The 54,517-nt window shown below is 60.3% G+C and carries 61 protein-coding genes and 1 pseudogene (2 of these 62 only partly in view); 26 read left to right on the top strand and 36 right to left on the bottom strand.

The features are described 5' to 3' along the window. The 3 genes in view from LC094_RS12895 to LC094_RS12885 are tightly spaced (at most 3 nt apart) and all read right to left on the bottom strand, a layout consistent with a single transcriptional unit that may run on beyond the window. On the bottom strand, window positions 1-534 hold the 5' portion of the coding sequence (locus LC094_RS12895; protein WP_226553201.1) for a LamB/YcsF family protein. 222 nt of this gene lie to the left of the window's left edge; 534 of the gene's 756 nt are visible here — the first part of the coding sequence; the start codon lies at window positions 532-534; the stop codon falls past the left edge of the window. Between the two features lie 3 nt (window positions 535-537). Further along, on the bottom strand, window positions 538-1,551 hold the full coding sequence (locus LC094_RS12890; protein WP_226553200.1) for a 5-oxoprolinase subunit C family protein: 1,014 nt from the start codon (window positions 1,549-1,551) through the stop codon (window positions 538-540). Next, window positions 1,548-2,318 carry a 5-oxoprolinase subunit B family protein gene (locus LC094_RS12885; RefSeq protein ID WP_226553199.1) on the bottom strand — a complete coding sequence of 257 codons (771 nt, stop codon included), beginning with the start codon at window positions 2,316-2,318 and terminating at the stop codon, window positions 1,548-1,550. The genes LC094_RS12890 and LC094_RS12885 overlap by 4 nt, the downstream gene beginning before the upstream one ends. Before the next feature lie 147 nt (window positions 2,319-2,465). On the opposite strand from LC094_RS12885, the gene LC094_RS12880 reads away from it, so the two are divergent. Genes LC094_RS12880 through LC094_RS12870 form a run of 3 tightly spaced genes read left to right on the top strand, consistent with a single transcriptional unit; the run spans window position 2,466 to window position 4,038 of the window. Further along, window positions 2,466-2,702 (top strand): hypothetical protein, encoded by a 237-nt coding sequence (locus tag LC094_RS12880; RefSeq protein ID WP_226553198.1) that lies wholly within the window; start codon window positions 2,466-2,468, stop codon window positions 2,700-2,702. An 11-nt stretch (window positions 2,703-2,713) separates the two neighbouring features. Then, the gene (locus LC094_RS12875; protein ID WP_226553197.1) at window positions 2,714-2,992 is read left to right on the top strand and encodes a hypothetical protein; all 279 of its coding nucleotides are present in this window, start codon (window positions 2,714-2,716) and stop codon (window positions 2,990-2,992) included. Window positions 2,993-3,018: 26 nt separating this feature from the next. After that, window positions 3,019-4,038 carry a phosphoadenosine phosphosulfate reductase gene (locus tag LC094_RS12870; RefSeq protein ID WP_226553196.1) on the top strand — a complete coding sequence of 340 codons (1,020 nt, stop codon included), beginning with the start codon at window positions 3,019-3,021 and terminating at the stop codon, window positions 4,036-4,038. Window positions 4,039-4,064: 26 nt separating this feature from the next. Here the strand turns inward: LC094_RS12870 and ureG are convergent, their stop codons facing one another. The 3 genes from ureG to LC094_RS12855 form a co-directional block, all read right to left on the bottom strand. Then, window positions 4,065-4,679: an urease accessory protein UreG gene (gene ureG, locus LC094_RS12865; RefSeq protein WP_226553195.1), complete on the bottom strand. Its 615-nt coding sequence runs from the start codon at window positions 4,677-4,679 to the stop codon at window positions 4,065-4,067. 129 nt (window positions 4,680-4,808) lie between these two features. Then, window positions 4,809-5,486, bottom strand: a complete 678-nt coding sequence (locus tag LC094_RS12860; protein ID WP_404815007.1) for an urease accessory protein UreF — start codon at window positions 5,484-5,486, stop codon at window positions 4,809-4,811. Next, entirely contained in the window at window positions 5,440-6,015 is a 576-nt protein-coding gene (locus LC094_RS12855) for an urease accessory protein UreE (protein ID WP_226553194.1), read from the bottom strand. Before LC094_RS12855 ends, LC094_RS12860 begins: the two co-directional genes overlap by 47 nt. A gap of 74 nt (window positions 6,016-6,089) precedes the next feature. Between LC094_RS12855 and LC094_RS12850 the strand changes: the two genes are divergently transcribed. Further along, entirely contained in the window at window positions 6,090-7,172 is a 1,083-nt protein-coding gene (locus tag LC094_RS12850; RefSeq protein WP_226553193.1) for a hypothetical protein, read from the top strand. Between the two features lie 56 nt (window positions 7,173-7,228). Continuing rightward, window positions 7,229-7,555, top strand: coding sequence for a hypothetical protein (locus LC094_RS12845; protein ID WP_226553192.1), 327 nt, complete (start codon window positions 7,229-7,231; stop codon window positions 7,553-7,555). A gap of 59 nt (window positions 7,556-7,614) precedes the next feature. On the opposite strand, the gene LC094_RS12840 is transcribed toward LC094_RS12845, so the two are convergent. From LC094_RS12840 to LC094_RS12815, 6 genes are all read right to left on the bottom strand, one after another. Beyond that, window positions 7,615-7,839: a hypothetical protein gene (locus LC094_RS12840; RefSeq protein ID WP_226553191.1), complete on the bottom strand. Its 225-nt coding sequence runs from the start codon at window positions 7,837-7,839 to the stop codon at window positions 7,615-7,617. A 153-nt stretch (window positions 7,840-7,992) separates the two neighbouring features. Further along, entirely contained in the window at window positions 7,993-9,735 is a 1,743-nt protein-coding gene (gene ureC, locus LC094_RS12835) for an urease subunit alpha (RefSeq protein ID WP_226553190.1), read from the bottom strand. A gap of 12 nt (window positions 9,736-9,747) precedes the next feature. Next, a complete protein-coding gene (locus LC094_RS12830) occupies window positions 9,748-10,119 on the bottom strand; it encodes a lysozyme inhibitor LprI family protein (RefSeq protein WP_226553189.1) in 372 nt (123 codons plus the stop codon). After that, on the bottom strand, window positions 10,119-10,424 hold the full coding sequence (locus LC094_RS12825; protein WP_226553188.1) for an urease subunit beta: 306 nt from the start codon (window positions 10,422-10,424) through the stop codon (window positions 10,119-10,121). The genes LC094_RS12830 and LC094_RS12825 overlap by 1 nt, the downstream gene beginning before the upstream one ends. Before the next feature lie 10 nt (window positions 10,425-10,434). Continuing rightward, entirely contained in the window at window positions 10,435-10,737 is a 303-nt protein-coding gene (locus LC094_RS12820) for an urease subunit gamma (protein ID WP_226553187.1), read from the bottom strand. A 13-nt stretch (window positions 10,738-10,750) separates the two neighbouring features. Further along, the gene (locus LC094_RS12815; protein ID WP_226553186.1) at window positions 10,751-11,617 is read right to left on the bottom strand and encodes an urease accessory protein UreD; all 867 of its coding nucleotides are present in this window, start codon (window positions 11,615-11,617) and stop codon (window positions 10,751-10,753) included. Window positions 11,618-11,791: 174 nt separating this feature from the next. Here LC094_RS12815 and pyrC point away from each other — a divergent pair, with 174 nt between their 5' ends. From pyrC to LC094_RS12755, 12 genes are all read left to right on the top strand, one after another. Beyond that, window positions 11,792-12,832, top strand: coding sequence for a dihydroorotase (gene pyrC / locus LC094_RS12810; protein WP_226553185.1), 1,041 nt, complete (start codon window positions 11,792-11,794; stop codon window positions 12,830-12,832). Window positions 12,833-12,845: 13 nt separating this feature from the next. Next, window positions 12,846-13,526 (top strand): orotate phosphoribosyltransferase, encoded by a 681-nt coding sequence (locus LC094_RS12805; RefSeq protein ID WP_226553184.1) that lies wholly within the window; start codon window positions 12,846-12,848, stop codon window positions 13,524-13,526. Between the two features lie 202 nt (window positions 13,527-13,728). Next, window positions 13,729-15,285: a replicative DNA helicase gene (locus LC094_RS12800; protein ID WP_226553183.1), complete on the top strand. Its 1,557-nt coding sequence runs from the start codon at window positions 13,729-13,731 to the stop codon at window positions 15,283-15,285. Window positions 15,286-15,359: 74 nt separating this feature from the next. After that, window positions 15,360-16,400, top strand: coding sequence for an alanine racemase (alr, locus tag LC094_RS12795; protein ID WP_226553182.1), 1,041 nt, complete (start codon window positions 15,360-15,362; stop codon window positions 16,398-16,400). Then, window positions 16,397-17,185: an MlaE family ABC transporter permease gene (locus LC094_RS12790; protein ID WP_226553181.1), complete on the top strand. Its 789-nt coding sequence runs from the start codon at window positions 16,397-16,399 to the stop codon at window positions 17,183-17,185. The genes alr and LC094_RS12790 overlap by 4 nt, the downstream gene beginning before the upstream one ends. Then, the gene (locus tag LC094_RS12785; RefSeq protein ID WP_226553180.1) at window positions 17,182-17,931 is read left to right on the top strand and encodes an ABC transporter ATP-binding protein; all 750 of its coding nucleotides are present in this window, start codon (window positions 17,182-17,184) and stop codon (window positions 17,929-17,931) included. Before LC094_RS12790 ends, LC094_RS12785 begins: the two co-directional genes overlap by 4 nt. After that, window positions 17,928-18,362, top strand: coding sequence for a paraquat-inducible protein A (locus LC094_RS12780; protein WP_226553179.1), 435 nt, complete (start codon window positions 17,928-17,930; stop codon window positions 18,360-18,362). The genes LC094_RS12785 and LC094_RS12780 overlap by 4 nt, the downstream gene beginning before the upstream one ends. Window positions 18,363-18,424: 62 nt before the next feature. Then, window positions 18,425-19,795, top strand: a complete 1,371-nt coding sequence (gene radA, locus LC094_RS12775) for a DNA repair protein RadA (protein WP_219785162.1) — start codon at window positions 18,425-18,427, stop codon at window positions 19,793-19,795. Between the two features lie 195 nt (window positions 19,796-19,990). Beyond that, a complete protein-coding gene (locus LC094_RS12770; RefSeq protein WP_226553178.1) occupies window positions 19,991-20,545 on the top strand; it encodes a CvpA family protein in 555 nt (184 codons plus the stop codon). 354 nt (window positions 20,546-20,899) lie between these two features. Next, on the top strand, window positions 20,900-22,405 hold the full coding sequence (gene purF, locus LC094_RS12765; RefSeq protein WP_226553177.1) for an amidophosphoribosyltransferase: 1,506 nt from the start codon (window positions 20,900-20,902) through the stop codon (window positions 22,403-22,405). A 4-nt stretch (window positions 22,406-22,409) separates the two neighbouring features. After that, entirely contained in the window at window positions 22,410-22,928 is a 519-nt protein-coding gene (locus tag LC094_RS12760; RefSeq protein ID WP_226553176.1) for a DUF2199 domain-containing protein, read from the top strand. 31 nt (window positions 22,929-22,959) lie between these two features. Next, entirely contained in the window at window positions 22,960-23,628 is a 669-nt protein-coding gene (locus LC094_RS12755) for an SDR family NAD(P)-dependent oxidoreductase (protein WP_226553175.1), read from the top strand. Window positions 23,629-23,940: 312 nt separating this feature from the next. Here LC094_RS12755 and LC094_RS12750 read toward each other — a convergent pair whose 3' ends face one another. Further along, complete coding sequence (locus tag LC094_RS12750; protein ID WP_226553174.1) at window positions 23,941-24,330, bottom strand: VOC family protein; 390 nt, start codon at window positions 24,328-24,330, stop codon at window positions 23,941-23,943. Between the two features lie 87 nt (window positions 24,331-24,417). On the opposite strand from LC094_RS12750, the gene surE reads away from it, so the two are divergent. From surE to LC094_RS12735, 3 genes and pseudogenes are all read left to right on the top strand, one after another. Beyond that, window positions 24,418-25,200: a 5'/3'-nucleotidase SurE gene (gene surE / locus LC094_RS12745; RefSeq protein ID WP_226553173.1), complete on the top strand. Its 783-nt coding sequence runs from the start codon at window positions 24,418-24,420 to the stop codon at window positions 25,198-25,200. Then, a pseudogene (locus LC094_RS12740) lies at window positions 25,181-25,841 on the top strand (protein-L-isoaspartate(D-aspartate) O-methyltransferase). The gene surE and the pseudogene LC094_RS12740 overlap by 20 nt, the downstream one beginning before the upstream one ends. 77 nt (window positions 25,842-25,918) lie before the next feature. After that, complete coding sequence (locus tag LC094_RS12735) at window positions 25,919-27,109, top strand: LysM peptidoglycan-binding domain-containing protein (RefSeq protein WP_226553171.1); 1,191 nt, start codon at window positions 25,919-25,921, stop codon at window positions 27,107-27,109. A 78-nt stretch (window positions 27,110-27,187) separates the two neighbouring features. On the opposite strand, the gene LC094_RS12730 is transcribed toward LC094_RS12735, so the two are convergent. The 4 genes from LC094_RS12730 to LC094_RS12715 all read right to left on the bottom strand — a co-directional run bounded on the left by LC094_RS12730 (window position 27,188) and on the right by LC094_RS12715 (window position 29,647). Then, entirely contained in the window at window positions 27,188-28,030 is an 843-nt protein-coding gene (locus tag LC094_RS12730; RefSeq protein WP_226553170.1) for an ATP-binding protein, read from the bottom strand. Continuing rightward, window positions 28,020-28,910 (bottom strand): twin-arginine translocase subunit TatC, encoded by an 891-nt coding sequence (gene tatC / locus LC094_RS12725; protein WP_226553169.1) that lies wholly within the window; start codon window positions 28,908-28,910, stop codon window positions 28,020-28,022. The genes LC094_RS12730 and tatC overlap by 11 nt, the downstream gene beginning before the upstream one ends. After that, the gene (tatB, locus tag LC094_RS12720; RefSeq protein ID WP_226553168.1) at window positions 28,907-29,362 is read right to left on the bottom strand and encodes a Sec-independent protein translocase protein TatB; all 456 of its coding nucleotides are present in this window, start codon (window positions 29,360-29,362) and stop codon (window positions 28,907-28,909) included. Before tatB ends, tatC begins: the two co-directional genes overlap by 4 nt. 69 nt (window positions 29,363-29,431) lie before the next feature. Beyond that, on the bottom strand, window positions 29,432-29,647 hold the full coding sequence (locus tag LC094_RS12715; RefSeq protein ID WP_066704041.1) for a twin-arginine translocase TatA/TatE family subunit: 216 nt from the start codon (window positions 29,645-29,647) through the stop codon (window positions 29,432-29,434). A gap of 216 nt (window positions 29,648-29,863) precedes the next feature. Here LC094_RS12715 and LC094_RS12710 point away from each other — a divergent pair, with 216 nt between their 5' ends. Beyond that, the gene (locus LC094_RS12710; RefSeq protein WP_226553167.1) at window positions 29,864-30,190 is read left to right on the top strand and encodes a hypothetical protein; all 327 of its coding nucleotides are present in this window, start codon (window positions 29,864-29,866) and stop codon (window positions 30,188-30,190) included. A 3-nt stretch (window positions 30,191-30,193) separates the two neighbouring features. Continuing rightward, entirely contained in the window at window positions 30,194-30,928 is a 735-nt protein-coding gene (locus tag LC094_RS12705) for a helix-turn-helix transcriptional regulator (RefSeq protein ID WP_226553166.1), read from the top strand. Here LC094_RS12705 and LC094_RS12700 read toward each other — a convergent pair. Genes LC094_RS12700 through LC094_RS12690 form a run of 3 tightly spaced genes read right to left on the bottom strand, consistent with a single transcriptional unit; the run spans window position 30,925 to window position 33,920 of the window. After that, complete coding sequence (locus tag LC094_RS12700) at window positions 30,925-32,007, bottom strand: ABC transporter ATP-binding protein (protein ID WP_226553165.1); 1,083 nt, start codon at window positions 32,005-32,007, stop codon at window positions 30,925-30,927. The two genes, LC094_RS12705 and LC094_RS12700, sit on opposite strands and share 4 nt — an antisense overlap. A gap of 56 nt (window positions 32,008-32,063) precedes the next feature. Next, window positions 32,064-33,119, bottom strand: coding sequence for a methyltransferase domain-containing protein (locus LC094_RS12695; RefSeq protein WP_226553164.1), 1,056 nt, complete (start codon window positions 33,117-33,119; stop codon window positions 32,064-32,066). A gap of 21 nt (window positions 33,120-33,140) precedes the next feature. Then, window positions 33,141-33,920, bottom strand: coding sequence for an SDR family oxidoreductase (locus LC094_RS12690; protein ID WP_226553163.1), 780 nt, complete (start codon window positions 33,918-33,920; stop codon window positions 33,141-33,143). 353 nt (window positions 33,921-34,273) lie between these two features. Between LC094_RS12690 and LC094_RS12685 the strand changes: the two genes are divergently transcribed. The 3 genes from LC094_RS12685 to LC094_RS12675 all read left to right on the top strand — a co-directional run bounded on the left by LC094_RS12685 (window position 34,274) and on the right by LC094_RS12675 (window position 37,579). Then, the gene (locus tag LC094_RS12685; protein WP_319003293.1) at window positions 34,274-35,317 is read left to right on the top strand and encodes a Hint domain-containing protein; all 1,044 of its coding nucleotides are present in this window, start codon (window positions 34,274-34,276) and stop codon (window positions 35,315-35,317) included. A 105-nt stretch (window positions 35,318-35,422) separates the two neighbouring features. Beyond that, complete coding sequence (locus LC094_RS12680) at window positions 35,423-37,030, top strand: peptide chain release factor 3 (RefSeq protein WP_226553162.1); 1,608 nt, start codon at window positions 35,423-35,425, stop codon at window positions 37,028-37,030. 99 nt (window positions 37,031-37,129) lie between these two features. Further along, the gene (locus LC094_RS12675) at window positions 37,130-37,579 is read left to right on the top strand and encodes a hypothetical protein (RefSeq protein WP_226553161.1); all 450 of its coding nucleotides are present in this window, start codon (window positions 37,130-37,132) and stop codon (window positions 37,577-37,579) included. A gap of 70 nt (window positions 37,580-37,649) precedes the next feature. Here the strand turns inward: LC094_RS12675 and LC094_RS12670 are convergent, their stop codons facing one another. Next, on the bottom strand, window positions 37,650-38,069 hold the full coding sequence (locus LC094_RS12670) for an OsmC family peroxiredoxin (RefSeq protein ID WP_226553160.1): 420 nt from the start codon (window positions 38,067-38,069) through the stop codon (window positions 37,650-37,652). A gap of 223 nt (window positions 38,070-38,292) precedes the next feature. Between LC094_RS12670 and LC094_RS12665 the strand changes: the two genes are divergently transcribed. Next, on the top strand, window positions 38,293-39,756 hold the full coding sequence (locus tag LC094_RS12665; RefSeq protein WP_226553159.1) for a DEAD/DEAH box helicase: 1,464 nt from the start codon (window positions 38,293-38,295) through the stop codon (window positions 39,754-39,756). A 206-nt stretch (window positions 39,757-39,962) separates the two neighbouring features. On the opposite strand, the gene LC094_RS12660 is transcribed toward LC094_RS12665, so the two are convergent. The 15 genes from LC094_RS12660 to LC094_RS12590 form a co-directional block, all read right to left on the bottom strand. Next, window positions 39,963-41,624, bottom strand: a complete 1,662-nt coding sequence (locus LC094_RS12660; RefSeq protein WP_226553158.1) for a ribonuclease J — start codon at window positions 41,622-41,624, stop codon at window positions 39,963-39,965. Next, window positions 41,621-42,400 carry a type III pantothenate kinase gene (locus tag LC094_RS12655; protein ID WP_226553157.1) on the bottom strand — a complete coding sequence of 260 codons (780 nt, stop codon included), beginning with the start codon at window positions 42,398-42,400 and terminating at the stop codon, window positions 41,621-41,623. Before LC094_RS12655 ends, LC094_RS12660 begins: the two co-directional genes overlap by 4 nt. Then, window positions 42,400-43,149, bottom strand: coding sequence for a biotin--[acetyl-CoA-carboxylase] ligase (locus LC094_RS12650; RefSeq protein WP_404815003.1), 750 nt, complete (start codon window positions 43,147-43,149; stop codon window positions 42,400-42,402). Before LC094_RS12650 ends, LC094_RS12655 begins: the two co-directional genes overlap by 1 nt. Further along, entirely contained in the window at window positions 43,146-44,582 is a 1,437-nt protein-coding gene (gene nuoN, locus LC094_RS12645; protein WP_226553156.1) for an NADH-quinone oxidoreductase subunit NuoN, read from the bottom strand. Before nuoN ends, LC094_RS12650 begins: the two co-directional genes overlap by 4 nt. 13 nt (window positions 44,583-44,595) lie before the next feature. After that, complete coding sequence (locus LC094_RS12640; RefSeq protein WP_226553155.1) at window positions 44,596-46,128, bottom strand: NADH-quinone oxidoreductase subunit M; 1,533 nt, start codon at window positions 46,126-46,128, stop codon at window positions 44,596-44,598. Beyond that, window positions 46,128-48,239, bottom strand: a complete 2,112-nt coding sequence (nuoL, locus tag LC094_RS12635) for an NADH-quinone oxidoreductase subunit L (protein WP_226553154.1) — start codon at window positions 48,237-48,239, stop codon at window positions 46,128-46,130. Before nuoL ends, LC094_RS12640 begins: the two co-directional genes overlap by 1 nt. Window positions 48,240-48,245: 6 nt before the next feature. Next, window positions 48,246-48,551, bottom strand: coding sequence for an NADH-quinone oxidoreductase subunit NuoK (nuoK, locus tag LC094_RS12630; protein ID WP_090056114.1), 306 nt, complete (start codon window positions 48,549-48,551; stop codon window positions 48,246-48,248). 88 nt (window positions 48,552-48,639) lie between these two features. After that, window positions 48,640-49,254, bottom strand: coding sequence for an NADH-quinone oxidoreductase subunit J (locus LC094_RS12625; protein WP_226553153.1), 615 nt, complete (start codon window positions 49,252-49,254; stop codon window positions 48,640-48,642). Further along, window positions 49,251-49,628, bottom strand: coding sequence for a carboxymuconolactone decarboxylase family protein (locus LC094_RS12620; protein ID WP_404815010.1), 378 nt, complete (start codon window positions 49,626-49,628; stop codon window positions 49,251-49,253). The genes LC094_RS12625 and LC094_RS12620 overlap by 4 nt, the downstream gene beginning before the upstream one ends. A 56-nt stretch (window positions 49,629-49,684) precedes the next feature. Next, on the bottom strand, window positions 49,685-50,176 hold the full coding sequence (gene nuoI / locus LC094_RS12615; RefSeq protein ID WP_226553151.1) for an NADH-quinone oxidoreductase subunit NuoI: 492 nt from the start codon (window positions 50,174-50,176) through the stop codon (window positions 49,685-49,687). A 7-nt stretch (window positions 50,177-50,183) separates the two neighbouring features. After that, on the bottom strand, window positions 50,184-50,681 hold the full coding sequence (locus tag LC094_RS12610; RefSeq protein WP_226553150.1) for a hypothetical protein: 498 nt from the start codon (window positions 50,679-50,681) through the stop codon (window positions 50,184-50,186). A 1-nt stretch (window position 50,682) separates the two neighbouring features. After that, window positions 50,683-51,720 (bottom strand): NADH-quinone oxidoreductase subunit NuoH, encoded by a 1,038-nt coding sequence (gene nuoH, locus LC094_RS12605; protein WP_226553149.1) that lies wholly within the window; start codon window positions 51,718-51,720, stop codon window positions 50,683-50,685. Between the two features lie 11 nt (window positions 51,721-51,731). Continuing rightward, the gene (locus LC094_RS12600) at window positions 51,732-52,151 is read right to left on the bottom strand and encodes a hypothetical protein (protein ID WP_226553148.1); all 420 of its coding nucleotides are present in this window, start codon (window positions 52,149-52,151) and stop codon (window positions 51,732-51,734) included. Next, the gene (gene nuoG / locus LC094_RS12595) at window positions 52,151-54,169 is read right to left on the bottom strand and encodes an NADH-quinone oxidoreductase subunit NuoG (protein ID WP_226553147.1); all 2,019 of its coding nucleotides are present in this window, start codon (window positions 54,167-54,169) and stop codon (window positions 52,151-52,153) included. The genes LC094_RS12600 and nuoG overlap by 1 nt, the downstream gene beginning before the upstream one ends. Before the next feature lie 6 nt (window positions 54,170-54,175). After that, a protein-coding gene (locus tag LC094_RS12590) for a DUF5333 family protein (protein WP_226553146.1) crosses the window boundary here: on the bottom strand, window positions 54,176-54,517 show its 3' portion. 54 nt of this gene lie beyond the right edge of the window; only the last 342 of its 396 coding nucleotides appear in the window; its start codon lies off the right edge, out of view; its stop codon occupies window positions 54,176-54,178.

Below are 54,517 nucleotides of genomic sequence, written 5' to 3'. Positions count from 1 at the left end.
CACCAGCGTGGCGTCGTCATTATAGGCGCGATCCGCGAAAATCTCCCCTGCCCAAGCACAGTTCAAATCCCGCGCGGCCTTTTCCATCGCGGTGGCGGCGAGCACCATGATCACGATGTCGGGCTGGACCTTGAGCGCCGCCTCGAAACAGACCCGCGCGAGATCAGCATCCTCGGAGGCCATATTCGCCAGCGCCCCGTGCAGTTTCAGATGCCGGACCTGACCGCCCGCCGCCCGCGCCATCGCCTGCGCCGCGCCCAGTTGGTAAGTCACGAGATTGGCGATTTCCTCATGGCTCAGGGGCAAGCGACGCCGCCCGAAGCCTTTGAGATCGGCAAAGCCCGGATGCGCGCCGATGCCAACGCCATTCTGCACCGCCAATTTCATCGTACGCGCCATGACGTCCGGGTCGCCCGCATGAAAGCCACAGGCGACATTGGCCGAGGTGATCACCTGCATCAGCGCGGCATCGTCGCCCTTGGTCCAATCGCCAAAGCCCTCGCCAATGTCGGAATTCAGATCGGCTTTCAGCATGTTTTATCCTTCCAATTCATCACCGGCTGTCACGCCGCTGATCAGTTGATAGCTCAATAGATCGTGGATCAAGGACGGGTCGCGAATGAGCGGCTGAACCGCCGTGCGCAACGCCTTGAGCCGCGCGTCATGGGCGCGCGCAATCCGATCCGCCTCATCCAAAGAAATCTGCCGAAACCGAAGCTCCGCCCCCTGCCCCGCCTGCGCCACCACGGGCAGGTCCGCCGCAATCACCGTCCCGATCCGGGGATAGCCGCCGATGGTCTGGCATTCGCACAAAAGCACATAGGGCAAGCCGTCGCCGGTCATCTGAAGGTCGCCCTCAAGGATGAAATCAGAGGCCAGCCCGGAAGGCGCCTGCGACGGAAACCGCGCCTCGGCCTCGAGCCGCACACCTTGGCGGTTGGCGGTGGCGGAGCGGGTGAACCGCGTGGCCTCGAATTCGGCCAGAACCTCGGGTGCGAAGAGCGCCGTCTGCGGCCCGGCTATGTAGCGAATGTCACCGCCAGAAAAGCGTGTGTCGAGCGGCAGGCCGACCGAGGCCGCGCCCGGATCAGGGTCCGCCCCCAAGGATAGGCGCGTGCCCTCTTTGAGCGCCGCGCCGAGGCCCGCCGTCACATGGGTTGCGCGACTCGACAGCACCTCCGGCGTCTCGATCCCACCCGCGAAACTCAGATAGCCATAGTTTCCGCGCTCCGCCGCGCCGATGGTCAGGTGCTCACCGGGGGACAAGAGATGTGTGGCGTTCCAACGCAACGCCTGCGTACCGACACTGGCCCGCATCGGCGCGCCGGTGAGTGCGATGCGCGTGGGCGCCGTGACTTCAAACGTGCCGCCCATCCCGGCCATCTCCATGGCGGCTTGCGGGGTGCTCTGCGACAGTAACGCCGCCGCTTCATAAAGTGCCACGGGATCAGCCGCGCCGCCACGCGACAGACCCAGATGGGCCCTGCCGGGGCGGCCGAGGTCTTGCACGGTCAGACCCGGCCCTGCCTTCAGGACGATCACTTCACTCATGACCGCAGCTCCAGCTTGGCACCACCGCTCGGGTCGCCCGAGGCCAATAGCCCGTCCATCTCCGCCCCAGACACCGGCACCAGCCGCATTTCATCGCTCGCGCTCAGCGGCAAGGGCGTGTCGCTGTCAGGTCGAAACACCCGAAACGCCGTGCGCGCGACCTGACGCCAGCCGGTCGGCGACGCATTGGCAAAGAGCACGATCTGGCGCACCGCCAAAGCGATCGCGCCCTGCGGCACCTGCGGGTTGAGCGATGTCATCCGCGGCAGATCGAAGGCTTCGGGCAAGAGGCCGAGATAGGGCTGACCGGGAGCAAAGCCGATGGCCAGAACCCTGAGGGGCGTTTGGGTGATCTCACGGATCACCTGCTCGGGGCTCAGCCCCGTCATCCCCGCCACCTCCGCCAGATCAGGGCCATGATCCCCGCCAAAACTCACCGGCACCTGCCAGACCCGCGTGGCAGGTTCAGGCGTGGCGTGGTGCCAGTCTTCGCCCTCCAGAAGCCGCGCGATCTGTGCCCGCAGGACCGAACGGTCGGTGCCATCGGGATCATAGGAAAACAGCACGGACGTCAGGCTCGGCGCCACACGCGTCACGCCCGGAAGCACAGAAGCCCTGCCCAAAGCATGCAGCCTTTGCACCGCCGCCATCGCCCAAGGCTCAGGCGTCAAGGCAAAGCGCACCAGCCAACCGTCACGTCCCAAAGGCAAAATCTCTGGTCCGCCGTCCTGCGAAGTCGAAAGCTGGTTCATCTGATCGACGGTCATTTTGGGCCTGTTGGGATCATGCGTCCGTTACTCATTCCAAACTCATCCCAAACCCTGGCCCTTTTTTCAATGACTTGGCCTCCAGGAAAGCCATTCATACGCGCAAATGCTTGCTTGCGCGGGCCAGTTCTGTATCAAGCAGGCGAAATGAAAAACGAGGGACTGACGATGGACGCATTGATCTGGGGCGGTGTGGCGCTGACTTTGGCGGGGGTGGCTTTGTTGGGCTATTGCATCATGGCCGCGTTGAAGGCCAAGAAAGCCGGCGGCACGGATGAAGACATCCGCGCGCGTCTGCAAAAGGTCGTGGCGCTCAATCTCGTTGCGCTTCTGATCTCCGCCATGGGCTTGGGCGCCGTCACGATCGGAATCATTCTCGGCTGATTGCCCCACCCGTGGACATCCCGACTCGCGGCGCGCGCGTCCCACCACTCAAACGGGCCCTTTCGGCCCGTTTCATTTTGCGCATTCTCACGGCAATTTCACATCAAACCGGCAAAGATACGCGCATCGTTTCCCCTCCAGAGACAGTGACAAAAGAAAAGCTGGAAATCCTTTTGCCCGCCGCGCAAAAGCCCTATCTGGATCACAGGCGATTAACCATTTTACGCCTACTTGGTCTCAGCGCGGTGACAACAAGCGCGCAAGACGAGAAGGCCGGTGTCGGAGCGTGACGCACAATGACTTGGGGAGATGTCAGATGAGTGAGCAGGAGACTGAACTGCAAAAGGCCATGAAGGGGATCGAGGATATTTCCGATTTCCCGCGTGATGAATGGTGCGAAGCGATCGAAGGCTTAAGCGAAGAGCTTGGCTATTTCGAACCGCTGGGCGAGCATCACAGCGTGGCCTTTCTCGACGAAAAACCCCGGCTGCTCGTCACTTTCGAAAGCTATGAGCGCACCACGGAGCGCACCGAAAAAGGCTATCCCATCGGCATGTCTTTGGCGGGTGAGCACGGCTGGTCGTCTCTGACGCTGATCTCCCACGGCCCCGACGAGACCGGCGATTGGTTCCGCTCGAAACATATCTACCGCTATTTCGACCGCCTCGTGGACGAAGGCTTTTTCGAAGATTTCGACCAGGTGGTGTTCTACGGCGCGGGCGCCTGTGGCTATGCGGCGGCGGCCTATTCCGTCGTGGCCCCCGGCGCCACGGTGATCGCCGTCGCGCCTCAGGCCACGCTGAACGGACGTCTGGCGTCTTGGGACGCGCGTTTTCCGAAAACCCGGCGCATGGATTTCACCACGCGCTACGGGTTCGCGCCCGACATGTTGGAGGGCGCGGAAAAGGCCTATGTGCTCTACGACCCCAAGGTCGAGGCCGACGCCATGCATGCCGCGCTGTTCAACGCGCCGCATATCACCCGCGTGCCCTGCCGCCTGTTCGGCATCGATCCGGAATATGAGATCATGGAGATCAACGCGCTGGCGCCGATCCTCGAGGCCGCGATGCAGAGCCGCCTCACCCAGCGCGTGATCACTCAGGCCCTGCGCAAGCGCCGGTCGCACATGGGCTATCAGCGCCGTCTGTTGGCGGAACTGGCCCCCAGTTCTCGCCCCTATCAGACAGCGCTGTTCTGTCGCTACGTGCTGCGCCAGCGCCGCAATGCCCCGCGTTTCCGCCGGGCTTACGATTTGGCGATGGAAGTGCTCGAAGGTGAGGGCAAGGCCCTGCCGCCCGCACAACCGGCGGCAAAGGCCAAAAACGAGACGGCTTGAAAGACCGCGTGAGATAAAAGGGGGGCTCAGGCGAGCCCGCCCTCTTCCTCGACAAAGCGCACGACCTCTTCGACGCCCTTGCCGTGGCGCAGCGCCGCCATGACATAGGCATTGGTGCCGCGCGCGCGTTTCGTGTCCTCTTCCAAGAGCACCGGATCGACCCCCACATAAGGCGCCAGATCGACCTTATTGACCACCAACATATCCGAACGCGTCACGCCGGGGCCACGTTTGCGCGGGATGTCCTGACCGGCCGCTGTGTCGATCACATAGATTGTCAGGTCGGCCAATTCCGGCGAAAACGTCGCGGCCAGATTGTCGCCACCGCTCTCGATCAGGATCACATCGAGATCGGGAAATTTTTCGGACAGATCGGCCACAGCCGCGAGGTTGATCGAGGCATCTTCGCGGATCGCCGTATGCGGACAGCCCCCGGTTTCGACGCCGCGAATGCGCTCCATCGGCAGGATTTGCTGGCGCATCAGGGCCTCGGCATCCTCGCGCGTGTAGATGTCATTGGTGATGACCGCGATGGAGTATTTTTCCGACAGCGCCTTGGCCAGCACCCCCGTTAGCGTGGTTTTCCCGGCGCCCACCGGGCCACCGATCCCCACACGCAAAGGTCCGTTTGGTGATGCCATTTTTGTCTCCTGTCTAAAGCGCTTTTCGTTTCATCTGAATCAGACTGAGCGAAAAACGTTGCCACACTGAATTGATATTGCAGCATTTCTCAAAATTGAGTGCCTCAAGTTTTTTGAGAAACGCTTTGCTCAGGTCTTGAAAATTCTGACGTCCATATCCTCATGGCGCGCCGCGTTCAAATCGGCGGCAAAGGCGCCGGTTGTGAGGCTCTCGGGCGTGGCGGTCAGGGCCACCTCGGCCACCTGTTCGATCTCTGTGTGAAGCTGCGACAACACCGTCTGCCCCGCCGCTTGGCCCAGCGGGATGAACCGCACGCCAGCCGACACAAGATTCGAGGTAAAGCTATGAAGATAAAGCGCAATCACAGTTTTCGCAGGCAGGTCCAGATCCCGCGCTGCCTCCCCCACCGCGACCGGCAAGGCGCGCGCGGGTCGTGCGGGGCCGCCCATCTGCGCCACAGTCGCGACAAAGGCCTGCCCCTGCTCAAAGGTCTCCGCCCAGCGCTCTTTCGAGCCCGCCAGAGCCTCCGCCAGATCGCCCATCTCTTGCGCATCGGCACCTTGAAGGACCATCGCCAAAAGGCAGGCGTCCACTTGCCCGCCACCCCGCGTCAGGATCACACGGAGCCAGCTTTCAAGCCCCGCCGCATCGCGGACATGGCCGTCGGAAATCGCCAGTTCCAGCCCATGCGAATAGGCAAAGGCGCCCAAGGGAAAGGAGGGCGAGAGCCATTGAGTCAGGGTCAAAAGCGCGTGCGGATCAGTCATGGTGATGGTGGTGGTGAGAGTGCCCCTGGTCGTGATCATGGGAATGATCATGTTCCTGGCTGTGCCCGTGATCATGGCTGTGGTCATGGCTATGTCCATGATCGTGCCCCCCGTGATCATGTCCCCCATGATCATGCCCCATCGTGCGGCCATGGCCATATGCCCCACCTTCGGGGCTGAACGGCGCCATGATCGCGGTTACCTCTGCGCCAAGCTGTTCCAGCATCGCCTTGAGCACCGGATCGCGTTGGATCACAAGCCGGTCGGCCGCGATTTCACAGGGCGTGTGCCGGTTGCCGATATGCCAGGCATAGCGCGTCACCGTCTCGCCCGTGATGGCAAAAAGCTCTTCCTCGGCGGCGCGCACCCCGATCACCGTGCCGTCATCGCAGGCAAACCCGTCGCCCTCGGCAATAGAAACCGTCTGCGGCAAATCGACAAAGATCGACACGCCCGCCTCACTCGTCAGTTTCTTGCGCCGCAGCAGCCGCTGATCATAGGTCAGCGCCACAAAATCCTTGGCTTTCGCGCCACAGCCCTTGCAAATTTCATAGGCTTTTTTGCTCATTTTACTCCTCCTGTCAGGAATTGGGACTTTCTTAACCGACTCGCCCCCAAATGGAAGGCAAGGAGACCCTGCCCATGACGTCCATGCATGATCACACCCCACTCGATGCTGTCGATGCGCTCTTTGAGCTGCGCGCGCAAATGGCGCGGCTGCGCGATCTCGAGGCCGAACTTTGCGATGAAATCCGCAGCTTTGCGACAGAAAACGGTGAGGAAAAGATTTTTGGAGCAACCCGTGTCGCCGTGATCGAAACCCGGACACCGACGCGGGTCGATCCCGCCAAGCTGCCGCATGCAATTCTGAGTGATCCGCATTTTTTTGCCACCGAAGAGGAAACCGTCGTGCTGCTCTGGCCACGGCCCGCGGTGGCGCAGGCAGCGATCTCCGCGCCTGTGGTGCCGTCTGTGCCGATAAAGGAGGAGTCTGCAATCCAATCTCCCCAAGAGATTGAGGCGACCGCCCCAGACATCATGGCGGATGAAACCGAAGCATTCGAGGGTCCAGACCACGAGGAAGCCTTTCCGAGTAAAGATATTTCTCTGGGCGTCGCCGAACCTGACCCGGTCGAAATACCCCTTAAGGATGTCACAGACACCACCGCTGTGGAGATGCGCACCATCGGCGTTCCGCTTGAGGAGAAGGATGATCCGGTCACAGAGATGTACGACGTCGAAGAGACGGTCTTGGCCGCATCGGACGACAGCCCCCCTGTCGATCCCGCAATGCCCGAGGTCAACGTTGCCCCAGACGCCTTCGTCAATGCCGATGATCCTTTCGGTTTGAAAGCGGCCTCTTCACAGGAGGCCGTCATGGCAGCGGACATGCCACTGATCGATGCCCATGGTGCCGTAGAAGGCGAAACGCCAAAGGATTTGCGCCCGACCGAACATGCCCATTTGCAACCGCTTGCCGGTTTGCCGGACGAAGATGTGGCGCAAATGACCCCTGAAACCGAAGACATGCTCGCGCCCGCGACCCTGCCGGACGCCTTGGACATCGCACAGGCTCTGGAAGCCCAGGCGGACCAGCTTGCCGATCTGCCCTCAGATGTCGCACAGCCCCCGCGCGCCTCCGTCACCACCGATTTCGAGGGCAACGACCTCATGCCAGCCACCGCCTTTTCATCCCGTCGCATCGCCGTGGGTGGAGAAACCTGACCCTCGGGTCCCAAAGACATCAATTGCGCCCAATTCGATCCAGAAGGAGAGACACAATGTACATGACCCGCTCGCCCGTTGACGAACTTGCCCGGCTCCGCGCAAAAATCGCCGAGCTGCGCGCCCGCGAGGCTGCCCTTGAAGCCCGCTTTATCGAAGGCAACGACACGGGCCGTTTTCCCGGCTACAGTTGTGATGTTGTCGTGTCTCGCACCGCCTATCAGGTCTTCGACATTTCCAAACTGCCGCAGCACATCCTGAACGACGACCGCTATTACGCAACCAAACATGTCACCTCGATCCGCATCGAAGACCGCGATGAAAGCGACGCCGTGATCATGCTCGGCGGGCCGGACGAGTTTCAAGTGCTCGAACACCTTTGAACGCGGAGCAACCTGCGCCGCCCGACGCGCCGAACCGATGCGCCGCGTATCAGCGCCCGCTAGACGGAAAACAGGTCGCGAAACACGTAATGCGGGATGCGGTCGCGGGTGATCCCGAGCTTCAACAACTCGGCATCGCTCATCGCGTCGAGGCGCGCAAGTTCGCCCAAACGTTTGCGCCGGACGGCATAGGCGTTCACCCCTTGCCCCAATGTGGCAAAGAACAGATCGAGCCGCGCTCTGAGGCTTGGCGTGAGAATGGCGATATTGGCGACATGCTGCATGTCTGGAAACCTCTCTGATGGACGGTTTCCTCCCTATAATTTCAGGGTAGACCAAAGGGGTGAACACACAATGCAACACCCGCTTCACTCACGCCAAAGCCCGCACGACGCCGCGAAAAGCCGCATCGTACAGGTCGTCTGCTCGCAGAACCATCAGAACAAGAAGTAGCGCTGCGCCATCGGAAGCTCTGTGGCGGGTTCACAGGTCAGCAATTCGCCATTCGCCCGCACCTCGTAAGTCTCGGGGTTCACTTCGATCTCCGGCGTCGCATTGTTCATCACCATCGAGGATTTGCCGATCCTGCGGGTGTTCTCCACCGCAACCGTCGTTTTGGCGAGACCAAGCGCCTTGCCCACGCCCTCGGCCTGCGCGGCTTGGCTGACAAAGAGCACGGCGGAATTCTCGACCGCACGGCCCATGGAGGCAAACATCGGACGGCTATAGACCGGCTGCGGCGTCGGAATGGACGCGTTCGGATCGCCCATCTGCGCCACGGCAATCGAGCCGCCCAGCAAAACCATCTCCGGTTTCACCCCGAAAAACGCAGGTGACCAGACGACCAGATCGGCGCGTTTTCCGACCTCGACGGAGCCAATATGCTGGCTCATCCCATGCGCAATCGCCGGGTTGATCGTGTATTTCGCCACATAACGTTTGACCCGCACATTGTCATTGTCGCCGGTCTCATCCGACAGACGTCCGCGCTGTTTCTTCATCTTATCGGCGGTCTGCCAGGTGCGAATGATCACCTCACCCACACGGCCCATCGCCTGACTGTCCGACGAGATGACAGAAAACGCGCCCATGTCATGCAGGATGTCTTCGGCGGCAATGGTTTCCTTACGAATGCGGCTTTCGGCGAAGGCCACGTCCTCGGGGATCGATTTGTCGAGGTGGTGACAGACCATCAACATGTCGAGGTGTTCTTCGAGCGTGTTTTGCGTGAAAGGCCGCGTCGGGTTGGTGGAGGACGGCAGGATGTTCTCATGGCCGACCACCTTGATGATGTCCGGCGCGTGACCGCCGCCTGCGCCTTCGGTGTGATAGGCATGGATCGTGCGGCCTTTGATGGCGGCCAGCGTGTTTTCCACAAAGCCGCTCTCATTGAGCGTATCCGTGTGGATCATCACCTGCACATCCATGTCATCGGCCACCGACAGACAGCAATCAATCGCCCCCGGCGTCGTGCCCCAATCCTCGTGCAGCTTCATCGCGGCGGCGCCCGCCTTGATCATCTCGACCAGAGCCTGCGGCTGGCTGGCGTTGCCTTTGCCCGCGAGTGCGATGTTCATCGGCACGCCGTCCAGCGCCTGCAACATCCGTCCGATGTGCCAAGGCCCCGGCGTACAGGTGGTCGCAAGCGTGCCATGCGCCGGCCCCGTGCCGCCGCCCAGCATCGTGGTCAGGCCAGAATGTAGAGCATCTTCAATCTGTTGCGGGCAAATAAAGTGGATGTGGCTGTCAAAACCGCCCGCCGTGATGATCCGGCCCTCACCCGCAATCGCCTCGGTCCCCGGCCCGACAATGATGTCCACGCCCGGCTGCGTGTCGGGATTGCCCGCCTTGCCAATGCCCGCGATGCGCCCGTCCTTGAGACCGATGTCGGCCTTGTAGATGCCCGTCACATCGAGGATCAGCGCATTGGTGATCACCGTATCAACGGCGCCCTCGGCGCGGCTTTTCTGCGACTGGCCCATGCCGTCGCGGATCACCTTGCCGCCGCCGAATTTGACCTCTTCGCCGTAAAGCGGTGCGTTGCGGCCCGCTCCGGCCAGCTCGGAGGTCAGGTCGCGCTCGACCTCGATGATCAAATCGGTGTCCGCCAGACGCACCCTGTCGCCGGTGGTCGGCCCGAACATATCGGCATAGGTCGCGCGGGAAATCTTTGCAGGCATGTGTTAACCCTCTCAATTCATCTCGTAGACGGCGCGCATCTCTTCGGTGCGCTGGCGCGTCAAATGTTCCAAACAGGTGTAGACGATCAGCGGCTGGATCGAGCCGCCCTCGAACAGGATGCCCTCAGCCTCGCAGGCGGCATCGCGATACGGAATCCACGCGCGCTGCGCCGTCCGCAGCGCCTCGGCGGTCTCTTCGCTCATGCTTTTCGCCCGATCCATGGCCCAAGCGTAGGTGTCATTCAGATCCTCATCCGCCTTCACCCAAGCCTCTTGGGCACATGCATTCATGGCGGATTGCGTCATCGCATCGTCGCAATCGAGCGCCTGCGCAGATGCCCCGAATGGCACAATAAAGGCCAAAGATAAGAGGGCCTTGCGCATCACAGCTGACCCATCACTTTCTGGTTGAAGCCGTAAACCTCACGCGCGCCCGACAAAGGCACGAGGTCGACCTCCCGCGTCTGACCCGGCTCGAACCGCACCGCAGTCCCCGCGGCGATATCGAGACGTTTGCCCTTTGCCGCCTCACGGTCGAATGCGAGCCCCACGTTCGTTTCGTAGAAATGATAATGCGAGCCGACCTGCACCGGACGATCGCCGGTATTGGACACGGTCAGCGTCGTCACTTCGGCGCCTGCATTCAGCTCGATCTCACCATCTTGGATGAAATATTCTCCGGGTATCATGACCTGCTCCTTAGCGAATGGGATGGTGAACGGTGACAAGCTTGGTGCCATCGGGGAACGTCGCCTCGACCTGCACCTCGTGGATCATCTCCGCGATCCCCTCCATGCACATGTCTTTCGTCACCACATGCGCCGCCGTTTGCATCAATTCGGACACCATTTTGCCGTCACGCGCGCCCTCGACCACGAAATCGGTGATCAGCGCGATCGCCTCCGGGTGGTTCAGTTTCACACCCCGCTCCAACCGGCCCCGCGCCACCATGGCGGCGAGCGAGACCAAAAGCTTGTCTTTTTCCCTGGGCGTCAGGTTCATCGTCGTCCCTCATTCACATTTGCCAGACTCGCGGCACATCCGCCTGTCTGATCGTCTTCAAAACCTGCGCCACATAGCGGCGCAATGGATAGCCATCCCCGGCCATCGCCCGGATCACCAGCTTGCCGTTCCAGCCGGAGACCCCTGCCGTGACGCCGTCTTGGGTGATCTGTTTGATCAGCTCGGCCTGCGCCTCCGCACCTTGGGCAAAGAGCCCGATGGTGGCAATGGCGCGCGCGCCGCCAAGCGTGGCGGCATGGTCGCGGGTCGCCAAAAGCCCCGCGTCGATTTCCAAGGGCTCAAGAAATTCCAGCCGCCCGGCGCGACGAATGTCGCGACGATCCGTCAGATGCAGCGTCTCAATCACCTCGCCCATGGCAGCGCGGCCCAACACGAGGCTCTCGACAAAAAGAAACCGCGCGTCGCCCGCGATCTCGGCAGATGTCCGGCGCGACAGGCGGGATTTTTCGAACAGAATGGTTTCCTGCGGCAACCACTCCAAAGACGCCCCTGCCCCCGCAATCAAGGACACGGACACCTCCGCATCGGCGCCGCCCTCAACCGAAGCATAAGCCCGTTCGGCGGTTTGCGTGGTGCCGATGAGGCGCCCGCCACATTGAACCTCAAGCCGGTAGTCCAACCGGTCTCCAGCGGTCAACCCCCCGGATGTATTGAGAAAAACCACTTCGGGCACAGCGGAATGCACCTTTGGCATCATCGCTTTCGCGGAGCCGGATTGGTGCAGATCGCGCAGACCTTTCGGCCCCATCACCACATGGGCACGGCCCCGAACCCGCTGCATCACAGGGTGCTCGACCTGCGTCGCGACGGGCGTCGCCGCCGCCTGCAAAGTCTCATCTGTGCGCCGCGTGTCCAGCATTCGGGTCCTCCAAGTCGTGCCGAGACTAGCGGCACCCGGCGACCAGCTTCAATCCCACAACCGGCGCTTCACAAATGAAAGCTCCCAAAAACCAACCAAACGCTCAAAAAATAAGCGCATGCCAGACCATCGCTCTCTCTGGCGCTTTTCTTCGGAAAGAGGTAATCCAAGCGCATGACCGAGACTCTCACCATCCGCCGCCCCGACGACTGGCACCTGCATCTGCGCGATGGCGCGATGCTGGAGGCCGTCCTGCCCGAAACCACGCGCCATTTCGCCCGCGCCATCGTGATGCCGAACCTCGTGCCGCCGGTGGTCACCATGGATGATGCAAGCGCCTACCGCGAACGCATCCTCAAGGCGAACCCGCGCAAGGGCCAGTTCGACCCGCTGATGACGCTCTATCTCACCGAACAAACCGACCCCGACGACGTGGCTTTGGCGCATGCCTCGGGTCTGGTGAAAGCGGTGAAGCTTTATCCGGCAGGCGCCACGACCAACTCCGCCTCTGGCGTCACGCATTTCGATAAGGTGCGGCCTGTGTTGGAAAAAATGGCGGAGATCGGCCTGCCGCTTTGCGTTCACGGCGAGGTGGTGCATGGCGACGTGGATATTTTCGACCGCGAGAAAGTCTTCATCGACACGGTGCTGGACCCGATCCGCACCTCGACCCCCGGCCTCAAGGTGGTGATGGAGCATATCACCACGAAAGAGGGCGCGGACTATGCCCGCGAAGGCGGCGCAAACCTTGGCGCGACGATCACGACGCACCATCTGGTGATCAACCGCAACCACATCCTCGTGGGCGGGATCAAGCCGCATTACTACTGCCTGCCGGTGGCGAAACGCGAGACCCATCGTCTGGCGCTGGTCGAGGCCGCGACCTCGGGTGATCCGAGCTATTTCCTGGGCACCGACAGCGCGCCGCATCTCGATGGCGACAAAGAGAGCGCCTGCGGCTGTGCCGGTTGTTTCACCGCGACCAACACCATGTCGATCCTCGCCGAAGTGTTTGAGGCCGAGGGCGCGCTGGACAAGCTTGAGGCCTTCACCTCGATGAACGGGCCGAATTTCTACGGGCTGCCGCTCAATGAGGCGACGATCACCCTGCGCAAAGGCACGCCGGTGCAATATCCCACGAAAATCGACACCCCCAACGGGCCGGTGACGGTGTTCGACCCGCAAATGCCGCTCCACTGGAGCGTAGAGGCCTAAAGAGAGACTGACCATGATCCCTTCGTCCTTCCCCGATGAGACCGAAATCGCCCGGCTGACGGCGCGCATGCTGTTGGAAATCGGCGCGGTGAATTTCCGCCCCGAGGACCCCTATATCCTCGCCTCCGGCCTGCCCTCGCCCACCTATATCGACTGCCGCAAACTGATCTCCTACCCGCGCATCCGCTCGACGCTGATGGATTTCATGGCGGTGCAGATCATGCGTCAGGCCGGTTTCGAGGCCTTTGACAACATCGCCGGGGGCGAAACCGCTGGCATTCCGTTCGCCGCCATGGTGGCCGAACGTCTTGGCCTGCCGATGTCTTACGTGCGCAAAAAACCGAAAGGCTACGGCCGCAACGCCCGGATCGAAGGCGCAATGTCTGAGGGCGAGCGCGTGCTTTTGGTCGAGGATCTGACCACCGACGGCGGCTCGAAACTGTCCTTCGTCGATGCGATCCGTGAAACCGGCGCGAGCTGTGGCTGGACCGCTGTGATTTTCTACTACGGCATCTTCCCGGAGACGGAAAAGACACTGGGCGATCATGGGGTGAACCTCATCAGCCTGTGCACCTGGTGGGACGTTCTGGCCGAGGCGAAGAAACAGAAAATCTTCGACGCCGGCACGCTGGCCGAGGTCGAACATTTCCTCGGCGCACCGCGCGCCTGGCAGGAAAAGCACAAGAAAGACTGAGCTCGAAGAGCCCTAGACCTCATGCCCAAAATTTGAACGCCGCTCGAGAGGGCGGCGTTTTTCTTTGCATCCCGCAGGCTTAGCCCGACCCGCGGAGTTATCCACAAAATATACACTTTGCGATGCCCCGCCCGAGTGGTCTAAGACACTCAAATCCGAGAGCAACACGCGACTCGCGGGTCATAAAAGAGGGCAGAACAAAATGAGTGAAATCGCCAAACTCGACAGCCATCGCGGTGAGAAATCCGCCGATGCCGAGGCCGCATCGGGCACGGAGACTGGCGGCAATGGCGCCTCTTTGATCACCTCTTACGCGGGTGCCGCACCACATAATATCGAGGCGGAACAACAGCTTCTGGGTGCGCTTCTGACCAACAACGATGTTTTCGACAAGATCGTGTCGATCATCGCGCCGGATCATTTCTACGACCCGGTCCACAAAGATATTTTCGATAAAGCCTCCGAGCGCATTTCGAAAAACATGCTCGCCTCGCCGGTGACGCTCAAGGCCTATATGGAGGACCACGTCGGCCTTCAGGAGCTGGGCGGCACAGCCTATCTCGCACGTCTCGCCGCTTCGGCTATCTCGACCTATGCGGTGCGCGACTATGCCCAGCTGATCTACGATCTGTTCCTGCGCCGTCAGCTCATTGAGCTCGGCAATGAAATCGCGGGCGCGGCCTCTTCAGGTTCTGACACACGCGACCCGAGTGAACAGATCGTCGCCGCCGAACAAAAGCTCTACGGCCTCGCCGAACAGGGCAAGGGCGAGACCGGATTTACCTCCTTCCTCTCCGCTGTCACCCAGGCCGTTTTGAACGCCAACGCCGCCTATGAGCGCGGCGGCGGCATGGCCGGGGTCGCGACGAAACTCGTTGATCTCGATAAGAAAATGGGGGGCCTTCACCCTTCCGACTTGATCATTCTTGCGGGGCGTCCCTCGATGGGGAAAACCTCGCTGGCGACCAACATCGCCTTCAACATCGCCAAGTCCTACAAAAAGGGGCAACTGCCCGACGGTCGCCAAGGCGCCGTCGAGGGCGGCGTTGTGGGCTTCTACTCGCTCGAGATGAGCGCCGAACAGTTGGCGGCGCGTATTCTCGCCGAGGCCTCCGAGATTTCCTCGCACAAGATCCGCCAAGGTGACATGACCGAGGAGGAATTCCGCCGCTTCGTCGATGCCGCCAAGACGCTGGAAAGCTGCCCGCTTTATATTGATGACACGCCTTCGATCCCGATCTCGCAGCTCGCGGCCCGCGCCCGCCGTTTGCAGCGAACCCATGGGCTTGATCTGTTGATCGTCGACTATCTGCAACTTGTGCGCGGCACCTCGCGGACCGAGGGCAACCGGGTGCAGGAGATCGGCGAGATTTCCATGGGCCTCAAGGCCATCGCGAAAGAGTTGAACATCCCGGTGATCGCGCTGTCACAGCTCTCGCGGACGGTGGAATCCCGCGACGACAAACGCCCGCAGCTGTCGGATTTGCGCGAATCCGGCTCCATCGAGCAGGACGCCGACGTGGTGATGTTCGTCTACCGTGGCGAATATTATAAAGAGCGCGAAAAGCCCGATGACGACAACCTCGAGGCGATGGAAAAGTGGATGGCCGATATGGAGCGCCTGCACGCCAAGGCCGAGGTCATCCTCGGCAAGCAGCGTCACGGTCCGATCGGCACGGTCGAATTGAGTTTCGAGGCGGAGTTCACCCGCTTTGGCAACCTCGCCGCCGACCGCTACAACAACTACGATTACGAATAAATTCAACGTGTAAAAGGTTAGGCTCGCGTCCTTTCGCCTTGCGACTCTCGGCGCACGCCGTCAAATACATCGACATGGGTACTTCAGTTCTACAAATCGATCTCGGGGCTCTGGCCGACAATTGGCGCGCCCTCGACAAGCTCTCCTCCGACGCGGTGGAAACCGCCGCCGTCGTGAAGGCCGACGCCTATGGATTGGGTGTCGCGAAGGCCGCGCGGGCCTTGATGAAAGCCGGCGTGAAAAAGTTTTTCGTGGCCGCCGCTGAAGAAGGCGTGACTCTGCGTCAGGCCGTAGGACCAACGCCGTGGATCGGCGTTTTCTCCGGCCATATGGCGGGCGACACCGACATGATCGGCGACATGAGTCTGGTGCCGATGCTCAACTCGCTCGACCAGATCACCCGCCATTTCGAGGCCCTGCCCGGCGCGCCTTTCGGCATTCAGCTCGACACAGGCATGAACCGGCTTGGTCTTGAATCCGCCGAATGGGATGCGGTCAAAGCATTGGTCCTCAAGGCAAATCCCGATCTGATCATGAGCCATCTGGCCTGCTCCGACGAACCAGATCATCCGATGAATGCCCAGCAATTGGCGGCATTTCGCGAGATGACCGACGGGGTCAAGGTGCCCCGTGCGCTCTCCGCGACCGGCGGGTTGTTGTTGGGGCCTGACTATCATTTCGACCTCGTGCGCCCCGGCATCGGGCTTTATGGCGGCTTTCCCTATGAGGACGGCAAACCGGTCGTGAAACTTGAATGCCCGGTGATCCAGACCCGTGACGTCATGCCCGGTGAAACGGTCGGCTATTCGAACAGCTGGACCGCAGACGTGCCCTCGCGCATCGCCACCGTCTCGGCGGGCTATGCCGACGGCATCACCCGGTTGATTTCCAACAAGGCGGTTCTGTTTGACGGATCGATCCCCTGCCCGCTCGTGGGCCGTGTGTCGATGGACCTGATCACCGTGGACATCACCCATCTCGATCATGTACCGCGCGCGCTCGATCTGTTGTGCGCGCATCAGACGCCGGACGATCTGGCCACCATCGGACAGACCATCGGCTATGAAATCCTGACCTCTCTGGGCGCGCGGTATCAGCGCCGCTACATCGGATGACCGCGCTTGTGACCCGCCCTCTGGCCGCGCTCGGGGCTATGGTGCTGGCCGCATTGGCCAGCGTCGGGCGGGTGGCCATGTTTGCGCTTTCGGCCTTTCGCCACATCATCACGCCGCCGTTCTACGGCCGCGAATTCCTGCATGCTTTGATGACTGTGGGCTATCTGTCGCTGCCCGTCGTGGGGCTGACCGCGATTTTCACCGGCGGGGCTCTGGCGTTGCAAATCTATGCAGGTGGTTCGCGCTTCTCCGCCGAACAGGTCGTGCCGCAGATCGTCGCCTTGGGTGTTGTCCGCGAGCTTGGTCCCGTCATGGTCGGCCTGATGATGGCTGCGCGCGTGACCTCGTCGATTGCCGCCGAGATCGCCACGATGAAGGTCACCGAACAGATCGACGCATTGGTCACGCTCTCGACCGATCCGATGAAATATCTCACCGCGCCGCGCGTCTTTGCCGGTCTGGTCACCGTGCCTTTGCTCGTGGCCGTGGGCGACACCATCGGCGTCTTCGGCGGCTGGTTCGTCTCGACGCAATCGCTGGGGTTCAATCCGGCGACCTACCTCAAGAACACCATAGATTTTCTTGAGGCCTCCGACATCATCTCCTCGCTCGTCAAGGGCGCAGCCTTTGGCGTGATCGCGACCCTGATGGGGTGCTATTTCGGCATGAACTCGGGCCGAGGCGCACAAGGCGTGGGGCGGGCGACGAAATCCTCCGTGGTGGCCGCAGCCGTCCTGATCCTCGCGGCCAACTTCCTTTTGACGCAGGCGTTTTTCAGCACATGATCAGCTTAGAGAATGTCCATAAAGCCTTTGGCTCCAAAGAGATTTTGCGCGGTGTTGACCTGAATGTCGCGCGTGGCGAAAGCTGTGTCATCATCGGCGGCTCGGGCACCGGAAAATCGGTGACGCTGAAATGTATCCTCGGGCTGATCTCGCCGGATCAAGGCACGATCAAAGTGGGCGGCGAAGACATCACCGCCACCGGCGACCGCGATGCTTTTTTGGCCCGGTTCGGCATGTTGTTCCAAGGGGCTGCGTTGTTCGACAGTCTTCCGGTCTGGCAGAACGTCGCCTTTCGCCTCTTACGCGGCTCGCTCAAGCGTCCGAAATCTGAGGCCCGCGAGATCGCCATCGAAAAGCTACGCCGCGTGGGGCTTGGCCCAGATGTGGCCGATCTTTTCCCCGCCGAACTGTCGGGCGGGATGCAGAAACGTGTGGGGCTGGCGCGTGCCATCGCCGCCGATCCTGAGATCATCTTCTTTGACGAACCGACAACGGGCCTCGACCCGATCATGGCGGGTGTGATCAACGAATTGATCCGCGAGATCGTCGTCGAAATGGGCGCAACCGCCGTGACGATCACCCATGACATGACCTCCGTGCGCGCGATTGCCGACAAGGTCGCGATGCTGCACCGGGGCAAAATCCGCTGGTTCGGGCCCGTCGCCGAGATGGACAGCGCGGACGATCCCTATCTCAAACAGTTCATCACCGGCTCCGCAGAGGGGCCGATTGAAACGCTGCGATGAGCAAGCTGCGCCTTCTCAACCTGTCGCTCGTGATCCTCTTCCCCATCGCCTGGGCTGCACCGTTGATGAAAGCGGGGCTTTTGCCGCTGTTTTCCCTGTCGGAAATCTCGGTTCTCTCCGGCATCGGGGCATTGTGGGAAAAGGACAAGTTTTTGGCCCTTATCGTGGTATTTTTCGCGATTTTGGCACCAATTGGGAAAGTTTTGGCGATGGAGGGCCTGCTGTCTGGCCGCCTGCCAGAACGCGTGAAACCTTGGCTCTATCACCTTGGGCGGTTGGCGATGACCGATGTGTTCCTGATCGCGATCTATATCACGGTCGCGAAGGGCATCGGGGTTGGACGGCTTGAGGTGGGCTGGGGGCTTTATCTGTTTACGTTTTGCGTGCTTGTGAGCTTGGGCTTGAGTATTTTGGCCAAGAAGAAGATCTGAGTGCTTGCGGAGACCCCGCGCGGCAGACTAGAACGAAGCAAGAACAACTTAGAGGCAGCAGAATGGCCAAGGCGCAGAAGAATTTCGTGTGCTCCAATTGCGGGGCGGTGACGACCAAATGGTCGGGGCGCTGTGATGGCTGTGGAGAGTGGAACACGATTGTCGAGGAACAGCCGCTTTCTGCTGCGGGGCCTGCAAAAAAGACGCTGGGCGGGATGCGGGGCAAGGAAATTCCGCTCTCGAAGCTTTCGACCAAGGAAAGCCCGCCGCCGCGCACCTCTTCGGGTCTTGAGGAATTCGACCGGGTGCTGGGCGGCGGCCTTGTGCCTGCCTCGGCCATTTTGGTCGGCGGCGATCCGGGGATCGGCAAATCGACGCTTTTGTTGCAGGCGGCGGCACGGTTTGCGGGCGCAGGTCTTAAGGTCATCTATATTTCCGGCGAGGAAGCCAGCGCGCAGGTGCGGATGCGGGCGCAGCGGCTGGGGCTGGCCGAGGCCAATGTGCAACTGGGTGCCGAAACCAATCTGCGCGATATTTTGACGACCTTGGAGAAGGAAGAGCCGGATCTGGTGATCATCGACTCGATCCAGACCATGTGGGCCGACAACGTCGAAAGCGCGCCGGGATCGGTGTCGCAGGTGCGCGCGGCGGCGCATGAATTGACCACATTCGCGAAGACACGGGGCGTCTCCGTCGTGCTTGTGGGCCATGTCACCAAAGAGGGCCAGCTCGCCGGGCCGCGCGTGGTCGAGCACATGGTCGACACGGTTTTGTATTTCGAAGGCGAGCGCGGGCATCAGTTCCGGCTTTTGCGCGCGGTGAAGAACCGTTTCGGTCCGGCGCATGAGATCGGTGTGTTCGAGATGACCGGCGACGGGTTGTCCGAGGTGACGAATCCTTCGGCGCTGTTTCTGTCCGAACGCGATCAACCGGCGCCCGGCTCGGTGGTCTTTGCGGGCATCGAGGGCACAAGGCCGGTTTTGGTGGAATTTCAGGCGCTTGTCGCCCCCTCACCCCACGCGCAGGCGCGGCGCACGGTGGTGGGCTGGGACGGATCGCGCCTGGCGATGATCCTCGCCGTGTTGGAAGCGCGCTGTGGCATCCCCTTCGCGGGGCTGGATGTCTATCTCAACGTGGCGGGCGGCATGAAGGTGTCGGAGCCCGCCGCCGATCTTGCCGTGGCCGCAGCCCTTTTGTCCGCGCGTGAGGATGCGGCTTTGCCAAAGGATTGCGTCGTTTTCGGCGAGTTGTCGCTGTCCGGGAGCCTCCGCCCGGTGGGCCAGACCGAGAACCGGTTGAAAGAGGCCAAGAAGCTTGGCTTTGCCTCCGCCATCGCACCTGCGCAATCGAAAGCGGGCGAGAAAAGCGGCATGGAAATGCGGTTGATGAGCGATCTCGTGGGCTTTGTCGGCGAGGTCTTTGGTGCCGGGTGAGGCGCCGGATAAAACGCCGGGTAAAACCACACTCTGAAGCGGATCAAACGGGCGCCACCTCCCCACATGCCAGCTTTTTTACCGCAACCCGGCGAAAAAGGTGGGAAAAAGGTTGAACAAATTCTCAAAACTTGGTTCTTCACCGGCGAGCCTTTCCTGACGGGAGGGCGAGTGAGTTTTGACGAAGGACGTGCCATGGAAGGCTTTACTATCATCGACGGCATCGTGGCGCTGGTCATCATCGTGTCGGCCATTCTCGCCTATAGCCGCGGTTTTGTCCGCGAAGGCATGGCGATTGCCGGTTGGATCGTGGCGGCGATTCTGGGCTATATGTTTGCGCCCAAAGCCGTGCCGCTGGTGAAAGAAGTGCCGTACTTAGGCGATTACATCACCGGCTCTTGCGAATTGTCGGTGATCACCGGCTTCTTCGCGGTTTTCGCGCTGGCGCTGATCGTTGTATCGGTCTTCACGCCGCTGTTTTCTTCCGCCGTGCAACGCTCTGCCCTTGGTGGCATCGATCAGGGGCTTGGGTTCCTGTTCGGAGTGCTCAGAGGCATCGTTCTGGTCGCCATCGCTCTGGTCGTGGTGGACCGTGTGTCGACCGGTGATCCGATCGAGGTCTTGGAAAACTCCCGCACGGCCAAGGTCTTTGCCCGTTCCCAAGACAAGATCGACGAGAGCCTGCCGGACGATGCGCCGGATTGGATCACGCAGCGTTACGAGGCACTGGTTTCCACCTGCACGCAGTAAACGCGGCGACACAAAATCTGCAAAGGCGGCCTTTCGGGTCGCCTTTTTCTTTGTGCCTCCACGATCAACACGCCCCTGCAATTTTTAAGAAACGCTTTATGTGATCCTTTCGTGACACTGGCTTTGATAGGCCTTAAAGGAGGGGCAAGACACCCGTGACAGGATTCGGAGCCCGGCTGGATGCGCCTTTCGCCCCAGACCTATACCTTTGAGCTTGGCGTATTGGATTGCGTCGGAACAGGTGCACCCTCTCAACTGAGACCTTCTCAACTCACCATGACCGGGGCCCTGCCCCATTGGCCTCTCTGACCATGACGGCAGAGATCGCAGCGACGACGAATTGGAGCGACTGATATGTGCGGGATTTTTGGGATCGCGAGCCGGACGAACGATGTCTTTGCGGAGCTCTACGACGGGCTTTTGATGCTTCAGCATCGGGGCCAGGACGCCTCGGGCATCGTGACCTATGACGGCGAGTTCTTTCGCGAACGCAAAGGCTCCGGCCTCGTGAAAGACGTGTTCGGCCCGCAGGATGCGCCGAACCTTCTGGGCCGCCTCGGGCTTGGCCATGTGCGCTATCCCACCGCGGGCTCGCTTTCCGCTGCCGAGGCCCAACCGTTCTTCGTCAACGCGCCTTACGGCATCTACCTCGTGCACAACGGCAATATCACCAACACCGAAGAGCAGCGCGCCAAGGTGGTCGGCAAATATTCCCGCCATCTGCGCACCACGTCGGACAGTGAAATCCTGTTGAACGTGCTGGCCGACAAGGTTTCCGACGCCATCAAGGTGAACGGCACCGACGATCCGGTGCGCAACATTCTGGCCGGTGTCAAAATGACCATGGAGCGGGTGCAGGGCGCCTATTCCGTGATCTGCCTGATCGCAGGCGTCGGCCTTTTGGCCTTCCGCGACCCGCATGGCATCCGTCCGCTTTCCGTTGCGAAACGTGAAACCGATGCGGGTGACGAATATTCCTTTGCGTCTGAGGACGTGGCTTTTGGCATCAACGGCTTTGAGAAAATTCGCGACATGGCCCCGGGCGAAGCGATCCTGATCGACCTCGACGGCAACATGCACACGCGTCAATGTGTCGAGGGCAAGCTGACGCCCTGTATCTTTGAATATGTCTATCTCGCCCGTCCCGACAGCATGCTCGACGGCATCTCCGTCTATAAAACCCAGCTCCGCATGGGCCAGACGCTGGCGCAACAGATCATGGAGAGCGGGTTCGAGATCGACGCGATCATCCCGGTGCCGGACAGCGCGCGCCCTGCCGCGCTTGAGGTCTCCAACATCACCGGCATCCGCTACCGTGAGGGTCTGGTGAAAAACCGCTATGTGGGCCGGACCTTCATCATGCCGGGACAAAGCGAACGTCAGAAATCCGTGCGCCGCAAGTTGAACGCCATGGAATTGGAGATGAAGGGGCGCAACATCCTCTTGGTCGACGACAGCATCGTGCGCGGCAATACGATCAAGAAAATCGTCCAGATGTGTCGCGAAGCCGGCGCCAAGAAAGTCTACATCGCCTCCGCCTCCCCGCCGGTGAAATACGCCAATGTCTACGGCATCGACATGCCGACGAAACACGAGCTGATCGCCAACAACCGCAGCGTTGAGCAGATTTGCGAGTATCTCGACGCGGACGGGCTGATCTATCAAAAGCTCGAAGACCTGATCTGGGCCGCCAAAGAGGGCAACCCCGACATTGAGGCCTTTGATTGCTCTTGTTTCAACGGCGAATACGTGACGGGCGTCTCAAAGGAATACCTCGCCTCTCTGGAGTCCTCTTCGCGCGTGAGCGAAAAGATGAAGGACAAGGGCGTCGAGAAAGCCACCACCTCGCTGGCGAGCTGAACCTTTGGCCTCCCTTCTCGATCTCGACCCGCGTTGGCGCGCGCTCATGGACCCTGATGGACCGTTTGGCGGGCTGATCGACATCGGTTTCGATCACCCCTCCGACTGGCCGCATGAGGCGCGCGCAGAGGCCCCCTTTGTCAAAGCGGGCGACGATCAACTGGCCTCTGAGCTGTGCCGGCTCGGGGATCGGCGGTTCCTGCGGGCGACGCTCTCCCTGCCCGTGCGCGGCTCCGAGGAGGCATTGATGGTGGCGCTTTGGGCCGAGGTGCCGCATGCGGTGTTCTATGCCTATCTCGAGCTTCTGGACGGCGGCGCTGTGCCCGAGACGACGCCCGCGACACTGGCCAACGACCTGTCGCCGCTGGCAGCTCAGGGCAGTCAGGTGACGCTCGATTTCGGCGATGGCACGGCACGGCCCGCGGCAATCAGCGCCGATGCGAAAGACATTTCCCTCGATCAGCTCATTGATCTCTACGAGGCCACCGGGACACTCGCGCGCACTGCGCTCAAATCCTCTTGACGCGGCTTCTGGCAAGCGCCACACAAATCCCATGACAGAGATCCCAAAAATCGCCCTCATCACCGGCGCCTCGCGCGGCCTTGGCTTTTTCCTCGCCGAGGCTCTGGCCCCCGACTATCACATCGTCGCCGTCGCCAAGACGACCGGCGCGCTCGAAGAGCTCGATGACCTGATCAAGGCCAAGGGCGGTCAGGCCACTTTGGCGCCGATGGATGTCACCAACCCGGACGCCATGGCGCATCTCTGTCGCGGCATTTACGACCGTTGGGGTCACTTGGACCTCTGGGCGCATACCGCTGTTTATGCACAACTTTTGTCCCCTGCCGATCACATGGATCCGAAAGATTTCGACCGCACGATGAACACCAATGTCATCGCGACCGGCAAGCTGATCCCGATGATCTCGCCTCTGTTGACGATGGGCGATACGCCGGGTGACGCGCTGTTTTTCGAGGACAACCACGCGGGCGAAAAATTCTTTGGCGCCTACGGTGCCTCGAAAGCCGCGCAGATCGCCATGGCGAAAAGCTGGCAGGCCGAGACGGCGGCCATGGACAAGGCCCCCCGCGTCCACATCCTGTCGCCCAACCCCATGCCCACCGCCACCCGCGCACGGTTCTTTCCGGGCGAGGACAGAGCGACACTCACCCACCCGCGCGACGAGGCCCCACGGCTGTTGAAAGAGGCGGGGCTACTCTAAAGCCCTCAGATAGTGGCGGACGATTGTATCCGACCTCGAAGTGGATATCATTTCGAACTTAGGTGTTGAGAGGTAATCAAATATTGGAAAATACTTGTTGGTTTTGCGGCGAGACTATTCAATTAAGCGATGTCCATGCAGTTAAAATTACACTGGAAAATCTGATGTGTAATTCCGACGCATCCCAAACCATCGCATCTCATGCTGAATGCGCCAAAATGCGGTTCTCAGGTGCAACCATGGAGTTCGACCCAGAAATTTTCGCCTGTTGAAGCATGCGCGGGCTGTCCCCTCTGGACCCCAAGCCTTCCCTCACAGAGGCGCAAACAAATCCACGCGGTAGCCATCCGGGTCGGCCACAGTCGCATATCGTTGCCCCCAAAACGCATCCCAAGGCTGGGTCAGCACCGCAAACCCCGCCTCTTTGATCTGGGCCGCCAGAGCATCCACCTCCGCCGGATTGTCGCACAATAGCGCAAAGCAGGAATGGTTCGGCGCGCGCGGCGCTTCGCCCGTCAGTTTTTCCATCAGACTGGCATGATCGATCATCAAACGCGGCTCTCCCGGCGCCCGCACCGGCTCGACGTGATCCTCTGTGACAAAGCCGCCCTCGAAATCGAACCCCAAGAGCGTATAGAACGCCATCGCCCGCTCCATATCGGTCGCGGTGACCGCAACAGCGTCCAAAACAGGTTTTCCCATAGGTTTTTCCTCTCAGATCGGGCGGGCGACTTGCCGCGATTCCCAGCCTGCTTTAAGGACATAGGCAACACAAGAGAAAGCGAGCCCATGCGCATCCTGATCACCAATGACGACGGCATCAACGCGCCGGGTCTGAAAACCTTAGAGGCCATCGCGGCAGAGATCTCCGGCCCCGAGGGCGAGGTCTGGGTGGTCGCGCCGGCGTTTGAGCAATCCGGCGTCGGTCATTGCATTTCCTACGCCAGCCCCACGATGATTTCCGAACTGGGCCCGCGCCGCTGGGCCGCCGAGGGCTCGCCTGCGGATTGCGTTCTGGCGGGGCTGCACGACATCCTGCCCGCGCGTCCCGATCTGGTGCTCTCCGGCGTCAATCGTGGCAACAACGCGGGCGAAAACGTCATGTATTCCGGCACAATCGGCGGCGCCATGGAGGCTGCGTTGCAAGGTGTGAAAGCTATCGCCCTGTCGCAGTTCCTCGGCCCGCGCAACTATGAGGCCGAAGACCCGTTCGAGGCCGCGGCCCAACACGGCGCCCGCGTGATCCGGCATCTTCTGGACAATGCACCTTGGGGAGAAGACGACGTTTACCGCCTGTTTTATAACGTGAATTTCCCGCCGATCCCGGCCTCTGACGTGAAAGACATCACGGTCGCCCGCCAGGGCCGCCGCAAAACCGCAGGCTTCGTGATGGAGGGCCAGGTTTCCCCCACCGGGCGGCGTTTTTTGTGGGTGCGCGGCTCCGAGCAATCTGTGGATACAGGCCAGGGCACCGATGTGACCGCCAATCTCGAAGGCCATATCTCGGTGACGCCGATGCGCGCCGATCTGACCGCGCATGACATGATTGCGGATCTGGAGCGCGCCCTCTGATGGTCATGACCCCTGAAGCCAAAATGCAATATCTCTTCACGCTCCGCTCCAAGGGCGTGATGGATCAGCGCACGCTTCAGGCCATGGAAAAGATCGACCGGGGCGATTTCGTCAAAGGCCTCTTTGCGGAACGCGCTTATGAGGACATGCCGCTGCCCATCGCCTGCGGCCAGACCATTTCGCAACCCTCCGTGGTGGGGCTGATGACCCAGGCTTTGAACGTGCAGCCACGCGACAAGGTGCTCGAGGTCGGCACAGGATCGGGCTATCAGGCCGCCGTTCTGAGCCAGCTTGCCCGCCGGGTCTACACGGTGGATCGCTATGCCCGTCTGGTGCGCGAGGCGCAGAACATCTTTAACCGTCTGGGCATCGTCAACATCACCTCGATGTCGGCGGACGGCTCATTCGGCCTGCCCGATCAGGCGCCTTTTGATCGCATTCTTGTGACTGCTGCCGCAGAGGACCCTCCCGGGCCCCTCTTGGCGCAGTTGAAAACAGGCGGTATCATGGTCCTGCCGGTCGGTCAGTCCGACGCCGTGCAAAGCCTGATCAAGGTGACGCGGCTCGAGGATGGTTTCGATTACGAAGAACTGCGCGCCGTGCGTTTCGTGCCCCTCGTCGAGGGGATGGGTCAGGAGTGACATATACAGGCCTCCAGCAAAGAGAGGCGCACCGGGGATCGGAGAACCGATGCCCCCGCCATTGAGGACAGAGTGAGATGACGATTTTTTCGACGTTTGAGACCCGCCGTGCCGGATTTGCGATGATGGGCTGTGCCGTTCTGGCGCTGAGCGCCTGTGACAAGCCGATCGATTTCGATCTGCGGGGCATGACGGATGCGTTTTCCACAGCGCCCGCCGCCTCGGAAGCCAAGACCATCTCGAAACCGACGCCCAACGCGCAGGGCATCATCTCTTATCCGAATTATCAGGTCGCTGTCGCCAAACGGGGTGACAGCATCGCCGATGTCGCGAACCGCACCGGCCTGTCTGTGAACGAGTTGGCGCGCTACAATGGCATCACCGATGACGTCACCCTGCGCGAAGGCGAAGTGATCGCACTTCCGCGCCGCGTTGACGGCACCTCTGCGGCCACCCGCGCAGGCACCATCGCCTCGGGCGAGCGGATCGACATCACTGCGCTGGCCGAAGAAGGGCTGAGCAACGCCGGAAGCGGCCAGACGACTACGACGACCACCACCACGATGACGCAGGCCAACCCCTCCGACCCGATTGAGGGCATGGAACCGGTGCGGCACCAGGTGAAACGCGGCGAAACCGCCTATTCCATCGCCCGCACCTACGGCATCTCCGTGCGTGCGCTGGCGGATTGGAACGGTCTCGATTCCGATCTCTCCGTCGAGGAAGGCCGCTACCTGCTGATCCCGGTGAAAGCCTCCGAAGTGACCGCGCAAGCGTCCGAGACGCAGCCGGGCCAAGGCACACCGACGCCCACACCGCCTTCGGCCTCCGAGCCCCTGCCCGACCCGGATGCCGCGAAACCCGCCCCCGCGACGACCAAACCGGCGGCGGATCTCGGCGCGACGCAAACTTCGACCACCTCGGAAATGGCCAAGCCCGTCTCGGGCGCGATCATCCGCGATTACGACAAGACGAAATCCAAATTCATCCTCTTCGCCGCCACCTCCGGCACGCCGGTGAAAGCCGCGAAAGACGGCACAGTGAAGCTGATTTCCACCAACGCAGACGGCGTGAAAATCATGGTCGTGGATCACGGTGGCGGCTTGCAAACGGCCTATAGCTTCATCGACGACATCGCGGTGAAGAAAGGCGATAGCGTGAAACGCGGCCAGACGATTGCCAAGGTGACGGCCAACGAATTCAACGCCTTGCAGTTCATGGTGTTCAAAGGCACCCAGACGGTCGACCCGACGCCTTACCTGAACTGACGGACTTTTTGAGTATTTAGACAGCAAAGGAAACGGGGAGGTTTTGCCTTCCCGTTTTCGCTATTTAGAGCCGTCGGTTCAGCCCAGTTTGACGCCCTTGCGCCCCGCCAGATCGGTGAAGAACTGCCACGCCACACGGCCCGAGCGCGAGCCGCGCGTCGCCTGCCATTCGATGGCCTCGGCGCGGAGCTTTTCCTCATCGATCTCGACACCATATTCCCTGCAATAGCCCCGGATCATCTCGAGATATTCGTCCTGAGAACAGGGGTGGAAGCCAAGCCAAAGCCCGAAGCGATCCGACAGCGAGACCTTTTCCTCGGTCGCCTCCGACGGGTTGATCGCGGAGCTGCGCTCGTTTTCGATCATGTCGCGCGGCATCAGGTGGCGGCGATTGGAGGTGGCATAGAACAGCACATTGTCCGGACGTCCTTCGATACCACCGTCCAGCACAGCTTTGAGCGACTTGTAATGCTGGTCGTCATGGCTGAACGACAGGTCGTCGCAGAACAAGAGAAAGCGATGCTCGGAGCCGCGCAAGAGGTTCAAAAGACGGGCCACGGTGGGCAGGTCTTCGCGCTGCATCTCGACGATCTTGAGCGGCAGGCCTTGGGCATTCACCGCCGCATGGACGGACTTGACCAGAGAGGATTTCCCCATCCCGCGCGCCCCCCACAACAGCGCGTTGTTGGCCGGAAGGCCACGCGCAAATTGCAGGGTGTTTTCCAGAAGCGTGTCCCGAGAGCGATCCACGCCGACGAGCAGTGAAATATCGACCCGCGACACCGTTTTGACCGGTTGCAGCGCATCCGGTTCGGTGTGCCAGACATAGGCCTCGGCGCTGTCGAAATCGGGCGCATCCATCGGCGCCGGGGCCATCCGTTCGAGGGCCGCGGCAATGCGTTTCAGGGTCTTACTTGTCATCTTCGTCAAACTCGGCAAACAGGTCTTCGTCTTCGTCCAACACGCCAGCGGCGCGCAGCTCTTCGGTGCGTTTCTTTTCCACGCGCGCCACGAGGAAGATCGAGACTTCGTAGAGGCCGTAAACCACAACGAAGAGGATCAGCTGCGTCGTCACATCCGGCGGCGTCACCAGAGCGGCGACGGTCAGAATGCCCACGACAGCGTATTTCCGCGTCGCCCGCAGGCCCCGCGCCGTCGCAAGACCGGCCTTGCCCATCAAGGTCAAAAGCACCGGAAGCTGGAAACACAGCCCGAAGGCCACGATCATTTTCAACGTGATATCAAGGCTTTCGTTGACCTTGCCGTTGAACACGATGTCGATGCCCGTGTCGGTCGAAGCCGCCGCCACATCCCCCCCATTGGTCACCAAGGCGCCGACGAAAGACGGCAGGTCGGCGAAACCAAGGAAAAAGGTCATCGCCAGAGGCACAACCACATATTGCGCAAAAGCCGCGCCCATCAGGAAGAGCACCGGAGAGGCGATCAGGAAGGGCAAAAACGCATTCTTTTCATTGCGATAGAGCCCCGGCGCCACAAAGCGCCACAGCTGATAGGCAATGACCGGAAAGGAGATCGCCAGACCGCCGACCATAGAAATGCGGATCAACGTAAAGAAATATTCCTGCGGCGCGGTGTATTGCATCACCGGGTTCGGATTGCCCAAGGCGCGCATCGACTTTTCGATTGGCACCAGAAGGAAATCGAGGATCGGGCTGGCCACGGCGAAACAGATCACCATGCCGACGACAAAGGCCAGCACGGCACGAATGATCCGCGTGCGCAGCTCCGCCAGATGTTCGATCAAGGGCGCGCTGCTGTCTTCGATATCGCTGTCGCTCATGCGTCGCCGTCCTTCTTATCGCCCGCTTCCGCGTCCAATTCGGCCTGAAGCCGCTCGGTCGCCTTTTGCGCCGCCGCATCAGAAATTTTCTTGGCCGCCTCGGCGCGTTCCGGGCTCAGCTCGTCTTTTTGCAACGTGCTGGTTTTCGGGGCTGCCTTGCCGTCAGCGGCCTTCATCGGATCCCATTTTTCAAAGGTGTCTGCCGCTTCGTTGAGCTTATCGAGGCCGAATTTCTTCGGATTCGCGGCCCCTTTAAGCGCCTCGGACGCCTCTTTCATGCCGCTCTCGTCCGCCGCCGCTTCCATCGCGCGGGAGAACTCGCGCGCCATGGATTTCGCCCGCGCCGTAAACCGCCCGAGCGTGCGGAACATGCCCGGCAAATCTTTGGGACCGACGACGATCAACGCCACGACCCCGATGATCAATAGTTCTGACATGCCGATGTCAAACATCTCGCACCGCCTTGTCTAAATGCCACGTCTTAGGGGCCAACGCCCCAACCCAAAAGAGAAAAACAGGCCTCAGACCTTGTCTTTTTCGTCCTCAGGCGTGACGTCCTTGGCGACTTGAGCGGCTTCGTCTTCGATCTCTTTGGTGCCCTCGGCCACGCCTTTTTTGAAGGACGTGATGCCTTTGCCGACCTCGCCCATGAGGCCGGAGATTTTGCCGCGGCCAAAGAGAACCAGAACCACGACGGCGATGAGCAGAAGGCCCGGAAGGCCGATGTTGTTGAGCATGTGTCTCTCCATTTTTCACGGACGCATCGGGCCCGTCACAACTCTCGGGAACTAGGATTAGGACGGAGCTTCGGGGAGGAAAAGCGCAAAATCGCGCTTGCGGCCCCGTTGCACAACATTGGCGCGAGTTGGTGGGCTGGAAATCTTCAACTGACAGGTTTATGTCAGTTGTACAGCCCCATTCTCAGATCATCGAAACCGAATCGGAGAGAAACGATGACTGACATTCAAATCCTTGAAACTGTTACCTTTCGCCTGAACAATGGCGTGAGTGACGCAGAGTTCATGACCGTGGCCCGTGGCCTTGAAGGCTACCTCGACCGCTGCGAGGGGCTCTGCGCGCGCACGCTGTCCTGCGATGAGACCGGCCTTTGGCGCGAGGATTACGTCTGGGCCAATGAGGCCGCCGCCAAATCCGCCGATGCAGGCTTTATGGCCGCGCCTGAGGCGCAGGCTTTCATGGCTCTGGTCACCCGCGAGAGCGTGAAAATGGCCCATGCAAAAGTCGCGCTCCATCGCAGCGTGGCGCAGATGGCGGCGTAAGTCATGGCAGGCGGTCGCAAACAAACCGGCATCCGGCGCAGCGACCGCCTGTTCGATCTCATCCAGATTTTGCGTGACGGCAAGCTGCACAAGGCGCGCGAACTGGCCGAGCGTGTCGAGATCTCCGAGCGCACGATTTGGCGCGATATGGCGACGCTCAAGGCCTCCGGTGTGCCGGTCGAGGGCGAACGTGGCGTCGGCTATATGATCACCGCGCCGATCACCTTGCCGCCGATGAACCTGACCATGGGCGAATTGGAGGCGCTGCATCTCGCTGTGGCCATTCTGGGCGAGGCGACGGACCCGGAACTGTCTGAAAACGCGCAAAGTTTGGCCACGAAGATTGACGCGGTTCTGCCGGAAAACACCGGCCCGCCCGCCGCCGGTTGGGGCCATGCGGTGCATCCCTTTGCCTTCGCGGACGCCCGCGCGGGCTTTCGTCACATGCCGCTGTTGCGCCAGGCGGTGCGCGAACGCAAAGTGCTCCGCATCACCTATCTTTCGCTCACGGGCGACAGCTCGACCCGGCTCGTACGACCTTTACAGCTGGACTATTGGGGACGGGTCTGGACCATGAGTGCCTGGTGCGAAAAGCGCGCGGGCTTTCGCACCTTTCGGGTCGACCGGATCGAGACCGTGATCGACACAGGCGCGCGTTTCAAAGACGAACCGGGCAAGACATTGGCCGAGTTCATCGTCTATCAAAAAGCCAATAAACCTTTTGAGGGAAAGACTTAAGCGCCTTTGGATGGAAACACGAAACACCGATCCCGGCGCATCATCAGCCACATTGCCGTGCCGGTTTTCGGCAGGAACACGGAGGGCACCGTGGCTTTCAAAACCGATCCGTCGAACTCCATTTTAAACTCCACAAGGCTCTCGCGCCCCATGAACCGCGCCCGCTGCACCACCGCGCGCGCGGGTGTGCCAAATTGCGGCGTCGGATTGGGGCCACGACCCTCGCGGTCGAAGTCGATGCGCAAGTGTTGCGGGCGGATGACGATCTCGACCTCCGCACCATCGGGCTGCCCCGGACAGAGGAATTCGCCGAAGGCGGTGGTCACGGCAAGGTTCTGAACCCTGCCCCGGATCACATTGATATCGCTGAAAAATGCCGCCGCTTTGCGGTCCACGGGGGCGTTGTAGATATTGTAGGGCGCGCCTTGCTGAACGATTTTTCCGTCGCGCATCAGAGCGATCTCATCGGCCATACGCATGGCTTCATGCGGCTCGTGTGTGACCAGCAAAACGGCGGTGTTTTCGGATTTCAACACGTCCAAAGTGCTGTCGCGGATGTCGTCTTTGAGGCGTTCGTCGAGGCCGGAAAAGGGCTCGTCCATCAACATAATCGACGGGCGCGGCGCCAAGGCGCGGGCGAGCGCGATCCGCTGTTGCTCACCGCCTGACAGCTCATGCGGGAATTTGTTGATGGCGGACAAAAGCCCGACCTTTTCCAGCAATTCCTCGACACGCGCGCGTTTGTCGGATTTGTGCCCCTTTAAGCCAAAGCTCACGTTCTCCGAGACGCTCAAATGTGGGAAAAGTGCAAAATCTTGGAACATCAAACCGATGGAGCGCTGTTCCGGCGGAACCCGAAACACGGTGTCACAGACCAGCTGCCCATCGACATAAATCTCGCCTTCGTCCTGCATATCGACGCCCGCGATGATGCGCAAAGTCGTGGATTTGCCACAGCCCGACGGCCCCAAAAGACAGGTCACCTGCCCCGGCATCACCGTGAGCGAAACATCGGACACCACATCGCGGCCCTGAAAACGGCGGCGAATGTTGCGGATTTCCAGGCGCGGATCGGTCACGGGCGGGAGCTTTGTCTGACGAAAATTCTCAACTTCCCTAGCAGGCACGCGGCCCCTTAGCAACAGCCACCGGAGGCGGCAGGCGCGCCGCTGTCCGTCAGCGTGTCGAAGGGGCTGGTCCCGCCGCAGCCCGCAAAAATGCCGTAATGGGTGGAAAAATCGCCGATAAACTCGAAATGCGACGCAAAGCGTGTGTCGGCCAGCATTTTGAAGGTGTTGCCGCAGACCGGGAAAACCCGTCCCGTTTCAATGACATGGCCACCATCCAACACAAATTCATGCGGCGCGCCGGGCACGGTGCCCTTGTAGATCACCGCCTGCCCGTAGTCCTCGCATTCCGGTTCGAGATCGAGTTTGAACAGGCGATAGGTGGCGGAAATGAACTTGATCGGGGCGACTTTGGCCTCCAACTCCGGGTTCTCGACCGTCAAGGCGCGATGCGTCACCAGACGCGGATCGGCGAACCCCGCCGCACGGGCCATATATTCGAAATCATTCCAATAGAGCGCGCCGGAGAGGCATTCGCCATAGAGCACCGGATCGGCGCGAAGCACCTCCGGCACCCTGCGGTCGGCGTAGACGTCGGAGAAATACATCTCGCCCCCCGGTTTCAACAGGCGATAGGCCTCGCGCAGCACTGCGGGCTTGTCCATCGCCAGATTGAGCACACAGTTGGACACGATCACATCGAAACTGGCGTCGTCCAACGGCAGATCATCGAGCTTTTCGATATAGCCCTGATGAAACGCGACATTGGACTTCGCATATCCAAAGCGCTCGGCATGCCAATCCTGATGACGGCGGGCCACAGAAAGTTGTTCCTCGGTCATATCGACACCGACGACAAAGCCGTCCTCGCCAACAAACTGCGCCAAGGCATAGACATCGCGGCCCGAGCCGGAGCCAAGGTCCAGAATCCGCGCACCCTCCAACACATCCGGCGCGATCAACCCGCAACCGTAATAGCGGCTCAGCACCTCGTCGTGGACGTTGGAAAGAGCCGATTTGAGCGACGCCGACAGATCATCGGGCGAGCAACAGGCGTTGGTTTTCAGGTCCTCAGATCCCTGCAACACCTTGCCGTAATAGTCCTGAACATCCGCGTGGCTCATGGCCCTCTCCCCTATCTCGTCTCAGAAGGTCGAATTGAACTGACCGCCATCCAAAAGCACGTTTTGGCCGACCATAAAGCCCGCATATTGCGAACACATGAAGGCACAAGTGGCGCCGAATTCCTCGATGGTGCCATAGCGCCCTGCGGGCACGGATTTGGCGCGCTCGGCGGTGACCTCTTCGGGCGTGATGCCGCGCCCCTCTGCCAGCGTCTTGTCCATGCCTGTCATGCGATCCGTGGCGTGGAAACCGGGCAGAAGGTTGTTCATGACAACGCCAGAGGCCGCGATCTGGCGCGACGTGCCCGCGACGTAGCCCGTCAGCCCTGCGCGCGCCGAATTCGACAGACCCAAGTGACCCAAAGGCGATTTCACCGCAACAGAGGTGATGTTGACCACCCGGCCCCAGCCGCGATCGATCATGCCCGGCACCAGTGCCTTGATCAGCGCGATGGGGGCCAGCATGTTCGAATCGAGCGCGCTGATGAAATCGTCGCGGTCCCAATCGGTCCACATCCCGGCGGGCGGGCCGCCTGCGTTGTTGACCAAAATATCTGCTCCCTCGGCCGCTTTGAGGATGGCGGCGCGACCTTCATCCGTGCTCACATCGGCGGCGACCGTGACCACGGTGACGCCAAATTCGTCGCGAATCTTCTGGGCCTCGACCTCAAGCAATTCGGCCCCCCGGGCGTTCATCACCAGATCGACACCGGCCTCAGCGAGCGCCCGCGCACAGCCGAGGCCAAGCCCCTTGGAGGACGCGCACACCAGCGCCTTTTTGCCTTTGATACCAAGATCCATTCCCGTCTCCTTCGCGCTGTCGCAATCTGTCTTTGATCACGTTTGTAGCGTTCCTGTTTTTCAAGAACCAGCCTCGTCTTGTTCATCCTTGCGTGAGAGGCCCGCACCGAGCATGTCGCCTCACCGCTTTGCCAGAAATTACACCAGTCCCGCCCAAATCATGCCATTGTTTCAAAGGAGATTAGAAATGTTAAAGATCAACACCCTGTGATGCGTGCTTGTCGGTTGACTCTATGTACATTGACCGTGAGGTCCGGCATATTGAGCGCCTCGAGAGACCTGAATACGCGCCCTATGCCAGAGCGTCGGAACAGGGGTGGTAGGTCAAGCGTCACGGGGGGTCGGAGCGCAGAATGACAACGATGGGGAACGGCATTTCCATGTCCCGACAAGCGGATGGTCAGACCGGCCTGCCGCTTCAAAGCCTTGCGGTCTACTGCGGTCGGGATTTTCGTGTCACCAACGGGGTGAACCTCGGAGACGGCCTGTCTCATGCCTCCGAAATGGAACTGGCCGACAATTACCAACTGCGCATAACTGCCGCGCGTGGACGCCTGTCCGTCATGGTCGAAAATGACAAGCTGAGCATCGCTGAGGGCTCTGAGCTTGGTCACGTCTCGCATGCTTTGCATCTCGATTGCGTCGCAACCTTCATGGCCGCCTCCGGGGGCACAATCGAAGTGCTCGTGATCGTGGAAACCGATGCGAACGGCTTGATCGAAGAGACATTTTTCCTGCCCTTCGCGCCGCTCAACCCGGATCTCGAATATGCGCTGGTCAAGATCGACGAAGACACCGCGCGCACCCGCCTGTCGGATGTGGCCTGTGTCGCCTTCACCCGCGGTACGCGGATCACGCTGGCCAACGGGATGCAAAAACCGATCGAAGAGCTGGCCGTCGGCGATAGGGTCCTGACCCGCGACCATGGCCCAAAAGAAGTCCGCTGGATCGGCGCGCAAACGGTGCGGGCGACCGGCGCCTTTGCCCCCATCGTGATCAAAAAGGGCGCGTTGAACAACGCCCACGATCTCGTCGTCTCGCCGCACCACCGGATTTTCATCTACCAGCGCCGCGACGCGGTGCGCGCCGGACGGGCCGAGGTTCTGGTCAAGGCCAAGCTCCTCGTGAACGGCCAGAATGTGATCCAGGCCGAAGGCGGCTTCGTGGATTATTTCCAAATCCTCTTCGACAGCCACGAGATCATCTATGCCGAGGGCATCGCCGCCGAAAGCATGTTTGTGGATGGGCGGGTGAAGTCCTTCCTTCCTGCGGATATTCAGGCGACACTTTCGCCTGAGCATAGCTATGCCGAAACGCCGCGCGCGTTTGAGCTGCGGGACGGCATGCTGGAACCCTCTGTGGCGGCGGATGTGTTGCGGTCTGCGTCGGGGAATTGAGTATTTCTGACAGCAAAGGAAACAGGGCACCGCACATCGCACAGGTTCTGTGTCATGCGTCTTTGCCCATTGCCGGGAATGCCGCCCGCGCGTATATGAACGCGCATGTTGGATCGCTCGCATAACGCCCCCGAATTGCCGCCGGAGATTGCTCGTCGCCGGACCTTCGCCATCATCTCGCACCCGGACGCCGGTAAGACGACGTTGACGGAGAAATTCCTGTTGTACGGGGGCGCGATCCAGATGGCCGGTCAGGTGCGCGCCAAAGGCGAAGCGCGGCGCACGCGCTCGGACTTCATGCAGATGGAAAAGGACCGCGGGATTTCCGTGTCGGCCTCTGCGATGTCTTTTGATTTTTCGGGCTATCGGTTCAACCTTGTCGACACCCCCGGTCACTCGGATTTTTCCGAGGACACCTACCGCACGCTCACCGCAGTGGATGCGGCAATCATGGTGATCGACGGCGCGAAGGGCGTGGAAAGCCAGACGCAGAAACTCTTTGAAGTCTGCCGGATGCGCGATCTGCCGATCCTGACGTTTTGTAACAAGATGGACCGCGAAAGCCGCGATACGATTGAGATCATTGACGAAATTCAGGAAAACCTTGCGATTGACGTGACGCCCGCCTCTTGGCCGATCGGTGTCGGGCGGGATTTCTTGGGCTGTTATGACGTGTTGAACGACCGTCTCGAACTGATGGACCGGGCCGACCGCAACAAGGTGGCCGAGAGCATCAAGATCGAAGGATTGGACGACCCGAAACTGGCCGAGCATGTGCCCGCGCATCTGCTGGAGCAGCTCAAGGAAGAGCTGGAAATGGCGCGCGAGCTGTTGCCGCCGTTTGACCGTCAGGCGTTCCTCGACGGGACATTGACGCCGATCTGGTTCGGCTCCGCGATCAACTCCTTTGGTGTGCAGGAACTGATGGACGGCATCGCAAAATTCGGTCCCGTGCCGCAGCCACAAAAGGCCACACCGCGCGCGATCAGCCCCGATGAGAAAAAAGTCATGGGCTATGTGTTCAAGGTTCAGGCCAATATGGACCCGAAACACCGCGACCGCGTGGCGTTCGTGCGTTTGGCCGCCGGGCATTTCAAACGCGGGATGAAACTGACCCATGTGCGCTCGAAAAAGCCGATGGCGATCTCGAACCCGGTGCTGTTTCTGGCCTCCGACCGGGAGCTGGCCGAAGAGGCCTGGGCGGGCGACATCATCGGCATTCCGAACCATGGGCAATTGCGCATCGGTGATACGCTGACCGAGGGCGAGGACATTCGCGTGACCGGCATTCCGAGCTTTGCGCCTGAGCTTTTGCAAGGTGTGCGCGCGGGCGATCCGATGAAAGCGAAACATCTCGAGAAAGCCCTCATGCAATTCGCCGAAGAAGGCGCCGCGAAAGTGTTCAAACCGGCCATTGGCTCCGGCTTCATCGTCGGCGTTGTCGGCGCGCTTCAGTTCGAAGTGCTGGCCAGCCGGATCGAGTTGGAATACGGGCTGCCTGTTCGATTTGATGCATCTCAATTCACATCTGCGCGCTGGGTGACCGGTCCGAAGTTGGAATTGGACAAGTTTATCAACGCGAACAAACAGCATATTTCCTATGACCACGACGGCGATCCGGTGTTTTTGACACGCCTGCAATGGGACATCGACCGGATTGAGCGCGATTACCCGGAGCTGACCTTGTCCGCGACAAAAGAGATGATGGTGTAATCAGCTGCGATTTTTTGCCGACCTGCCAGATGGGGATTCCCATCCTCTGGCGGGTCGGGTAGCCTCTCGCCCAAACGCACAACTATGAAAGTAATAGTGATGAGCCCTGTAAGCCGCCTCGCCTTGACTGCAGGCATGACCGCCAGCCTGACCTCCACGGCCCTCCCCGTCTTCGCGGAGGCGTCCGGCTGGGATCTTTTGCAAGGCATCACGATTGACGAGGTGGTCACCGAGACCACCTATGAGGTCAAAAAGGGCTTTCCCGAGCGGCTGAAAAACGGCGTGAAGGGCATGGAGCTGACGGGCTATGCCGTGCCTCTGACACCGGGGGCCGACATCAGCGAGCTGATCCTTGTCTCCGACATGGGGCTCTGCCCGTTCTGCGGCAGCGGCGAACACGGCGCCTCTGTTCAAGTCAGCCTGAACAGCCCGATCCAAGGCCTCGAAGAAGGCGCACGCGTCACCATCAAGGGCGATATGATGCCGGTTCTGGACCCGGAAACCTGGCAAGCGGCCGTGCTTCAGAATGCCGTCATTACCGGCTCCTGAAGCCCCTCCAATCCATTGATATTATTCGAAAAACGCCGCCCCGCAAGAGGCGGCGTTTTGTCGTCGAACGTCAGAGAATGTCCAAATCCATGGTGATCTCACAATCCAGAAGTTGCGAGATCGGGCACCCTTTTTCGGCCTTCTCGGCGGCCGCTTTGAGCGCGGCCTCATCCGCCTCTGCCGAGAGTTTTACATCGAGATGGGCGCGAACCACTTTCGGGCCATCCTCCATCGAGAGAAAGATGGTCGAGCGCGTTTCGATTTTATCGGGCACGATGCCGTCCTCGCCCAAAATATTGGACAGAGCCATCGAGAAACACCCGGCATGCGCGGCGCCGATCAACTCCTCCGGATTGGTGCCCGGCTTATCCTCGAAGCGCGTGTTGAAGCCATAGGGCTGCTCAGAGAGCGCACCGCTTTGGGTCGAAATCACCCCCTTGCCTTCTTTCAAACCTCCACGCCATTCGGCGGTCCCGTATTTCTTAATCATATCGCGGCTCCTTTTCCTGAGACGGTGATGTGGGTGTCTTGGATAACGAAATGCCCAGCCGAAAGGTTCCTTGAGGGGCTTTAACTCCGAAAATTCAGCATTCCTTGACCTTTTTGTGATTGAAGCGTATGAGAGCGCCCAAAGACGCCTCGGCAATATGGCCGGGCGGGCCGCGCGGGGTTTTGCGGCCACTTCACAGCCGCAACATCGCGAAAGGTACAATTTGACCAAGTTCACCGATCTCAATCTCGCCCCCAAAGTTCTCAAAGCCATCGAAGATGCTGGTTACGAGAGCCCGACCCCGATTCAAGCTGGCGCCATTCCGCCCGCGCTTGAAGGCAAAGACGTCTTGGGCATCGCCCAGACCGGGACGGGCAAAACCGCCTCCTTCGTTTTGCCGATGATCACCAACCTGGCCCGTGGCCGGGCACGTGCGCGGATGCCGCGCTCTCTGGTGCTCTGCCCGACGCGCGAGCTGGCGGCTCAGGTGGCCGAGAATTTCGATCAATATACCAAATACATGAAGCTGACGAAGGCGCTGTTGATCGGTGGCGTGAGCTTTAAGGAACAAGACGCGCTGATCGACAAAGGCGTCGACGTGCTGATCGCCACGCCCGGTCGTTTGCTCGACCATTTCGAGCGCGGCAAGCTGATCCTTTCCGACGTGAAAGTCATGGTGGTGGACGAGGCCGACCGGATGCTCGACATGGGGTTCATCCCCGACATCGAACGCATCTTTGGCCTCACCCCCTTCACCCGTCAGACCCTATTCTTCTCCGCCACGATGGCACCGGAGATTGAGCGGATCACCAACACCTTCCTCTCGGCCCCTGCCCGCATTGAAGTGGCGCGTCAGGCGACCTCTGGCGAAAATATCGCGCAAAGCGTGGTGATGTTCAAAGGCTCGCGCCGCGACCGTGCGGCCAGTGAAAAACGCAAACTTCTGCGCGCGTTGATCGACGCCGAGGGTGAAAAGCTGCAAAACGGCATCATCTTTTGCAACCGCAAGACGGATGTCGATATCGTCTCCAAGTCTTTGAACAAATACGGTTATCAGGCTTCGCCGATTCACGGTGATCTGGACCAGAGCCAACGGAACGCTACGCTGGAGAAATTCCGCAATGGCGAGATCAAGATCCTTGTGGCCTCTGACGTCGCCGCACGCGGGCTTGACGTGGCCTCCGTGACCCATGTGTTCAACTTTGACGTGCCCGGCCATGCCGAGGACTATGTGCACCGCATCGGCCGCACGGGCCGCGCCGGGCGGGATGGCAAGGCGATCATGATCTGCGAGCCGCGCGACGAAAAGAATTTCGCCGATGTCGAAGCGCTGATCGCCAAGGAAATTCCGCGTCTGGAGAACCCGCTTGGGACCGTGGCGGATGAGACGCCTGAGAGCGATGAGACCATCTCCGAAAAACCGAAACGCACGCGCTCGCGTCGTCGTCGGTCGGACAAATCGGATGAGGTCAAAACCGCGGATCAGGCAGACGAATCTCACCAGGATCGCAGCACCACGCCGCCGAAATCTGAGACCAAACCGGAGCACAAATCCGACCACAGCTCAGATCAAAAGCCGCAACATCGTCGTGGCCGTGGCCGCAAAGAGGATGACAAGGTCGTGGGCCTTGGCGACCACCTGCCCTCTTTCATCGCGCTGAGCTTTGAGGAACGTCAGGCGGGATAAGTCTGGCCGACCGGAACCCGAATTGAAAAACCCGCGCCTGAAAGCGCGGGTTTTCTTTTGAGTATTTGCTGCAGCAAAGGAAACACCGGCGCATGTCGCGCTCTCCTCGGCGTTAACCTTAATCAGATTAACCTTAACGCCGAAGAAAAGAAGAAGGCAGAGGAGAGACCTCTGCCGTCCAAAACATGGCTGTAAAGGCGCTCAAATCAGCTCGACAGGCGCGAAATGATGATCTGGACCTCGGGCTTTTTGCCGACTTCCTCTTGCGTTGTGCGACGAATGATACGGCGCATTTCCTCTTCGATCTTGTCATCATCCGACAGCGTCTTGGGTTTCGCCCGCATCAGGAACTGGTTCACATCCTCTTCGAGCACATCGACCAGAGGTGCGCGCGACAGGCCGGTTTCCGGCAGGCCGCGCAGCTCACACCAGCAATCGCCCAGCGGCTCGTCATCCTCAATGATCACAGTGGCCACGACGAGGCCATTGAGGGCCATGCGGATACGGTCGCGCACGATGCCATCGAGCGCCCCGATCTGGATCGAGCCATCGAGATAGGTGCGCCCGGTTTCGATATATTCGACCACGCGGGGCGCGTTGCCGGACAGATCCACGCCGACGCCGTTGGGCGCCACGATGGCGGTGAATCCATTGCTTTCCGCGAGTTTCGCATGTTCGCGCAGGTGGCGGTGTTCGCCATGCATCGGGATCACGACCTGCGGCTTGACGATCTCATGCATCAGCGCCAAATCGGGGCGGTTGGCGTGACCAGAGACGTGAATGTCATCGCGGCCAGAGATCGTATCGACACCCATTTCCGAGAACGCATTGAGAATACGCCCGACGGAGACCTCATTGCCGGGGATGGTTTTCGAGGAGAAAATCATCGTGTCGCCCTCGGCCATCTTGAGGCCAAGGTATTTGCCGCGCGACAGCTGTGCGGTGGCCGCACGATGTTCACCTTGCGACCCGGTCGTGAGCAGCATGAGATTTTCATGCGGAATATCGGCGGCATTTTCCGGCGAGACGGTTTTCGGGAAATCGGAGATGATGCCGGTCTCGATCGCCGCCGTGATCATCCGACGCATGGCGCGGCCCAGAAGGACCACGGAACGCCCGGCTTTGGACCCGGCTTCGGCCAGCGTCTTCACCCGCGCGATGTTCGAGGCAAATGTGGTCGCCGCCACCATGCCGTCGAGCGAGGAAATCAAATCGGTCAGCGGGCCGATGACCTCGGACTCGGAGCGGCCCGGATTGGGCGAGAACACATTGGTGGAATCACAGACCAGCGCTTTGACGCCGTTCTTGGCAATCTCTTCAAACAGGGCGCGGTCGAAAGGCTCGCCCACCACCGGGTTTTCGTCGGTTTTGAAGTCGCCGGTATGGATCACGCGGCCTGCCGGGCTGTCGATCACAAGCGCGGAGGATTCCGGGATCGAGTGCGAAATCGGCACAAAGCCCACCGTGAAGGGGCCGACGTTGATCTGTTCGGGCCAGGCGGAGACGGTTTTGATCTGCAACTCGTCATGGCCGTGCTCTTCGAATTTCAGACGCGCCAGATGGGCGGTGAAAGCGCGGGCATAGATCGGCGCGTCGAGGCGCGGCCAGAGATGGCCGACGGCACCGACGTGATCTTCGTGCGCATGGGTGATGAAAATGCCGTCGATGCGGTCCTTGCGCTCTTCGAGCCAGGCGACATCGGCGAAGATCAGATCGACGCCAGGCGTGCCATCCATCGAGGGGAAGGTGACGCCCAAATCGATGACGATGAAACGTTCCTGATCCGCAGGCCCGTAGCCATAGACATAGCAGTTCATGCCGATCTCGCCGGCGCCCCCCAGAGGGAGATAGAGAAGACGTTCGCTCATGTGTTGCCCATGTCCTTGTTATAGTTGTGGATCACGACAAGGCCGTGGATCGTCAGAAATTCGTCGAAATGGTCAAAGAGTTTGTGACCCTGATCGAAGAGCGGCGCAAGGCCTCCGGTCGAAATCACCTGCATCGGACGGCCATATTCGGCCTTGATGCGGTTACATGTCTCGCGCACGAGGCCGATATAGCCCCAAAACACCCCCGATTGCATACAGGCGACCGTGTTGGTGCCGATGACCTTCTCCGGCATGGTTACATCGACATGCGGCAGAGCGGCGGCCTTGAGGTGGAGACTTTCGAGCGAGGTGTTCACACCGGGAGAGATCACGCCGCCGACATAAGCGCCATCCTCGGCCACCACGTCGAAGGTGGTCGCCGTGCCGAAATCCACCACGATGAGATCGCCGCCAAAGCGGTCAAAGGCGCCTGCGGAGTTCACCAGACGGTCGGGGCCCACAGTGGTGCCCTCATCGACGCGCGGCATATGCGGCAGGAGGCATTCGGGTTTGCCGACCACGAGGGGACGACAGTTGAAATAGCGGTTCGCCAAAACCCGCAGGTTGAACACCACGCGCGGCACCGTAGATGAGATGATCACCTCGGAAATATCCGCCTCGATCTTCTGAAAATTCATCAGGGTCGAGAGCCAGACGTAATACTGATCCGCGGTGCGCTGGTGCTCGGTCGAGGTGCGCCATGTGGCGATGAACTCACGACCGTTCCAGATGGAAAAGACCGTGTTGGTGTTGCCGGTGTCGATACAGAGAAGCATCAGAAATAGACCTCTGCGGCTGGGATGGTGAGCTTGCCCTTGGAGGTGGCCAGCACGAGATTGCCAAAGGCGTCCACGGTTTCGAACGTGCCGTGATGGGTCTCCCGCATGGTGCGGGCCCGGATTTCGGTGCCCAAACGCGCCGCACGCGCGAGCCAAGCCTCGCGGATCGGGGCAAAGCCGTAGGTGGTGAATTGCGCCTCCCAATGGGCATAGGACGGCGCAAGCAGGTCCAGAAACTCCTCGGGCGCCACCAAGGCGCCGGTCTCATGCGCCAAGGAGACGGGCGGTGTTGCCCCCTCTTCGACCATGGACAGTGGCGGCGCTTCGGCGAGGTTGATGCCGATGCCGATGGCCAGATGTGAGGTGCCGCGCTCCAACAGAATGCCCGCGACCTTGCCGCCGTTCAAAAGCACGTCGTTGGGCCATTTAAGCGAAAACGGATCAGGCCGCCCGGTAACGGCGACGAAGGCGTCATAGAGCGCCAGAGAGGCGACGAAACTGCGCAGCGCGATCAGCTCGGGCCGTTCCTGCGGGAACATCAACAGGGTCGCTGCGAAGTTGCCCTCCGGCATGGTCCAAGGGCGTCCGCGACGTCCGTGCGCCGCCGTCTGGGTCTGGGCCATGATCCATTGCGGAAATGTGGAAGAGGCCGCGACACGCGCGGCCTCCGACATGGTGCTGTCCACGGAGGCGAGGACGGTGCGTCCTAAGCCTGCGGGCCATGTATGACTGTCTGCGGGGCTCACTTGACCAGCGCATCCGCCGCAAGCGCCGCCATCCCCTCGACACCGAACATGTTGACGATACCGACAAGCATGATCAGAGCGGAAAGAGTCAGAAGCGCGAAGGTGACCGGGCTTGACACTTTGTCGAGCGGATCGGTCTCGGCACCGAAATACATGTAGTAGACGATGCGCAGGTAGTAGAAAGCGCCGATCACGGAGGCGATCACGCCGAAGACGGCGAGATAGACAAGCCCCGCGCCCCATGCGGCCTGAAGCACCGCCAGTTTGCCGAAGAAGCCGAGCATCGGCGGCACACCTGCGAGCGAGAACATCAGGACCAAAAGGGCCAGAGCCTTCGTCGGCGAATTGCGCCAGTAGAGGTTCAGCGCGGAGATGTCGGTGACAGGTTTGCCGTCCCGCTCCATCGTCATGATGAAGGCGAAGGTGCCGATGTTCATCGTCACGTAGATCGCCATGTAAATCAGCGCGGATTGCACGCCTTCGGCATTGCCCGCCGCGAGTCCCATGAGCGCGAAACCCATGTGGGAGATCGAAGAATAGGCCATCAGACGTTTGATGTTCTTCTGACCGATCCCTGCGATGGCACCCAAGAACATGGAGGCCACGGCGATGACGGCCAGAACCTGTTGCCAATCGCCAACGATGCCGCCGAACGCGTCATGCAGCACGCGGGCGAAGAGGCCCATGGCGGCGAGTTTCGGTGCGGTGGCAAAGAAGGCGGTGGTCGGCGTCGGAGCGCCTTCGTAAACGTCCGGGGTCCACATGTGGAACGGCACGGCGGAGACTTTGAACGCAAGGCCGGTCATCACGAAGACGAGGCCAAAGAGCACGCCCACCGGCACGTCGTTCTGCACGACAGAGATGATGCCCGCGAAAGAGGTGGTGCCGGAGAAGCCGTAAACCAAGGACGAGCCGTAAAGCAAAAGGCCCGAGGACAGAGAGCCCAGCACGAAATACTTGAGGCCCGCTTCGGTGGATTTCACGCTGTCGCGGCGGAAGGATGCGATGACATAGAGCGCCAGAGACATCAGCTCGAGGCCCAGATACAGCGCCATCAGATCGCCCGCGGAGACCATCACCATCATGCCAATCGTGGAGAACAGCACGAGGATCGGGTATTCGAACTTCGCGAAACCGCGTTTGTCCAAGAAGTCGTAGGACATCACCAGCACAGCAGCGCCCGAAAGCAAGATGCCCACTTTGCCGAAACGCGAAAACGCATCGTCGATGAACATGCCACCAAAGGCTGCGCGCGAACCCTCGCCGCCCAAGCCGATCATCAAAGCGATGATGACGAAGACAGCGGCGGTCACCCAAGTGATCAGAGCCGCGAGTTTGTCCTTGCCGGTGTAGACGGCGAACAAGAGCGCCGCCATGCCGTAGATGGCGAGGAGAACTTCCGGCAGGACGGTGGAAAAGTCAGTAGAGGTCATATCCCGGTGTCCTTTAGTGGGTGGCAACGTCTGCCATCATCGGCAGAGCAGCGTGATAGTTGTCAATCAATGCGGAGACCGACGGCCCGATCAGATCGAGCACCAGCGCCGGGTAGACCCCCAACAGAAGCGTCATCGCCACGAGCGGCGCAAAGATCCATTTCTCGCGCGGGGTCATGTCCTTGATCGTCTTGAGGCTTTCCTTGATCAGATCGCCCAGAACGACGCGGCGGTAGAGCCAGAGCGCGTAGCAAGCGGAGAAGATCACACCGGAGGCGGCGACCAGAGCGATCCAGGTGTTGGCCTGGAACATGCCGATGATCGTCAGGAATTCGCCGATGAAGCCGGAGGTGCCCGGAAGGCCGACGTTCGCCATGGTGAAGAACAGGAAGACAAGCGCATAAGCCGGCATCTTGTTCACGAGACCGCCGAAGGCGTCGATCTCACGGGTGTGCATCCGGTCGTAGATCACGCCGACGCAGAGGAAGAGCGCGCCGGAGACGAACCCGTGGGAGATCATCTGGAAGATCGCGCCATCGAGACCCTGTTGGTTGAAGGTAAAGATACCTGCGGTGACGTAGCCCATGTGGGCGACCGAGGAATAAGCGATCAGCTTTTTCATATCGCTCTGCACCAAGGCGACGAGCGAGGCGTAGACCACGGCGATGACCGAGAGGATCAGGATGAAATCCGCGAGGTTGGCGGAGGCCACCGGGAACATCGGAAGCGAGAAACGCAGGAAGCCGTAGCCGCCCATCTTCAAGAGGATCGCAGCCAGAACCACGGAGCCTGCGGTCGGCGCCTGAACGTGGGCGTCGGGCAACCAGGTGTGCACCGGCCACATCGGCATCTTCACCGCGAAAGAGGCGAAGAAGGCAAGGAAGGCCAGGGTCTGGAACCCGCCGATGATGTTGAAGCCCAGCACCTGGATCGTCTCGGAGGAGAAGTCATGCGCCATGAGCTGCACGATGTCGGTGGTGCCTGCGTCGATATACATCGCGACCATGGCAACGAGCATCAGAACGGAGCCCAGGAAGGTGTAGAGGAAGAACTTGAACGCGGCGTAGATGCGGTTCTTGCCGCCCCAGATGCCGATGATCAGGAACATCGGAATGAGGCCTGCCTCGAAGAAGAGGTAGAAGAGCATCAGATCGAGCGCACAGAACACGCCGAGCATGAGCGTTTCCAAGAGAAGGAACGCGATCATGTATTCCTTGACGCGGGTTTTCACATCCCATGCGGACCAGATCACCAGCGGCATGAGCGCGGTGGTGAGCATCACGAAAAGCACCGAAATGCCATCGACGCCCATCTTGTATTTGAGGCCCATGATCCAGTCGGCCTCTTCGACCATCTGGAATCCGGTGTTGTCGGGATCAAAGCCAAAGAGAACGAACAGAGAGATCACAAAGGTGACCACGGTCGCCAAAAGCGCCACGCGTTTTGCGTTGAGTTGAGCCACCGCATCCTCGCCGCGCAGGATCAGCGCGAGCACGAGGGCGGCCATTGTCGGAAGGAAGGTGACGATAGAAAGCACGTTATCCATCAGTGTGCCCCCCCGCCGATCGACATCCAGGTTACCAAGATCACAATCCCCAGAACCATGCTAAAAGCGTAAGTGAAGATGAAGCCCGACTGCGCCCGGCCAGCAAGGCGGGTGAAGAAGGGCACGATGCCAAGCGCAAGACCGTTGATCCCGCCATCAATGGTGCCTTCGTCGCCGCGTTTCCAGAGGAAGCGGCCAAGGGCCAGAACGGGACGCACGAAGATCGCGTTATAAAGCTCGTCGAAATACCATTTGTTCAGCAGGAACTGATAGGCGACGGGTTGGCTTTTCGCCAGTTTCGCGGGCGTTTCCGGTTTCCAGATGTAGAACCAAAGGGCGATCAGGAAGCCGAGCACCATGGCGATGAAGGGCGAGACCTTGACCCAGGTCGGCGCGTGGTGCGCGTCGTCCAGAACGGTGTTGTCAGCGGCGAGGAAGATCGCGCCCTGCGGAGCCATACCGGCCTCGCCGTGCGCGGCCTCTTCGCCATGCGTATCAGCCGCCACCGCATGAGTGTCCGCCGCTTCACCGTGCGTATCCGCAGCAGCGTCGCCATGACCCTCAGCCATCTCGACTTCCGCGTGATGCGGCAGAGCGAAAAACTCAACGAATTTATCATGATCGCCGAAGAAGCTGTTGTACCAGATCATGCCGCCAAAGATCGCGCCCAAGGACAGCGTCCCAATCGGCACCAGCATGACAAGCGGGCTTTCGTGCGCATGATCATGCGCATGATGATCGCCGCGCGCCTTGCCGAAGAAGGTCAGGAAAATGAGACGCCACGAATAGAAGGACGTGAACAGCGCCGCGATCACGAGCATCCAGAAAGCGTAGCCAACACCCGAGGCATAGGCGCTCTCGATGATGGCGTCTTTCGACAGGAAGCCCGCGAAACCGAAATGCGTGAGCGGGATGCCAACGCCGGTGATCGCCAGCGTGCCGATGATCATCATCCAGAAGGTGAAGGGGATCTTTTTACGCAGCGCGCCGTAGTTGCGCATGTCCTGTTCGTGGTGCATCGCGGTGATGACCGAGCCCGCGCCCAAGAAGAGCATGGCTTTGAAGAAGGCGTGCGTCAAAAGATGGAACATCGCCGGACCGTAAGCGCCCGCCCCTGCGGCCACGAACATATAGCCAAGCTGCGAACAGGTCGAATAAGCGATCACGCGTTTGATGTCGTTTTGCACCAGACCGACGGTGGCGGCGAAAAACGCCGTGGTCGCACCGATGTAGATGATGAACATCTGGGTTTGCGGCGCATATTCAAAGATCGGCGACATGCGGCAGACGAGGAAGACGCCCGCGGTCACCATGGTCGCGGCGTGAATGAGCGCCGACACAGGCGTCGGGCCTTCCATCGCGTCCGGCAACCAAGTGTGCAGGAACAGCTGCGCCGATTTGCCCATCGCACCGACGAACAAGAGGAAAGCCAGAAGGTTGGCGGCGTTCCACTCAGTCCAGAGGAAATGCAGCGTCGTATCCGCCAGCATCGGCCCGGAGGCAAACACATCGTCAAACCGCACGCTGTCGGTCAAAAGGAACAGACCGGCCATGCCGAGGATAAAGCCGAAGTCACCGACACGGTTGACGATGAAAGCCTTCATCGACGCGGCACCGGCGGAAGGTTTCTTGATGTAGAAACCGATCAGCAGGTAGGACGCCAGACCCACACCTTCCCAGCCAAAGAACATCTGGATCAGGTTGTCGGAGGTCACCAGCATCAACATGGTAAAGGTGAAGAGAGAGAGATAGGCAAAAAAGCGTGCGCGGTAGGGTTCGTCGTCACCGAAGTTCTCGTCATGCGCCATGTAGCCCAGAGAGTAGAGGTGCACCAGCGCAGAAACCGTGTTCACCACGATCAGCATGATCGTCGTCAGACGGTCGAGGCGAATGCCCCAATCGACGGACAAAGACCCGCTTTCGATCCAGCGCAGGATGGTCACATGCTCGGTCGTGCCATCGAACGTCAGGAACACGATCCAGGACAGGATGGCCGCCAGAAACAACAGGCCCGTGGTCAGATATTGCGCGGGCTTCTCGCCGATCACACGCCAGCCAAAGCCGCCGACGAGGGCGCCGACCAGCGGCGCGAAGAGGATGATCGTTTCCATGTGCCCTTACCCTTTCATCACGTTGACGTCTTCGACGTCGATCGTGCCGCGGTTGCGGAAGAAGCTCACGAGGATAGCAAGCCCGATGGCGGCCTCGGCGGCGGCCACGGTCAGAACCAGCATCGTGAAAATCTGTCCCGTCAGATCCCCCAGGAAGGAGGAGAAGGCGACAAGGTTGATATTGACCGACAGCAGGATCATCTCGATCGACATCAGGATGATGATGATGTTCTTCCGGTTCAAAAAGAGCCCGAAGATGCCGATGACAAACAGCGCCGCGGCCACTGTCAGGTAATGTTCAAGTCCGACCATGTCGTCCCTCAGTTCTTTCTGTCTCGCCGCTTTTGCGGCCTTTGGTTCGGGGCGCGGGAAGACCTCGCCCCGGTCATTCATCTGAGGCTTAAAGCCCCTGCCCCGGTTTCACGTCTTTCATTTCGAAAGACTCTTCGGGCTTGCGATACATCTGTTTCAGCACATTCTGACGTTTGACATCCGAGCGGTGGCGCAGCGTCAGGACGATGGCGCCGATCATGGCGACCAAAAGGATCAGACCCGCCAGTTGGAATAGCATCAGGTAATCGTCATACATGAGCTGGCCCAGAGCGGCGGTGTTGTGCACTTCTGTGGCGTCCGGCGTGACGGAGCGGCGCAGCGCCTCGGCACCCTCTGCCGAGTGCCAGTCGCCAAAGGCAAAGCCCATCTGAAGCAACAGCACCACACCGATCAAAAGCGCAAACGGCAGGTATTTCGCCATGCCCGCCTTAAGCTCGGCGAAATCGACGTCGAGCATCATGACGACGAAGAGGAACAGCACCATCACCGCGCCGACGTAGACGATGACCAAAAGCATCGCGACGAATTCCGCGCCCAAAAGCACGAAGAGACCGGAGGCGGTCAGGAAGGTGACGATCAGCCAGAGCACGGAGTGCACTGGGTTGCGCGACACAACCGTGAACACCCCGGCCACCAGCATCACGATGGCGAAAAGGTAAAATGCGTAATCTGCGACAGTCATTCACTGCCCTCCTGCGTCTCGGAGAAGACGGCCTGCGCCAACTCCAGTGCCTTTGACATCGCCGGAACTCCGCCCAGCATTGACATTTGATAGATCACTTCCGCGATCTCTTTTTGCGTGGCCCCCGCCTCCAAAGCGTGGCGGACCGTCAGTTTGAAAGGCGCTTCGGCCTGTGCGCCCAACACGGTCTGACCAGCCAGAACGACCAGCAAGCGCGTCTTGGCGTCCAGACCGTCGCGATTGAACGTATTGCCCCAGAACATCTCCATTTGTTCCTTCGTCATCGTCGGGAACAGCTTGTCGAGAGCCGGCATCTGGAAGCTCTCCAGCGCCGGGTTGAACGAGGCGGCCATCTTGTGGCTCTGCTCGATCATCTCTGCGAAAAGTTTGGTGAAATCGTTCAAGGGTTCGGTTCCTTAGCGGTCCAAGTTTAACGGTAGGGCGCGTCCAATTCGAGGTTGCGGGCGATCTCCGCCTCCCAACGCGCGCCGTTCTCAAGGAGTTTCTCCTTGTCGTAGAACAGTTCCTCACGCGTCTCGGTGGAGAATTCGAAATTCGGGCCTTCGACGATGGCGTCCACCGGGCAGGCTTCCTGACAGAAGCCGCAATAGATGCATTTCGTCATGTCGATGTCGTAACGCGTGGTGCGGCGCGAGCCGTCTTCACGCGGTTCGGCATCAATGGTGATGGCCTGCGCCGGGCAGATCGCTTCGCAAAGCTTACAGGCAATGCAGCGTTCCTCGCCGTTCGGATAACGACGCAGCGCGTGCTCGCCCCGGAAACGCGGGGAAAGCGGCCCCTTTTCATGCGGGTAATTGATCGTCGCCTTGGGCGCGAAGAAATACCGCAGACCGATTTTAAAGCCGGCCCAGATGTCCATCATCAGGAAGTACTTGGCGGCGCGGGTGTAATCGAGAGCCATGGGTTCCTCAACACTTCTTCATTACGGCAAACATGCGGGTTCTAAAGTCTTTGTTCAGCTTTCGATCCAAGAATTGGGTCGAAAGCCAATTCTCGGTATTGCTGCAAAAAGTCTTCAGTGCGGCGTCGTGGCATTTGGTGTCGCCGGTCTTGCCACACTCCTCAACCGCCAACACATGGCCAGTGATATGCATCCACGGTTGAGACCCGAGAGTTCCAGTCGTAAATGCGTTATATGCTTTGATACGGCTGATCGTCGCCCCCGGCGCGCTGGCATCCGTAATACGAATGAGAGACTCCATCAGAGCTTTCGCACTCGTTTGCGGACCGCTTTGGGACTTGATCATGTATTTCCCGCCGTTTCCCTCGAAATGCGCAAGCAACTGATCGAACGCGCAGAGATAGTCTTTCTGCTTGTAGCAAGCCATGCCTTCGCTTTCGCCTGCACTGACCGCCCCTGCGCCCAACAGACTAAGCGTCAAAGCCAAAATGCTCTTTCGCAACATGTCAGCCTCCTACCGTCCAGCGCGCATAGGTTCCCCAGAACGCACCGTATTGAGCAAAGAACGCGACCAGAACGACCCAGCCCAGCGAGAGCGGCAGGAAGACTTTCCAACCGATGCGCATCAGCTGGTCGTAGCGATAGCGGGGCACGATGGCTTTCACCATCGAGAAGACGAAGAACGCGATCAGCATCTTGAGGATCAGCCACAGGATGCCGTCGGGCAGGAATTCGACCGGGGAGTTCCAGCCGCCGAAGAACAGGATCGACACCAGCGCGCACATCAGAACGACGGCCATCAGCTCGCCCATCATGAAGAGCAAAAACGGCGTCGAGGAGTATTCCACCTGATACCCGGCCACGAGTTCCGATTCCGCTTCGGGCAAATCGAACGGCGGGCGGTTGGTTTCCGCCAAGGCCGAGACGAAGAACAAGAAGACCATCGGGAAATGCGGCAGCCAGTACCAGGAGAAGATGCCGTTGCCGTCTTGCGCCGCGACGATGTCGCCAAAGTTCATGGAGCCCGAGGACAGAACCACGCCGATGATGATGAGGCCGATCGAAACCTCGTAGGAAATCATCTGAGCTGCGGAACGAAGCGAGCCCAAGAACGGATACTTCGAGTTCGACGCCCAACCGCCCATGATCACGCCGTAAACCTCCAAAGAGGAGACAGCGAAGATATAGAGGATCGCGATGTTCAGATCCGAGATCACCCAGCCGTCATTCCACGGGATCACCGCCCAGGCGATGGCTGCGGTGATGAAGGTGATCATCGGCGCGAGGTAAAAGACGAATTTGTCAGCGCCTGCGGGCACGACCACCTCTTTGACGAGGTATTTCAAGAAGTCCGCGAAGGACTGCAAGAGGCCGAAAACGCCAACGATGTTGGGGCCTTTGCGCATCTGGACTGCCGCCCAGATTTTACGGTCGCCATACATCAGGAAGGCGAGCGCCACGAAGAGTGGCACGAGGACCAACAAAATCTGCCCAAGGGTGAGCAGGAAGATCCCCAGATTAGTTGTCGTGAAAAATTCGACCATTTTTCAGCCTTTCACACCGTCGGTATTCCGTTGTCCCGACAGTTTGCGACGACGACTTCTGCGTCGAGCTTGCGCAAACCTTCGGGGAGCGCTGGCGAGATGGTGTAAACAGCATCCGCGCGCCAAATTCCAGCCTCTTGTGCGACATTTGTCCGCACATGTCGCGCAAACCCGAAGCCTCGGATCAGCGCATATTGGGCGGCCGCGCAATCGGCATAGGCCACCACATTTGTTTTCGCCTCTTCTCCCTTGGCGGAGACGAGAAAATTAACCAGATCACCGTCCAAAAGACGGGTCTCGACCCCGAGATATTCGGAGGCCGCCGCGCGCGACACATGTGCCTCGGGTGCTGCGCAGCAGGTCTTGTCACAACCGGACAAGCCCACCGCCACCAGCCCGAGAGCGGCCATATGTGCCCCGCTCAGCGCCATCACTCAGCGGCCACCGGCGTCTCGGCGCGGGCTTTTGCCATGGCGGACAGTTCCGCCATCAGCACAGAGGCGCGCGCGATCGGGTTCGTCAGGTAGAAATCCTTGACCGCGTTGCGGAAAGAGGCCTTACCCAACGATTTCTCCGGCAGAGCCACGACCGCGTTCTCCGGCACCTCGTCGATCTGCGCCAGATGCGGCACCTCGGCAATCAACGCGTTGCGCAGTTGCGCCAGCGAGTCGTAGGGCAGCGTCGCGTCAAGCTCAGCGGACAGGGCGCGCAGGATCGCCCAGTTCTCTTTCGCCTCGCCCGGCGGGAAGGCGGCACGGAGCGCCAGCTGCGGGCGGCCTTCGAGGTTCACAAAGAGACCGTTTTCTTCCGTATAGGCGGCGCCCGGCAGGATCACATCGGCGCGGTGCGCGCCCAGATCGCCGTGCGAGCCCTGGTAGATCACGAAAGGACCGTCGGCAATTTCGACCTCGTCGGCACCGAGGTTGTAGATCACCTCTGCCCCGTTGGTCGCCGCGTCCAGACCGCCTTCGGTCACGGCATTCACATCCATCGCGCCGACGCGGGAAGCGGCGGTGTGGAGCACCATGAGTTTCGAACCGGTGGCTTCGCAAAGTTTCTGAGCTGTCGCCAGAACCGCTTCGCCATCGGCTTCGTTGATCGCGCCAGCGCCGACGATGACCAGCGAGGGCTGGTTCAACACGTCGCCATAGTTATGACCCAGAAGGCTTTCGAGCGCCGCGCGGTCGGTGCCGACATGGGCGTAATCGTAGGTCAGATCAACAGCTTGACCGACGAGACCAACCTTGGCGCCATTGGCCCAAGCCTTGCGGATACGGGCGTTCAACACCGGCGCTTCCTCGCGCGGGTTGGTGCCGATCAGCTGAATATATTTCGCGTCGTCAATGTCGGCGATGGTCGCGGTGCCCGCGTAAACGCCGCGGTTGCCAGCGGGCAGTTTCGCACCATCCACACGGGCCTCAACGTTGCCGCCCAGACCTTCAACGAGGCCTTTCAAAGCATAGATCGCCTCGACCGGGGCGAGATCGCCGACGAGACCCGCAACCTTTTTGCCCTTCATCGCCGCAGCCGCAGCGGACAGCGCCTCGGCCCAGGTGGCCTTGGTCAGCTTGCCATTTTTGCGGATATACGGCGTGTCGATGCGCTGGCGTTTCAGACCGTCCCAGATGAAGCGGGTTTTGTCGGAAATCCACTCTTCGTTCACGTCGTCATGGTTGCGCGGCAGAATGCGCATCACTTCGCGGCCCTTCGTATCGACGCGAATATTGGACCCAAGCGCGTCCATCACGTCGATGGTCTCGGTCTTGGTCAATTCCCACGGGCGGGCGGTGAAGGCATAAGGTTTCGAGGTCAGCGCGCCGACCGGGCAGAGATCGATGATGTTGCCCTGAAGGTTCGAGGCCAGTGTTTCGTTCAGATAGCTGGTGATCTCGCTGTCTTCGCCACGGCCCGTTTGGCCCATCTGGGTGATGCCCGCGACCTCGGTCGTGAAGCGCACGCAGCGGGTGCAGGAGATACAGCGCGTCATTGCGGTGCCGACGAGCGGCCCGAGGTTCAACTCCTCAGAGGCGCGTTTCGGTTCGCGGTAACGCGAGAAATCGACGCCGTAAGCCATGGCTTGGTCTTGCAGGTCGCATTCGCCGCCTTGGTCACAGATCGGGCAATCGAGAGGGTGGTTGATCAGGAGGAACTCCATCACGCCCTCGCGCGCTTTTTTCACCATCGGGGAGTTGGTCTTGACCACCGGCGGCTGGCCTTCCGGCCCCGGACGCATGTCTTTGACCTGCATCGCGCAAGACGCCGCCGGTTTCGGCGGGCCGCCCACGACCTCGACGAGACACATACGGCAGTTGCCCGCGATGGACAGCCGTTCGTGATAGCAGAACCGCGGCACTTCGATCCCGGCCACTTCACAGGCCTGAAGGATCGTCATGGCCGGATCGACTTCGACCTCGGTCCCGTCAATGATGATTTTGCGCTTGTCTGCCATTCTGCATCACCTGTTCTTCATGAGTTTGCCAAGCGGCGTCCGCTTCGCAATCTGCGCTTTGCCGAAGGCGCACATCGCCTCCGTATCCCGTTTTTCAATGCCGTTGGCGGCAAAGAAGCTTTCCGATTTCGCAGCAAGCGTGGCGAGAAACGCCGGGTCTTGCAGCGATTGAATGTCTTCTGGCCCATAGCCCTTGGCCGTGATCACGCCCATCATGTCCTTCGCCTGCTGGTTCACGCGTGCGGGGCGCGGGGCCAGTGTGGGGCAGATCGTCGTCAGTTCCGTGACAATCATATTGTCGACGAGCACGGCGGTGATGTCCTCATCCGTCGTGATGTCCTGTGCGAG

This window comes from Celeribacter naphthalenivorans, from assembly GCF_020524585.1.
In the GTDB taxonomy this organism is placed as follows: Bacteria; Pseudomonadota; Alphaproteobacteria; order Rhodobacterales; family Rhodobacteraceae; genus Celeribacter; species Celeribacter naphthalenivorans.
The sequence above is the reverse complement of the archived record's forward strand: the minus strand, read 5'-3'. Positions and strand labels throughout refer to the sequence as shown.

Excerpts from the sequence above, each read along its gene's own strand:
- tatB (WP_226553168.1), bottom strand. The coding sequence starts at position 29,362 with ATGTTTGACATCGGCATGTCAGAACTATTGATCATCGGGGTCGTGGCG.
- LC094_RS12620 (WP_404815010.1), bottom strand. The coding sequence starts at position 49,628 with ATGATCGAGCAGAGCCACAAGATGGCCGCCTCGTTCAACCCGGCGCTG.
- LC094_RS12705 (WP_226553166.1), top strand. The coding sequence starts at position 30,194 with ATGGCAGGCGGTCGCAAACAAACCGGCATCCGGCGCAGCGACCGCCTG.
- LC094_RS12640 (WP_226553155.1), bottom strand. The coding sequence starts at position 46,128 with ATGGATAACGTGCTTTCTATCGTCACCTTCCTTCCGACAATGGCCGCC.
- LC094_RS12610 (WP_226553150.1), bottom strand. The coding sequence starts at position 50,681 with ATGTTGCGAAAGAGCATTTTGGCTTTGACGCTTAGTCTGTTGGGCGCA.
- nuoG (WP_226553147.1), bottom strand. The coding sequence starts at position 54,169 with ATGGCAGACAAGCGCAAAATCATCATTGACGGGACCGAGGTCGAAGTC.
- surE (WP_226553173.1), top strand. The coding sequence starts at position 24,418 with ATGCGCATCCTGATCACCAATGACGACGGCATCAACGCGCCGGGTCTG.
- LC094_RS12690 (WP_226553163.1), bottom strand. The coding sequence starts at position 33,920 with ATGGATCTTGGTATCAAAGGCAAAAAGGCGCTGGTGTGCGCGTCCTCC.
- radA (WP_219785162.1), top strand. The coding sequence starts at position 18,425 with ATGGCCAAGGCGCAGAAGAATTTCGTGTGCTCCAATTGCGGGGCGGTG.
- LC094_RS12800 (WP_226553183.1), top strand. The coding sequence starts at position 13,729 with ATGAGTGAAATCGCCAAACTCGACAGCCATCGCGGTGAGAAATCCGCC.
- LC094_RS12680 (WP_226553162.1), top strand. The coding sequence starts at position 35,423 with ATGTTGGATCGCTCGCATAACGCCCCCGAATTGCCGCCGGAGATTGCT.
- nuoH (WP_226553149.1), bottom strand. The coding sequence starts at position 51,720 with ATGGTCGAATTTTTCACGACAACTAATCTGGGGATCTTCCTGCTCACC.
- LC094_RS12815 (WP_226553186.1), bottom strand. The coding sequence starts at position 11,617 with ATGCTGGACACGCGGCGCACAGATGAGACTTTGCAGGCGGCGGCGACG.
- ureC (WP_226553190.1), bottom strand. The coding sequence starts at position 9,735 with ATGCCTGCAAAGATTTCCCGCGCGACCTATGCCGATATGTTCGGGCCG.
- LC094_RS12885 (WP_226553199.1), bottom strand. The coding sequence starts at position 2,318 with ATGACCGTCGATCAGATGAACCAGCTTTCGACTTCGCAGGACGGCGGA.
- LC094_RS12670 (WP_226553160.1), bottom strand. The coding sequence starts at position 38,069 with ATGATTAAGAAATACGGGACCGCCGAATGGCGTGGAGGTTTGAAAGAA.
- nuoK (WP_090056114.1), bottom strand. The coding sequence starts at position 48,551 with ATGGTCGGACTTGAACATTACCTGACAGTGGCCGCGGCGCTGTTTGTC.
- nuoI (WP_226553151.1), bottom strand. The coding sequence starts at position 50,176 with ATGGCTCTCGATTACACCCGCGCCGCCAAGTACTTCCTGATGATGGAC.
- LC094_RS12735 (WP_226553171.1), top strand. The coding sequence starts at position 25,919 with ATGACGATTTTTTCGACGTTTGAGACCCGCCGTGCCGGATTTGCGATG.
- alr (WP_226553182.1), top strand. The coding sequence starts at position 15,360 with ATGGGTACTTCAGTTCTACAAATCGATCTCGGGGCTCTGGCCGACAAT.
- LC094_RS12625 (WP_226553153.1), bottom strand. The coding sequence starts at position 49,254 with ATGACTGTCGCAGATTACGCATTTTACCTTTTCGCCATCGTGATGCTG.
- tatC (WP_226553169.1), bottom strand. The coding sequence starts at position 28,910 with ATGAGCGACAGCGATATCGAAGACAGCAGCGCGCCCTTGATCGAACAT.
- LC094_RS12785 (WP_226553180.1), top strand. The coding sequence starts at position 17,182 with ATGATCAGCTTAGAGAATGTCCATAAAGCCTTTGGCTCCAAAGAGATT.
- LC094_RS12840 (WP_226553191.1), bottom strand. The coding sequence starts at position 7,839 with ATGCAGCATGTCGCCAATATCGCCATTCTCACGCCAAGCCTCAGAGCG.
- LC094_RS12600 (WP_226553148.1), bottom strand. The coding sequence starts at position 52,151 with ATGGCGCTGAGCGGGGCACATATGGCCGCTCTCGGGCTGGTGGCGGTG.
- LC094_RS12845 (WP_226553192.1), top strand. The coding sequence starts at position 7,229 with ATGTACATGACCCGCTCGCCCGTTGACGAACTTGCCCGGCTCCGCGCA.
- LC094_RS12870 (WP_226553196.1), top strand. The coding sequence starts at position 3,019 with ATGAGTGAGCAGGAGACTGAACTGCAAAAGGCCATGAAGGGGATCGAG.
- LC094_RS12850 (WP_226553193.1), top strand. The coding sequence starts at position 6,090 with ATGACGTCCATGCATGATCACACCCCACTCGATGCTGTCGATGCGCTC.
- LC094_RS12710 (WP_226553167.1), top strand. The coding sequence starts at position 29,864 with ATGACTGACATTCAAATCCTTGAAACTGTTACCTTTCGCCTGAACAAT.
- LC094_RS12820 (WP_226553187.1), bottom strand. The coding sequence starts at position 10,737 with ATGAACCTGACGCCCAGGGAAAAAGACAAGCTTTTGGTCTCGCTCGCC.
- LC094_RS12685 (WP_319003293.1), top strand. The coding sequence starts at position 34,274 with ATGACAACGATGGGGAACGGCATTTCCATGTCCCGACAAGCGGATGGT.
- LC094_RS12860 (WP_404815007.1), bottom strand. The coding sequence starts at position 5,486 with ATGATCACGACCAGGGGCACTCTCACCACCACCATCACCATGACTGAT.
- nuoL (WP_226553154.1), bottom strand. The coding sequence starts at position 48,239 with ATGGAAACGATCATCCTCTTCGCGCCGCTGGTCGGCGCCCTCGTCGGC.
- LC094_RS12730 (WP_226553170.1), bottom strand. The coding sequence starts at position 28,030 with ATGACAAGTAAGACCCTGAAACGCATTGCCGCGGCCCTCGAACGGATG.
- LC094_RS12715 (WP_066704041.1), bottom strand. The coding sequence starts at position 29,647 with ATGCTCAACAACATCGGCCTTCCGGGCCTTCTGCTCATCGCCGTCGTG.
- LC094_RS12805 (WP_226553184.1), top strand. The coding sequence starts at position 12,846 with ATGATCCCTTCGTCCTTCCCCGATGAGACCGAAATCGCCCGGCTGACG.
- LC094_RS12855 (WP_226553194.1), bottom strand. The coding sequence starts at position 6,015 with ATGAGCAAAAAAGCCTATGAAATTTGCAAGGGCTGTGGCGCGAAAGCC.
- LC094_RS12770 (WP_226553178.1), top strand. The coding sequence starts at position 19,991 with ATGGAAGGCTTTACTATCATCGACGGCATCGTGGCGCTGGTCATCATC.
- LC094_RS12825 (WP_226553188.1), bottom strand. The coding sequence starts at position 10,424 with ATGATACCCGGAGAATATTTCATCCAAGATGGTGAGATCGAGCTGAAT.
- LC094_RS12890 (WP_226553200.1), bottom strand. The coding sequence starts at position 1,551 with ATGAGTGAAGTGATCGTCCTGAAGGCAGGGCCGGGTCTGACCGTGCAA.
- LC094_RS12655 (WP_226553157.1), bottom strand. The coding sequence starts at position 42,400 with ATGCTTCTCTGTATCGACACCGGCAACACCAACACGGTCTTTTCCATC.
- nuoN (WP_226553156.1), bottom strand. The coding sequence starts at position 44,582 with ATGACCTCTACTGACTTTTCCACCGTCCTGCCGGAAGTTCTCCTCGCC.
- LC094_RS12660 (WP_226553158.1), bottom strand. The coding sequence starts at position 41,624 with ATGAGCGAACGTCTTCTCTATCTCCCTCTGGGGGGCGCCGGCGAGATC.
- LC094_RS12755 (WP_226553175.1), top strand. The coding sequence starts at position 22,960 with ATGACAGAGATCCCAAAAATCGCCCTCATCACCGGCGCCTCGCGCGGC.
- LC094_RS12790 (WP_226553181.1), top strand. The coding sequence starts at position 16,397 with ATGACCGCGCTTGTGACCCGCCCTCTGGCCGCGCTCGGGGCTATGGTG.
- ureG (WP_226553195.1), bottom strand. The coding sequence starts at position 4,679 with ATGGCATCACCAAACGGACCTTTGCGTGTGGGGATCGGTGGCCCGGTG.
- LC094_RS12880 (WP_226553198.1), top strand. The coding sequence starts at position 2,466 with ATGAAAAACGAGGGACTGACGATGGACGCATTGATCTGGGGCGGTGTG.
- pyrC (WP_226553185.1), top strand. The coding sequence starts at position 11,792 with ATGACCGAGACTCTCACCATCCGCCGCCCCGACGACTGGCACCTGCAT.
- LC094_RS12750 (WP_226553174.1), bottom strand. The coding sequence starts at position 24,330 with ATGGGAAAACCTGTTTTGGACGCTGTTGCGGTCACCGCGACCGATATG.
- LC094_RS12675 (WP_226553161.1), top strand. The coding sequence starts at position 37,130 with ATGAGCCCTGTAAGCCGCCTCGCCTTGACTGCAGGCATGACCGCCAGC.
- purF (WP_226553177.1), top strand. The coding sequence starts at position 20,900 with ATGTGCGGGATTTTTGGGATCGCGAGCCGGACGAACGATGTCTTTGCG.
- LC094_RS12695 (WP_226553164.1), bottom strand. The coding sequence starts at position 33,119 with ATGAGCCACGCGGATGTTCAGGACTATTACGGCAAGGTGTTGCAGGGA.
- LC094_RS12830 (WP_226553189.1), bottom strand. The coding sequence starts at position 10,119 with ATGCGCAAGGCCCTCTTATCTTTGGCCTTTATTGTGCCATTCGGGGCA.
- LC094_RS12780 (WP_226553179.1), top strand. The coding sequence starts at position 17,928 with ATGAGCAAGCTGCGCCTTCTCAACCTGTCGCTCGTGATCCTCTTCCCC.